Source organism: Streptomyces shaanxiensis (assembly GCF_039537145.1).
Taxonomy (GTDB): domain Bacteria; phylum Actinomycetota; class Actinomycetes; order Streptomycetales; family Streptomycetaceae; genus Streptomyces; species Streptomyces shaanxiensis.
This window is the reverse complement of the sequence record NZ_BAAAZY010000009.1, coordinates 1-57,671: the sequence shown is the minus strand read 5'-3', so window position 1 is coordinate 57,671 and position 57,671 is coordinate 1. Positions and strand designations below refer to the sequence as shown.

Annotated in this window: 45 protein-coding genes and 5 pseudogenes (1 of these 50 running past the window's edge); 26 read left to right on the top strand and 24 right to left on the bottom strand. The window is 70.7% G+C overall.

Annotation, left to right across the window (positions count from 1 at the left end):
* On the top strand, positions 1-518 hold the end of the coding sequence (locus ABD932_RS13295; protein WP_345012092.1) for an ROK family protein. It extends 640 nt beyond the left edge of the window; the window shows 518 of its 1,158 coding nt (coding positions 641-1,158); its start codon lies off the left edge, out of view; its stop codon occupies positions 516-518.
* 103 nt (positions 519-621) lie between these two features.
* Here the strand turns inward: ABD932_RS13295 and ABD932_RS13290 are convergent, their stop codons facing one another.
* Positions 622-1,383 (bottom strand): GntR family transcriptional regulator, encoded by a 762-nt coding sequence (locus tag ABD932_RS13290; RefSeq protein ID WP_345012090.1) that lies wholly within the window; start codon positions 1,381-1,383, stop codon positions 622-624.
* A gap of 249 nt (positions 1,384-1,632) precedes the next feature.
* On the bottom strand, positions 1,633-2,520 hold the full coding sequence (locus ABD932_RS13285; protein ID WP_345012088.1) for an RNA polymerase sigma-70 factor: 888 nt from the start codon (positions 2,518-2,520) through the stop codon (positions 1,633-1,635).
* Between the two features lie 218 nt (positions 2,521-2,738).
* Here ABD932_RS13285 and ABD932_RS13280 point away from each other — a divergent pair, with 218 nt between their 5' ends.
* Positions 2,739-3,569: an alpha/beta fold hydrolase gene (locus ABD932_RS13280; RefSeq protein ID WP_345012086.1), complete on the top strand. Its 831-nt coding sequence runs from the start codon at positions 2,739-2,741 to the stop codon at positions 3,567-3,569.
* Between the two features lie 93 nt (positions 3,570-3,662).
* Here ABD932_RS13280 and ABD932_RS13275 read toward each other — a convergent pair.
* Positions 3,663-4,451 (bottom strand): annotated as a pseudogene (locus tag ABD932_RS13275) (EamA family transporter); the annotation flags it as partial.
* Positions 4,452-4,498: 47 nt separating this feature from the next.
* On the opposite strand from ABD932_RS13275, the gene pdxR reads away from it, so the two are divergent.
* The 5 genes and pseudogenes from pdxR to ABD932_RS13250 all read left to right on the top strand — a co-directional run bounded on the left by pdxR (position 4,499) and on the right by ABD932_RS13250 (position 10,174).
* Complete coding sequence (gene pdxR / locus ABD932_RS13270; protein ID WP_345012084.1) at positions 4,499-5,995, top strand: MocR-like pyridoxine biosynthesis transcription factor PdxR; 1,497 nt, start codon at positions 4,499-4,501, stop codon at positions 5,993-5,995.
* A 226-nt stretch (positions 5,996-6,221) separates the two neighbouring features.
* The gene (locus ABD932_RS13265; protein ID WP_345012082.1) at positions 6,222-7,796 is read left to right on the top strand and encodes an alkaline phosphatase D family protein; all 1,575 of its coding nucleotides are present in this window, start codon (positions 6,222-6,224) and stop codon (positions 7,794-7,796) included.
* A gap of 144 nt (positions 7,797-7,940) precedes the next feature.
* Positions 7,941-8,168, top strand: a pseudogene (locus tag ABD932_RS13260) (SWIM zinc finger family protein); the annotation flags it as partial.
* Positions 8,167-8,576: pseudogene (locus tag ABD932_RS13255) on the top strand (DUF6493 family protein); the annotation flags it as partial. The pseudogenes ABD932_RS13260 and ABD932_RS13255, both read left to right, overlap by 2 nt.
* 164 nt (positions 8,577-8,740) lie before the next feature.
* Positions 8,741-10,174: a GNAT family N-acetyltransferase gene (locus ABD932_RS13250; RefSeq protein ID WP_425587456.1), complete on the top strand. Its 1,434-nt coding sequence runs from the start codon at positions 8,741-8,743 to the stop codon at positions 10,172-10,174.
* Between the two features lie 12 nt (positions 10,175-10,186).
* Here the strand turns inward: ABD932_RS13250 and ABD932_RS13245 are convergent, their stop codons facing one another.
* Complete coding sequence (locus tag ABD932_RS13245) at positions 10,187-11,419, bottom strand: trans-sulfuration enzyme family protein (RefSeq protein ID WP_345012369.1); 1,233 nt, start codon at positions 11,417-11,419, stop codon at positions 10,187-10,189.
* Between the two features lie 92 nt (positions 11,420-11,511).
* On the opposite strand from ABD932_RS13245, the gene ABD932_RS13240 reads away from it, so the two are divergent.
* Complete coding sequence (locus ABD932_RS13240) at positions 11,512-12,018, top strand: Lrp/AsnC family transcriptional regulator (protein ID WP_345012078.1); 507 nt, start codon at positions 11,512-11,514, stop codon at positions 12,016-12,018.
* 63 nt (positions 12,019-12,081) lie between these two features.
* Positions 12,082-13,770 (top strand): DUF885 domain-containing protein, encoded by a 1,689-nt coding sequence (locus ABD932_RS13235; RefSeq protein ID WP_345012076.1) that lies wholly within the window; start codon positions 12,082-12,084, stop codon positions 13,768-13,770.
* Positions 13,771-13,853: 83 nt separating this feature from the next.
* Here ABD932_RS13235 and ABD932_RS13230 read toward each other — a convergent pair whose 3' ends face one another.
* The 3 genes from ABD932_RS13230 to ABD932_RS13220 all read right to left on the bottom strand — a co-directional run bounded on the left by ABD932_RS13230 (position 13,854) and on the right by ABD932_RS13220 (position 15,942).
* Positions 13,854-14,687, bottom strand: a complete 834-nt coding sequence (locus ABD932_RS13230) for an SDR family oxidoreductase (protein WP_345012074.1) — start codon at positions 14,685-14,687, stop codon at positions 13,854-13,856.
* A 196-nt stretch (positions 14,688-14,883) separates the two neighbouring features.
* Complete coding sequence (locus tag ABD932_RS13225) at positions 14,884-15,399, bottom strand: immunity 21 family protein (RefSeq protein ID WP_345012072.1); 516 nt, start codon at positions 15,397-15,399, stop codon at positions 14,884-14,886.
* 57 nt (positions 15,400-15,456) lie between these two features.
* Entirely contained in the window at positions 15,457-15,942 is a 486-nt protein-coding gene (locus ABD932_RS13220; protein WP_345012070.1) for a rhodanese-like domain-containing protein, read from the bottom strand.
* Positions 15,943-16,036: 94 nt separating this feature from the next.
* On the opposite strand from ABD932_RS13220, the gene ABD932_RS13215 reads away from it, so the two are divergent.
* From ABD932_RS13215 to ABD932_RS13205, 3 genes are all read left to right on the top strand, one after another.
* Complete coding sequence (locus ABD932_RS13215; RefSeq protein WP_345012068.1) at positions 16,037-16,483, top strand: Lrp/AsnC family transcriptional regulator; 447 nt, start codon at positions 16,037-16,039, stop codon at positions 16,481-16,483.
* Between the two features lie 88 nt (positions 16,484-16,571).
* Positions 16,572-16,988, top strand: a complete 417-nt coding sequence (locus tag ABD932_RS13210) for a hypothetical protein (RefSeq protein WP_345012066.1) — start codon at positions 16,572-16,574, stop codon at positions 16,986-16,988.
* Positions 16,985-20,338 carry a tetratricopeptide repeat protein gene (locus tag ABD932_RS13205; RefSeq protein ID WP_345012065.1) on the top strand — a complete coding sequence of 1,118 codons (3,354 nt, stop codon included), beginning with the start codon at positions 16,985-16,987 and terminating at the stop codon, positions 20,336-20,338. Before ABD932_RS13210 ends, ABD932_RS13205 begins: the two co-directional genes overlap by 4 nt.
* 62 nt (positions 20,339-20,400) lie before the next feature.
* On the opposite strand, the gene ABD932_RS13200 is transcribed toward ABD932_RS13205, so the two are convergent.
* Both ABD932_RS13200 and ABD932_RS13195 read right to left on the bottom strand, forming a co-directional pair.
* Entirely contained in the window at positions 20,401-23,391 is a 2,991-nt protein-coding gene (locus ABD932_RS13200) for an AAA family ATPase (protein ID WP_345012063.1), read from the bottom strand.
* Complete coding sequence (locus tag ABD932_RS13195) at positions 23,388-24,551, bottom strand: exonuclease SbcCD subunit D (protein ID WP_345012060.1); 1,164 nt, start codon at positions 24,549-24,551, stop codon at positions 23,388-23,390. Before ABD932_RS13195 ends, ABD932_RS13200 begins: the two co-directional genes overlap by 4 nt.
* A gap of 362 nt (positions 24,552-24,913) precedes the next feature.
* Here ABD932_RS13195 and ABD932_RS13190 point away from each other — a divergent pair.
* The 3 genes and pseudogenes from ABD932_RS13190 to ABD932_RS13180 all read left to right on the top strand — a co-directional run.
* A pseudogene (locus ABD932_RS13190) lies at positions 24,914-26,289 on the top strand (IS1380 family transposase); the annotation flags it as partial.
* Positions 26,290-26,628: 339 nt separating this feature from the next.
* A complete protein-coding gene (locus ABD932_RS13185; RefSeq protein WP_345012058.1) occupies positions 26,629-31,269 on the top strand; it encodes a glycosyl hydrolase family 18 protein in 4,641 nt (1,546 codons plus the stop codon).
* A 123-nt stretch (positions 31,270-31,392) separates the two neighbouring features.
* On the top strand, positions 31,393-31,545 hold the full coding sequence (locus ABD932_RS13180) for a hypothetical protein (RefSeq protein ID WP_345012056.1): 153 nt from the start codon (positions 31,393-31,395) through the stop codon (positions 31,543-31,545).
* Between the two features lie 182 nt (positions 31,546-31,727).
* Here the strand turns inward: ABD932_RS13180 and ABD932_RS13175 are convergent, their stop codons facing one another.
* Complete coding sequence (locus ABD932_RS13175) at positions 31,728-32,177, bottom strand: serine/threonine-protein kinase (RefSeq protein WP_345012054.1); 450 nt, start codon at positions 32,175-32,177, stop codon at positions 31,728-31,730.
* 94 nt (positions 32,178-32,271) lie between these two features.
* Here ABD932_RS13175 and ABD932_RS13170 point away from each other — a divergent pair, with 94 nt between their 5' ends.
* The 5 genes from ABD932_RS13170 to ABD932_RS13150 all read left to right on the top strand — a co-directional run bounded on the left by ABD932_RS13170 (position 32,272) and on the right by ABD932_RS13150 (position 37,629).
* Positions 32,272-33,105: an alpha/beta fold hydrolase gene (locus ABD932_RS13170; RefSeq protein ID WP_345012052.1), complete on the top strand. Its 834-nt coding sequence runs from the start codon at positions 32,272-32,274 to the stop codon at positions 33,103-33,105.
* A 19-nt stretch (positions 33,106-33,124) separates the two neighbouring features.
* A complete protein-coding gene (locus ABD932_RS13165; protein ID WP_345012051.1) occupies positions 33,125-34,030 on the top strand; it encodes an alpha/beta fold hydrolase in 906 nt (301 codons plus the stop codon).
* Complete coding sequence (locus tag ABD932_RS13160; RefSeq protein WP_345012049.1) at positions 34,027-35,625, top strand: FAD-dependent oxidoreductase; 1,599 nt, start codon at positions 34,027-34,029, stop codon at positions 35,623-35,625. Before ABD932_RS13165 ends, ABD932_RS13160 begins: the two co-directional genes overlap by 4 nt.
* Positions 35,622-36,947, top strand: a complete 1,326-nt coding sequence (locus ABD932_RS13155) for an amidohydrolase family protein (protein WP_345012047.1) — start codon at positions 35,622-35,624, stop codon at positions 36,945-36,947. Before ABD932_RS13160 ends, ABD932_RS13155 begins: the two co-directional genes overlap by 4 nt.
* A 127-nt stretch (positions 36,948-37,074) precedes the next feature.
* The gene (locus ABD932_RS13150) at positions 37,075-37,629 is read left to right on the top strand and encodes a TetR/AcrR family transcriptional regulator C-terminal domain-containing protein (RefSeq protein ID WP_345012045.1); all 555 of its coding nucleotides are present in this window, start codon (positions 37,075-37,077) and stop codon (positions 37,627-37,629) included.
* Positions 37,630-37,740: 111 nt separating this feature from the next.
* Here ABD932_RS13150 and ABD932_RS13145 read toward each other — a convergent pair whose 3' ends face one another.
* Both ABD932_RS13145 and ABD932_RS13140 read right to left on the bottom strand, forming a co-directional pair.
* Complete coding sequence (locus tag ABD932_RS13145; RefSeq protein ID WP_345012043.1) at positions 37,741-38,919, bottom strand: DUF3500 domain-containing protein; 1,179 nt, start codon at positions 38,917-38,919, stop codon at positions 37,741-37,743.
* Positions 38,909-40,012, bottom strand: a complete 1,104-nt coding sequence (locus ABD932_RS13140; protein WP_345012041.1) for a zinc-dependent alcohol dehydrogenase — start codon at positions 40,010-40,012, stop codon at positions 38,909-38,911. The genes ABD932_RS13145 and ABD932_RS13140 overlap by 11 nt, the downstream gene beginning before the upstream one ends.
* A 250-nt stretch (positions 40,013-40,262) precedes the next feature.
* On the opposite strand from ABD932_RS13140, the gene ABD932_RS13135 reads away from it, so the two are divergent.
* The 5 genes from ABD932_RS13135 to ABD932_RS13115 all read left to right on the top strand — a co-directional run bounded on the left by ABD932_RS13135 (position 40,263) and on the right by ABD932_RS13115 (position 44,326).
* On the top strand, positions 40,263-41,048 hold the full coding sequence (locus tag ABD932_RS13135) for an SDR family oxidoreductase (protein ID WP_345012039.1): 786 nt from the start codon (positions 40,263-40,265) through the stop codon (positions 41,046-41,048).
* Positions 41,049-41,080: 32 nt separating this feature from the next.
* A complete protein-coding gene (locus ABD932_RS13130) occupies positions 41,081-42,016 on the top strand; it encodes a dihydrodipicolinate synthase family protein (protein WP_345012038.1) in 936 nt (311 codons plus the stop codon).
* A 238-nt stretch (positions 42,017-42,254) separates the two neighbouring features.
* Positions 42,255-43,160 (top strand): LysR family transcriptional regulator, encoded by a 906-nt coding sequence (locus ABD932_RS13125; RefSeq protein WP_345012036.1) that lies wholly within the window; start codon positions 42,255-42,257, stop codon positions 43,158-43,160.
* 48 nt (positions 43,161-43,208) lie between these two features.
* A complete protein-coding gene (locus tag ABD932_RS13120) occupies positions 43,209-43,757 on the top strand; it encodes a winged helix-turn-helix domain-containing protein (RefSeq protein ID WP_345012035.1) in 549 nt (182 codons plus the stop codon).
* Positions 43,727-44,326 (top strand): transposase, encoded by a 600-nt coding sequence (locus tag ABD932_RS13115; protein WP_345012033.1) that lies wholly within the window; start codon positions 43,727-43,729, stop codon positions 44,324-44,326. The genes ABD932_RS13120 and ABD932_RS13115 overlap by 31 nt, the downstream gene beginning before the upstream one ends.
* Before the next feature lie 96 nt (positions 44,327-44,422).
* Here ABD932_RS13115 and ABD932_RS13110 read toward each other — a convergent pair whose 3' ends face one another.
* The gene (locus ABD932_RS13110; protein WP_345012032.1) at positions 44,423-44,965 is read right to left on the bottom strand and encodes a hypothetical protein; all 543 of its coding nucleotides are present in this window, start codon (positions 44,963-44,965) and stop codon (positions 44,423-44,425) included.
* A 666-nt stretch (positions 44,966-45,631) separates the two neighbouring features.
* On the opposite strand from ABD932_RS13110, the gene ABD932_RS13105 reads away from it, so the two are divergent.
* On the top strand, positions 45,632-46,942 hold the full coding sequence (locus tag ABD932_RS13105) for a YhgE/Pip domain-containing protein (protein WP_345012030.1): 1,311 nt from the start codon (positions 45,632-45,634) through the stop codon (positions 46,940-46,942).
* A gap of 265 nt (positions 46,943-47,207) precedes the next feature.
* Here ABD932_RS13105 and ABD932_RS13100 read toward each other — a convergent pair whose 3' ends face one another.
* From ABD932_RS13100 to ABD932_RS13050, 11 genes and pseudogenes are all read right to left on the bottom strand, one after another.
* A complete protein-coding gene (locus ABD932_RS13100; protein WP_345012029.1) occupies positions 47,208-47,834 on the bottom strand; it encodes a TetR/AcrR family transcriptional regulator in 627 nt (208 codons plus the stop codon).
* Positions 47,835-48,575: 741 nt separating this feature from the next.
* On the bottom strand, positions 48,576-49,163 hold the full coding sequence (locus ABD932_RS13095; protein ID WP_345012027.1) for a TetR/AcrR family transcriptional regulator: 588 nt from the start codon (positions 49,161-49,163) through the stop codon (positions 48,576-48,578).
* A 315-nt stretch (positions 49,164-49,478) separates the two neighbouring features.
* Positions 49,479-49,892 carry a PIN domain-containing protein gene (locus tag ABD932_RS13090; protein ID WP_345012026.1) on the bottom strand — a complete coding sequence of 138 codons (414 nt, stop codon included), beginning with the start codon at positions 49,890-49,892 and terminating at the stop codon, positions 49,479-49,481.
* Positions 49,874-50,158 carry a hypothetical protein gene (locus ABD932_RS13085; protein WP_345012024.1) on the bottom strand — a complete coding sequence of 95 codons (285 nt, stop codon included), beginning with the start codon at positions 50,156-50,158 and terminating at the stop codon, positions 49,874-49,876. Before ABD932_RS13085 ends, ABD932_RS13090 begins: the two co-directional genes overlap by 19 nt.
* Positions 50,159-51,053: 895 nt before the next feature.
* Entirely contained in the window at positions 51,054-51,680 is a 627-nt protein-coding gene (locus ABD932_RS13080; protein WP_345012022.1) for a YigZ family protein, read from the bottom strand.
* Positions 51,681-51,727: 47 nt separating this feature from the next.
* Entirely contained in the window at positions 51,728-52,273 is a 546-nt protein-coding gene (locus ABD932_RS13075) for a SixA phosphatase family protein (protein WP_345012019.1), read from the bottom strand.
* Positions 52,270-53,028, bottom strand: a complete 759-nt coding sequence (locus tag ABD932_RS13070; RefSeq protein ID WP_345012017.1) for a hypothetical protein — start codon at positions 53,026-53,028, stop codon at positions 52,270-52,272. The genes ABD932_RS13075 and ABD932_RS13070 overlap by 4 nt, the downstream gene beginning before the upstream one ends.
* Positions 53,029-53,225: 197 nt before the next feature.
* Entirely contained in the window at positions 53,226-54,623 is a 1,398-nt protein-coding gene (mshA, locus tag ABD932_RS13065) for a D-inositol-3-phosphate glycosyltransferase (RefSeq protein ID WP_425587455.1), read from the bottom strand.
* A complete protein-coding gene (gene fdhD, locus ABD932_RS13060) occupies positions 54,620-55,480 on the bottom strand; it encodes a formate dehydrogenase accessory sulfurtransferase FdhD (protein WP_345012015.1) in 861 nt (286 codons plus the stop codon). Before fdhD ends, mshA begins: the two co-directional genes overlap by 4 nt.
* A 380-nt stretch (positions 55,481-55,860) precedes the next feature.
* Positions 55,861-57,258 carry an L-serine ammonia-lyase gene (locus ABD932_RS13055; RefSeq protein WP_345012013.1) on the bottom strand — a complete coding sequence of 466 codons (1,398 nt, stop codon included), beginning with the start codon at positions 57,256-57,258 and terminating at the stop codon, positions 55,861-55,863.
* 67 nt (positions 57,259-57,325) lie between these two features.
* Positions 57,326-57,671: pseudogene (locus ABD932_RS13050) on the bottom strand (serine hydroxymethyltransferase); the annotation flags it as partial.

Sequence of the window (57,671 nt, the reverse complement as noted above, 5' to 3'; positions counted from 1 at the left end):
ACGACGTGGTGTTCGTGCTGGCGGGGCTGAGCCCCGGCGCCGGTTCGCTGATCGGCGGGCAGTTGCACCGGGGGTTCGGCGGGGCGGCCGGCGAGATCGGCGCGCTGCATCTGCTGGGCCGCGAGGTGACCCCGGAGACCCTGCTGTCCACCACCGACGAGCCGTTGCGCCCGCTCGACGAGCACGCCGTCGCCGAGGTCTTCGCACAGGCCCGTGAGGGCGACGAGCGGGCTCGCGCGGCGGTCGACCGCTTCATCCAGCGTCTCGTGCACGACGTGGCGGCCCTCGTCCTCGCCCTCGACCCCGAACTGGTCGTCATCGGCGGCTGGGCGTCCGGCCTGGACGGCGTACTTGAGCCGCTGCGACGCGAACTGGCCCGCTACTGTCTGCGCCCGCCGAAGGTCGCCCTGTCCCTCCTCGGCGAGGCGGCGGTGGCGACGGGCGCGCTGCGGCTCGCGCTCGACCATGTGGAGGAGCAGCTGTTCGCGGTGGAGGGGACGGTGACGGGGCGGCGCTGAGAAGGTCGCCGGTCGGCCGTCCGCGGTGCCACGGAGTCTGGGGCCGTACATGCCGCGCGCCCCGGAGTCGATCCGGGGCGCGCGGCATGTGTCGGTACGGCGGTCAGGACGCCCGGCGCTCCGGGTCCTGGTGGATCTCCACACCCCCGGAGTCACCGAAGGTCAGCCGGCAGGTGTCCGCGCGGTACGTGGCGACGGCGAGCGCGGCGGTGCGGCCCTCGGCGAGGTAGCGGGTGGTCACCACGAGGACGGGCGCCCCCGGGAGCCGGTCCAGCTCCTTGGCGTCGTCCGCGCGGGCAGAGCCCAGCTCGACGGCGCTCTCCTGGCCCTCCAGTTCCAGTCGCTGCAGCTCGCGCAGCACGGCACGCGCGCGTGCCGCTCCGGACGGGGCGTCGATGGCGGAGAGGTCGGGCACCGAGGACTGCGGGATGTAGAGCAGCTCGGCGGCGACGGGCTGGCCGTGCGTCACGCGGGAGCGGCGCACGGTGTGCACGGGCTCGTCGCGCCCGCTCTCCAGGGCGTCCGCGACGGACGCGGGCGGAACCGCCTGCGCGCAGTCCGCGGGCTGCCAGACGTCGTCGGACGCGCCCGGCCAGGCATGCTGCTCGGTGCCGACGGCCACGCCCACGCGCGGCGGCGCGACGGTCGTACCGACACCGCGGCGGCGCTGCAGCCTGCCCTCCAGCTCCAGCTGCTCCAGGGCTTGGCGGAGCGTGGCCCGGGCGACGCCGAAGCGGGCGGCCAGGTCTCGCTCGTTGGGCAGGATCTCGCCCACGGTGAATTCGGAGTCCAGTGCCTCACTGAGCACGGTCCTCAGGTGCCAGTACTTCGGTTCCGGCACCGATTCCAGCTGCGTGGTCCCCACCCTGTCCTCCGCAATCGCCGTGGCCCAGCGGCGTTTTAGCGCCCTTGTTTATTAAAGGTTGTTGCACTTCTCTGCGACCATAGGACGGCCCTCAACCTTGGTCAATACCAATCCTCCATCCCTTGTGGGCGGTGCACGCATGTGGCCCGGGAACGTTCACGGCGTGTTCGTACAAGGCCGCCTCTTTGACATGCCGGTAAAACCCCCGTCGCACAACAGGGGCGTCACCGGCGGGGCGATGGTGTGGCTCTACTCGGCGGCCAGGGCGTGGAGCTTGTCAGGGTTGCGGATGATGTACACCGCCTGGACGCGCCCGTCCGCCACGTCGAGCTGGAAGACCGAGTCGGGCTTGCCCCCGGACAGGGCCAGCACCGCGGGCCCGCCGTTGATCTCCAGGAAGCGCCAGGAGAGGTCGGGAACGCCGCCCTTGCGTGCGGCACCGACGATGAAGCGGCCCACCTTGTCGGCCGTCTCCAGGACGCGCACCGGCGCCTTGGCCTTTCCGCCGCTGTCGCCGACGAGGCGGACGTCCGGGGCGAGCAGTGACATGAGCCCCTCCAGGTCGCCTCCCTCCGCCGCGGCCAGGAACCGTTCGGTGAGGTCGCGGCGCTGCGTGGGGTCGACCTCGTAGCGGGGCCGCCGCTCGTCGACGTGCTTGCGGGCCCGCCCGGCGAGCTGGCGCACCGCCGCCTCGCCGCGGTCGAGCATGGCGGCGATGTCCGCGTAGGGGTAGCCGAAGGCCTCCCGCAGGACGAACACCGCGCGTTCCAGGGGCGACAGGGACTCCAGGACGACGAGGACGGCGAGGGAGACGGAGTCGGCGAGAACGGCGCGCTCCGCGGTGTCCGGGACGGTGTCCCCGAAGTCGGTGACGTACGGCTCCGGCAGCCAGGGGCCGACGTAGGTCTCGCCCCGCGCCTTGACCTGGCGCAGCCGGTCGATGGCGAGGCGGGTGGTGATGCGCACCAGGTAGGCGCGCGGTTCGCGCACCTCGGACCGGTCGGCGCCGGACCAGCGCAGCCAGGCCTCCTGCACCACGTCCTCCGCGTCCGCGACGCGGCCGAGCATGCGGTAGGCGACTCCCAGGAGGACGGGGCGGTGCTCTTCGAAGACGTCGGTCTCGGTTTCGGTGGTCACTGCACCATCCCAGCCGACGCGTCCGGCGGTGTCCAGGCGAAATCGGCTCCTCAGGGCCGGTGTCGTCCAACCCCGTGACACGCAGGGCGCGTTGGGGAACCGCGGACCGGCCGTGATCGGCCGCGAGCAAGGTCTACCCGTCGGTAGCAATTGCTGACAAGCTGTCTACGGCCGTCCGTCAGCGTGTCCCAGACCGTGTCCCAGACGAGGAGCACCCCATGTCCGCCACCGTCTCCTTCCAGGTCCCCTCTCCCCGCGGCCCACAGAGCGTGACCGTCGACTACGCGCGCGTGGGGAGCGGTGAACCGCTGCTCCTGCTGCACGGCATCGGTCACCACCGCCAGGTCTGGGACCCGGTGGTGGACATCCTCGCGACCGAGCGCGAGGTGATCTCCGTGGATCTGCCCGGGTTCGGGGCCTCTCCGGGCCTGCCGGACGACCTCTCCTACGACCTGGCCACGACGACGGCCGTGTTCGCCGCCTTCTGCGAGGCCGTGGAGCTCGACCGGCCGCATGTCGTGGGCAACTCGCTGGGCGGGCTGATCGCCCTGGAGCTGGGCCGCGAGAAGCTCGTCCGGTCCGTCACCGCCCTCTCCCCCGCCGGCTTCTGGTCCGCGGCCGAACGGCGCTATGCCTTCGGCGTGCTGCTGGCGATGCGGCACATCTCCCGACGGCTGCCGCTGCCGCTGGTGGAGCAGCTGTCCAGGTCGACGGCCGGTCGTACGGTCCTGACGAGCTCGATCTACGCCCGTCCCGGCCGGCGGTCACCCGAGGCCGTGGTCGCCGAGACGCTCGCCCTGGCGCGGGCCACGGGATTCGACCAGACCCTCCGGGCCGGCCGGGCCGTGCAGTTCACCGACGACATCCCCGGGATCCCGGTCACCGTGGCGTGGGGCACCCGCGACCGGCTGCTCGTGCGCCGCCAAGGGGTGCGCGCCAAGCAGATCATTCCCCGGGCCCGTCTCGTCCGGCTGCCCGGCTGCGGCCACTGCCCGATGAACGACGACCCGGCCCTGGTCGCGCGCGTCATCCTCGACGGCAGCCGCTGATCCCCGCCGGGCACGCGTCAACGCACCGGATCCCAGGGCGACTCCGGCGCCGACCAGGGCGCTGCCCAGGGCCTGGGCGGCGCCGTAGGAGCCGGTTCCGACGAGCGGGGCGGTGCAGGCGGCGGAGACCGGGATGAGGCCGGAGAAGAGCGTGGCGCGCTCGGCGCCGATCCGCTGCATGCCCATGTACCAGCACACGAAGCCGACGACGGTCACGACCACGGCCTGCCACAGGAGAGCGGCGGCTTCCGTGGTGTCGGGGCGGCGCAGCCACGCGGGGCCGTCCAGGAGCAGCCCGATCGCCGCCGACTCGACGGCGGCGATCCCGCACACCGCGGCGGACAGCAGCCGCGGGCCCAGGGGGCGCAGCACGGGCACGGCGAGGACCGCGAAACCGACCTCGCCGACCAGCGCGCCCGCGGAGAAGGCGATGCCGGCGGCGTCCGCACGGCCCCAGCCCTGAACCGCGAACGCGCCGAGGGCCACGAGCAACGCCCCGTACAGGACGGCACGTTGAGGGCGCCGCCCGTCCAGCAGGGGGACGACGACGGCCACGACCACGGGCGCGCAGCCGACGAAGACACCGGGAACCGCCGGTTCGGCGGTGCGCTCGGCCGCGATGACGGCCAGGTTGAAGCCGACCATGCCCACGGCCGCCAGCGCCGCGAGACGGACCCACTGACGCGCGGCGAGCGCCCGCAGCCGGGCCGAGGCGTCACGTCCGGCCAGGGGGACGAGCAGGAGACAGGCGAGGGCGTAGCGCAGGAACTGGCCGCCGGCGTACGGGTACTCGCCGAGCAGGCTGTTGGCGGTGAAGGAGCCTCCGACGAGGACGCAGGCGAGGGCGGCGAGGAGGGCACCGCGTGTGGTGGTGGCGTTCATGGCAGCGACGCTAGGAACCGGCGCGGTCCGGTTTAAGGTCCACTTTCATGACGTCATCGGAGACCAATCCCGCCGGGAGGACCGCGAAGCCCCCTGCGACGCCGACCGAGGGTGGGCCGGAGCACCATCCGGGCACTCCTGCCTGGGAGTTGCTGCTGCCGGCCGTGTCGGCGCCCGCACGCGCGCGTGGCCGTTCGCTGCAGGCCGCGCTGCGTGAGGCGGTGCGGTCGGGGCGGCTCGCACCGGGTACCCGGCTGCCGTCGAGCCGGGATCTCGCCGCCGACCTCGGGGTGTCGCGAGGGCTGGTCACCGAGGCGTACGAGCAGTTGACGGCGGAGGGCTATCTGCGCAGCGGCCGGGGTGCGGGGACCTGGGTCGGCGGTGCCGTACGGGCGGCCCGGCCACGCGCGCGTGACCTCGCTCCGCGCTCCGCCGACGCCCGGGCCGACTTCGTACCCGGCACGCCGGACGTGTCGCTGTTCCCGCGCGCCGCGTGGGCGGCGGCGCAACGCGGCGTGCTGGCCGAGCTGCCGCACCACGAGCTCGGCTATCCCGACCCGCGCGGGTTGCCTCGGCTGCGTACGGCGCTCGCCGAGCTGCTCGCCCGCCGGCGGGGCGTGGTCGCGGATCCCGAGCGCATCGTGGTCGTCTCCGGGGTGTCGCAGGCGACGACGGTGCTGGGCTTCGTGCTGCACGCGCGCGGGATGCGCGAAGTCGGTGTCGAGGACCCCGGAAGCCCGCAGCACGACGCCCTCTACGCCGCCGCGGGCGTCTCCACGGTGCCGCTGCCCATGGACGACGAGGGGCTCGCCGTCGGCCCGCTGCGGGAGTCGGGCGTACGGTCCGTCGTCACGACGCCCGCCCACCAGTTCCCCACCGGCATCGCGTACTCCGCCCGCCGCCGTACCGAGCTGCTCGACTGGGCGCGGTCCGTCGACGGGTACGTCCTGGAGGACGACTACGACGGCGACTTCCGGTACGACCGCGCCCCCGTGGGCGCCCTCCAGGGACTCGACCCGGAACGTGTCGCCTACGCGGGATCGGTCAGCAAGTCCCTCGCCCCGGGGCTGCGGCTCGGCTGGCTGCTCGTACCGGAGCCCCTGACCGAGGAGGTCGTCGAGCGTAAACGGACCATGGATCTCGGTCATCCGACCCTGGATCAGGCGTTGTTCGCCCGGTTCCTGGAGCGCGGCGACTACGACCGCCAGCTGCGCCGCTGCCAGCGGGCGTACCGGGAGCGTCGCGACGCCCTGGTCGGTGCTCTGGAGGAGCACTTTCCGGGGGCGGAGGTGTCCGGGATCGCCGCGGGACTGCACGTCATCGCCGCGCTGCCGGAGCGGCACGGTCCCCAGGAGCGGTTCCTCGCGCGTGTGGCCGCGGCCGGGGTGGCGGTGCGCCCTGTGACGGACTACACGCACGCGCGTGCCGGTGAGATCGGGCAGCCGGGTGTGCGGCTGGTCCTGGGATACGCGCATCTGTCGCCCACACGGATCCGGGCGGGCGTACGGCTGATGGCCGAGGCGGTGGCCGCGCGTCCGGGCTGACCGGGAGAGCCGGGAGGGCCGGAAGGGCCGGAAGGGCCGGGAGGGCCGGGAGCCGCGCCGCGCCCACCGGGAGGTGACCGGAACCCTGCGTCCGCCTGTCCCCCACGTGACACACCAGTTCCCCTGCGGATGCGGTCAGTTGTTCACTTGTGGTTTCCGTGTGCGCTGCGGCGCCCCAGTAGTTGTGGCACTGCACACTGGCCGGATCCCGCCCCTGGAGGCCTCCATGTCACACCGTCCGTTCCCGGGTCGTCGCAGCGTGCTGCGCGGCTCGCTCGCCGCGTCGGCGGCCCTGACCCTGCCCACAGCTCTCGGCTCGGCGCCGGCCTTCGCCCTGTCGGGGCGTCCCAAGGCGGGCTGGGGCGTGCAGACGGGGGACGTGACCTGCGACTCGGGGCTGGTGTGGGTGCGGTCCGACCGTCCGGCCCGGATGATCGTCGAGACGTCCGCCACCGAGTCGTTCCGGGGCGCGCGCAGATGGCACGGCCCGCTGCTCGGCGCGGACACCGACTTCACCGGCACGACCCGGCTGCGCGGCCTGCCGTCCGGTGAGCAGATCCACTACCGTGTGCTGCTCGCCGACCCGGACGACCCGCGCCGCACCGGCGAGCCGGTCACCGGCACGTTCCGTACGGCCTCGGCGCGGCGGCGCGACGGGGTGCGTTTCGTGTGGTCCGGCGATCTCGCCGGGCAGGGCTGGGGCATCAACCCGGACTTCGGGGGCTACCGGATCTACAACGCGATGGCCGCGCTGGATCCGGACTTCTTCATCTGCAGCGGCGACAACATCTACGCCGACGGCCCGATCGCGGCCTCGGTCACCCTGCCCGACGGCAGCACCTGGCGCAACGTCACGACCGAGGAGAAGTCCAAGGTCGCCGAGACCCTCGCCGAGTTCCGCGGCAACTTCCGCTACAACCTGCTGGACGACAACCTCAAGCGGTTCAACGCCCAGGTCCCCTCGATCATCCAGTGGGACGACCACGAGGTGACCAACAACTGGTACCCGGGCGAGATCCTCGGCGACACCCGCTACACCGAGAAGAACGTCGACGTGCTGGCCGCACGCGCCCGGCAGGCCTTCTCGGAGTACTACCCGATCTCGACCCTGCGCCGCCCCGACGGACGGGTCTACCGGGTCGTCAACCACGGACCGCTGCTGGACGTGTTCGTGCTGGACATGCGCACCTACCGCAACGCCAACTCCACGGACGACCAGCCCACCGACGCCCAGGGCATCCTCGGCGCCGAGCAGTTGGCGTGGCTCAAGCGCGAGCTGGCCCGCTCCCGGGCGGTGTGGAAGGTGATCGCGTCGGACATGCCGCTCGGACTGGTGGTGCCGGACACCGGTGACGGCAAGCCGAACGTCGAGGCCGTGGCGCAGGGCGACCCCGGGGCCCCGCTGGGGCGGGAGCTGCAGATCGCCGAGCTGCTGCGGTTCATCAAGCACCGCAGGATCACCGGCACGGTGTGGCTGACCGCCGACGTGCACTACACCTCGGCCCAGCACTACCAGCCGTCGCGGGCGGCCTTCACCGACTTCGAGCCGTTCTGGGAGTTCGTGTCCGGCCCGCTCAACGCGGGCGCGTTCCCGGCGAACACCCTGGACAACACCTTCGGCCCGGAGCGGGTGTTCATCAAGGCGCCGACGACGGCCAACGTCTCGCCCGCCGGCGGTTACCAGTTCTTCGGCGAGGTCGACATCGACGGCGGCAGCGGCGAACTGACGGTGCGACTGCGCGAGTCGGACGGCACCGTGCTGTTCACACAGGTCCTGCAGCCGGGCCGGGTCGGCCAGTGACTCCCGTAGCCTAAAGACGCGTGCCGCGTACCCGCGTCATCCCCGGGTACGCGGCACGGTCGTAGCCGCCTGGCGAACTCCCTCCACCAGAAGGCGTTTGTGCAGGTCAGCGTGATTGTCAGTGGTCGCCTCCACGGTTTTTCCATGACGCGATCCCTACAGGCCGTGGCCTATTGCCGACCCTCCGTGCTGGAGTCCGCAGCGGCCGGACAGCGCCTGGGACTCGAGACCTCACGGGGTGCGACGCCCGCAGGCGTCGAGGAGCATCCGCGGTTCTTCGCAGGCTTCCTGACGTCTCCTCAGGTGGCCACCGCCGGGCTGCTCGCGGTGGCCGACGTGGCGGCCGCTCGCTACTACCAGCGGCAGCTGCGCGTCGGTCGCCGTGGACGATGCCCGGGGCGCCGCCGCGATGCTCCCGCTCCTCGCCGAGTCCGGTGGGGGGCCTCGGTGTCTTCTACTGGGAGGTGCCGGTGAGGCCGTCCACCTGTCCGTGGCGTACGGGCTCGGTGCACGGCGCCCGGAGGACCGGCTCGCCGCCGTGGACGCTCTGCTGGTGCTGGCGGCGCGGGGGCAGCTCGACGCGGCCCGGCTGGGCGCGGATCTCGGGCAGCTGGTGTGGCGCGGGGCCGTGAAGCCGTCACGGCTGGTGGAGTCGGCGCGGACAGCGGCGGCCAAGAACTGCCGCATCTGGCGGCGACGGCGGAGCGCCGTGGCTCGTCCCGGCTCGTGACCCAGGCCCGGCGACCGCGCAGCGCGCTGACGCAGGGGCCGGCCGCATGACGGTGCTGCCCATGGGGCTGCTGGGGCCGCATGACGGAGTTGCTTCACGAGGCTGCCGGACAGACAGGATCACAAACCAGACATAATGGCTCTTTACCGCCCGGTCACAAAGCGTTCGTGATCACGCAACACCCTTCCTTCACAGTGGGTGCATGAGTCGAGACATGTCTGATGTGACGCGCGCAAAACACGGCCGTCCTGTACACCACTGGCGACGCGACGTCATCGAGCTCGCGGCGCTCTTCACGGCGGTGGCGGTGGCCGACGCCGTGGCCAACCTGATCGGGCACGGGCCCGACGGACCGACGCTGCTGCTGGTCTCCGCGGTCGTGCTGGTCGCCACGGCGGGGTTCCACACATGGTGGGCACGCCGCCACGGTCACGCACCGCCGAAGAGCGATACCGGTGCCCGGCCGCGCTCCGAGGAGCAGGCCGGGCCGTCGGACCAGTCGCGGGACGCGTCCGCGACGGTGTCCGAGGAGAGTGCGCTGTGGCGGATGCGGACGACGGTGAAGGACGAACCGGGGTCACTGGCCGCGCTGTGCACGGCGCTCGCCGTGCTGCGGGTGGACATCCTGAGCCTGCAGACGCATCCGCTGGCCGAGGGCACGGTGGACGAGTTCCTGCTGCGGGCACCGGGCGGGCTCGCGGCGGCCGACATCACCCGAGCGGTGTCGGTGGCCGGTGGCACCGGCACCTGGATCGAGCGGGCGGACGCCCATGACCTGGTGGACGCGCCGACCCGGGTGCTCGGCCTCGCCACCCGCACCGCCCTGGACGCGGCGGAACTTCCGCTGGCGCTGCGGCAGTTGCTGGGCCGGTGCACCATCCGGTCGCTGCCCGCCGTCCCGGCCGTGGGCAGCCGCACGCCGGAGCCGGTGCCCGTGGAAGGGGCTCTCGAGGACACCGTGATGCGGCTGCGTGCGCCGGAAGGTGGAGTGATCACTGTGGAGCGGCCGCATCTGCCGTTCACACCGACCGAGTTCGCGCGGGCGCGGGCACTGGTGGAGCTGGACGCCCGGCTGGGCCCGCGTGTGCCGCGCAGCCAGGACGTGCTGACGCTGCCCGAGGGCAACGACATCACCGTGCGCCGGGCGGACACCGGTGACCTGGCGGCCGCGAAGGAGATGCACGAGCGGTGCTCGACGCGGACGCTCGGGATGCGGTACCACGGGCCGATCGGCGACGCGGACCGCTACCTCAACCACCTGCTGAGCCCCCGGTTCGGCCGCACGCTCGCAGTGCAGACCGCGTCGGGGCGCATCGTCGCCCTCGGCCACCTGCTGTGGGACGGTGACGAGACCGAGGTCGCGCTGCTCATCGAGGACGCGTGGCAGCGGCGGGGCGTCGGCAGCGAGTTGCTCCGCAGGTTGGTGGGGATGGCGGTCGAGGCGGGCTGTGAGAGCGTGTACGCCGTGACGCAGTCGTCCAACACCGGGATGGTCGCCGCGATGCGGGGACTGGGGCTCCCCCTCGACTATCAGATCGAGGAGGGGACCCTGGTCATCACGGCTCGGCTGGCCCCGCCGGTTGAGCCGGGGGGCGCCATGGAGGTTGCGGAGCGGCTGTCGAGCGCGGGTGAGTTGGGGAAGGCCTAAGGGCCGCAGGGGCTACTGGGCGCCGGCGACTGCGGGTGCGTTGTCGCTGGTCGCGCCCCGCGGCGGAGCCGCATGTCGACTTTGCGCGGCGCCCCTTCGGGGGCGCTCCAGCGCACCGTCCAGATCCGCCCACAGGTCCTCCACGTCCTCAAGGCCCACCGACATCCGCAGCAACCGGTCGCTCACCCCGGCGTCCCGTCGGTCGTCCGCGTCCACGATGCGGTGGCTGATGGACGCCGGGTGCTGGATGAGGGTGTCGACGCTGCCGAGGCTGACGGCGGGGGTGATGAGGCGGACGCCGGCGATGACCTCGTGCGGGTCGTCGTGGACCTCGAAGGCGATCATCGCACCGCCGATGCGCGGGTAGTGGACCCGGGCGACGCGCGGGTCGGCCGCCAGGCGGCGGGCGAGTTCGGCGGCGGTCGCGGAGGCGGCCCGGACCCGCACCGGAAGGGTGGACAGGCCGCGCAGCAGCAGGTACCCGGCGAGAGGGTGCAGGACGCCCCCCGTGGCGAAACGTATCTGCCGCAGCCGTCCGGCGAACTCCTCGTCGCAGGCGACGACGCCGGCCATCACGTCCCCGTGCCCGCCGAGGTACTTGGTCGCGCTGTGCAGCACCAGCCGGGCACCGTGTTCGGCGGGGCGCTGGAGCACCGGCGTGGCGAAGGTGTTGTCCGCTAGCAGCGGGACGGAGCCGCAGGCATGGGCCGCCGCCCGCAGGTCCACCTCGGCGAGCGTGGGGTTGGCCGGGGACTCGACCATCACCAGGCCGGTGTCGGGGCGCAGGGCGTCCGCGATGCCGGCCGGATCGGTCCAGGTCACCTCCGAGCCCAGCAGTCCGGCGGTCAGCAGGTGGTCGCTGCAGCCGTACAGAGGGCGTACGGCGACGACGTGGCGCAGGCCCATCGAGGACCGTACGAGGAGAACCGCGCTCAGCGCCGCCATTCCGCTGGCGAAGGCGACCGCCGCCTCGGTGCCCTCGAGCTTGGCCAGGGCCGTCTCGAAACGGGCGACGGTCGGGTTGCCGAGGCGCCCGTACACGGGCGGGCCGTCCGGCTCCGCGCCGGTCGTGGCGAACGCGTCGATGCGGGCGGCCTCGCCGCGGCTGTCGTAGGAGGGGTAGGTGGTGGACAGGTCTATCGGCGGGGCGTGCAGTCCCTGCCGGGCCAGGTCGTCCCGGCCGGCGTGCACGGCCTCGGTGGCGAGTGCTCTGGATGCGGTGCGTGCGTCGTCGTACCCGGGCATGCCGTCGTATGCCTCCCTGCTGGCGATGTCCATGGCGGAAGGGTGAACATCGGCCGGGGTCCGAGGACCATTCACCGTGTTACGTTCGGCCAATGGCCGAATCTGTCGCACTGGACCCGGTCGATCTGCATCTGCTGCGGCTTCTGCAGAACGACGCCCGGGCCACCTACCGCGACCTCGCCGCACAGGTGGGGGTGGCGCCGTCGACGTGTCTGGACCGGGTGACCCGGCTGCGCCGCTCGGGCGTGATCCTCGGCCATCAGCTGCGGCTGGATCCGGCCAAGCTGGGCCGAGGGCTTCAGGCGCTGCTGTCCGTGCAGGTCAGGCCGCATCGGCGGGAGCTGGTGGGGCCGTTCGTGGAGCGGATCCGGGCGTTGCCGGAGTCGCTGACCGTCTTCCATCTCACCGGGCCGGACGACTACCTCGTGCATGTCGCGGTCGCGGACATGGCGGATCTGCAGCGGCTGGTGCTGGACGAGTTCACCGCCCACCGCGAAGTGGCGCGGGTGGAGACGCGGTTGATCTTCCAGCAGTGGGACTGCGGGCCGCTGCTGCCACCCGGCGCTCCGGGAGACAAGCCCTCAGCGAAATCGGCCTGACGGGGACAACGGCCGGGGGAACCGGGCTGACGCGGCGCCGGTCGCCGTATGAGGATGGACCGCATGTCACAGACCAAGAGCCCGCTGCCCCGTGAGGTCGCCGACGCCTATGTCGACGAGCTCATCGCCCTCGACCCGATCACCGGTACGTATCTCGGCGTGAAGGAGAGTTCCGGCAAGCTCCCCGACCTCTCACCCGCGGGCCAGGAGGCGCTCGCGCAGCTCCAGCGGGCCACGCTCGCCCGGCTCGACGAGGCCGAGAGCCTGCCCGGCGCGGACAGTGACATCGAGCGCCGGTGCGCGCGCCTGCTGCGCGAGCGGCTCACCGCGGAGATCGCCGTGCACGAGGCCGAGGAGGGCCTGCGCGCGGTCGGCAACATGGCCACGCCCGCCCACTCGGTGCGCGAGATCTTCACCGTCACGCCGAACCAGTCCGACGAGGACTGGGCGGCGATCGCAGAGCGGCTGCGCGCGGTACCGGGTGCGTACGCGGGCTACCGCGAGTCGCTCGCGCTGGGTCTGGAGCGCAAGCTGCACGCGGCGCCGCGCCCGACCGCCACCTTCGTGGAGCAGCTCACCGAGTGGGCGGACACCGGTGAGGGGCGCGGCTGGTTCGAGGACTTCGCGTCGGCCGGCCCCGAGGCGCTGCGCACGGAGCTGGACGAGGCCGCCCGCGCGGCGACGGCCGCCGTGGTGGAGCTGCGGGACTGGATGCGCGACGTGTACACGCCCGCGATCGAGGGCGCGCCGAACACGGTGGGCCGCGAGCGCTACGCCCGCTGGGCGCGCTACTTCAACGGTACGGACCTCGACCTCGACGAGGCGTACGCGTACGGCTGGTCCGAGTACCACCGGCTGCTCGGCGAGATGAAGAAGGAGGCCGAGAAGATCCTTCCCGGCGCCGCGACGCCATGGGTGGCGCTGGCGCACCTCGACGAGCACGGCAAGCACATCGAGGGCGTCGACGAGGTCCGCGACTGGCTTCAGGGTCTGATGGACGAGGCCATCGAGAAGCTGGACGGCACGCACTTCGAACTCGCCGAGCCGGTGCGCAAGGTGGAGTCGTGCATCGCGCCGCCCGGCGGTGCGGCGGCGCCGTACTACACGCCCCCGACGGAGGACTTCTCGCGACCGGGCCGCACCTGGCTGCCGACGATGGGCCAGACCCGCTTCCCGGTCTACGACCTGGTCTCGACCTGGTACCACGAGGGCGTGCCGGGCCACCACCTCCAGCTCGCGCAGTGGACGTACGTCGCCGGGAACCTCTCCCGCTACCAGGCCACCATCGGCGGGGTCAGCGCCAACGCCGAGGGCTGGGCGCTGTACGCGGAGCGGCTCATGGACGAGCTCGGCTTCCTCACCGACCCGGAGCACCGGCTCGGCTACCTCGACGCGCAGATGATGCGGGCCGCCCGCGTCATCGTCGACATCGGCATGCACCTGGAGCTGGAGATCCCGGCCGACTCCCCGTTCCACCCGGGCGAGCGGTGGACTCCGGAGCTGGCCCAGGAGTTCTTCGGCGCGCACAGCAGCCGTCCGGCGGACTTCGTGGAGAGCGAGCTGACCCGGTATCTGACGATCCCGGGCCAGGCCATCGGCTACAAGCTCGGCGAGCGGGCGTGGCTGCTGGGCCGCGAGAAGGCGAGCGAGCGGCACGGCGACGCCTTCGATCTCAAGGCTTGGCACATGGCGGCCCTGTCCCAGGGTTCGCTGGGTCTGGACGACCTGGTGGACGAGCTGGCCCGGCTCTGACGCGGCACGGCCGCCGTGGCGCCGTGATCCGCCCTCGAACACGGTTACCCCAAGGCCGTAGCCCGCTCCCGGACACGGTCACCTCAACGCCGGAACCCGCCCTCGGAGTTGATGACCTCACCGGTGATCCAGCCCGCCTCGTCCGTCGCCAGCCAGGCGATGAGGCGGGCCGGGTCGTCGGGCATGCCCCACCGGCCGGCGGGGAAGCGGGCCGCCACGGCCTCGTACGCCTCGCCGGTCAGGTAGTCCGTGTCCACGGGGCCGGGGTTGACCGTGTTCACCGTGATCCCCTGCTCGGCGAGCGTGGTCGACAGGGAGCGGGTGATGGAGGCGAGGGCGCCCTTCTGGAGGGCGTAGGCGATCTCGCCGGGCATGCCGCCCGCGATGTCCTGGCCGGAGGTCATCATCACGACCCGGCCGCCGGGGCCGGCCGGCCTCAGCCGGGCGTGGGCCTGGGCGAGCAGCAGCACCGCACGGGTGTCCACCGCCCAGTGCGCGTCGAGCATGGCGGCGTCGATCTCGTCGAGGGCGCCGTCGGAGCCGCTCACCGCGTGGTTGGCGATCAGGATGTCGAGCCGCCCGCCCAGCGCCGAGGCGGCCGTGGCGACCAGCTCGGCGGGTGCGGCCGGGTCGGCGAGGTCGCCGGGACCTGCGAGGACCTGGGCGTCGGGGTCGCCCAGCGCCGCACGCACGGAGGCGACGACGTCCTCGGGGCGGTCGGCTCCCCAGGACATGGCGGCGTCGTGCGGCACATGGTGGTGCAGATAGACGCTCGCCCCGTAGGCGGCGAGCCGCCGGGCCACGGCATGACCGATGCCTGCCCGTCTGCTGGCCCCGGTCACCAGGGCGGTCCGGCCGCGCAGGGGCAGGGGGTCGCGGCGCAGGTCTTCGGGGGCGGGGTGCGGGAGTCGGGGCATGGCAGTTCATGATGGGGAACTGCCGGGTCCGGCGCACCCGGTTATTCACGAGGGCCCCCGGCTGTTCACGAAGGCCATTGGGTTCGGTCTTTTCGCGAAGGCCCTGCGGCCCGGTTGTTCACGAAGACCCGGCGGTTCGGCTGTTCACGAAGACTCGTCGGTTCGGTGTCACGAAGACCCTTCGGGCACTGAACGGTCAGTGCGGCAGCCGTCGGAGCTGGACGAGCCCCAGCCAGGTCTCCGGCCCGGGCTGCACCTGGGCGGCGCGGACCGCGTACGCCCCCGGCTCCAGGTCCACCCGCAGATGCTCGGTCCGGTCCGTCTCCCGTCCCGGCCAGGCGGAGTCGAAGAGGACTACGGTTCCGGGCACCTTCCAGCGCACCTCGTGTCCCCAGTCCGCCGTGGCGAGGGCGGCCGGCACCCGGGCCAGCAGTTCCTCCTCGGAGTCGGCCGCGCACCACCGTACGAAGATGCCGTGGTCGGGCAGGTACGAGGTGGCCGCGGGCTCGTCACCGAGTACCAGCGCCGCGCTGTCCCCGACGGGCAGGAGTCCGACGAATCCGTCGACCTCGCAGGCCCGGTCGTAGTCGGACGCCGTCTCGTCGCCGTCGGCGCCCGCCCAGAACGGCAGTACCGTCTCCGGCACCGCTATCAGCGGGCCGCCGCCCGACTCCACCCACTCCACCGCGCCCGGTTCCGCGTATCGCACCATGGCAGCAGAACCTACACGCACCCGGACCTCCCCAGGTCACCGTGGTCAACTCCGGCCTCAGCACCCGCAGTTGTCGGCCCCGACCGGCGCGGTCAGCGGGTCGATGGGGATGTTCTTACGGCGCTGCCAGGTCTCGTACTCGAAGCCCTCCCGTGCCCAGTACTCGAAGCCGCCGAGCATCTCCTTGACCTGGTAGCCGAGTTCGGCGAGGGCGAGGGCGGCGCGGGTCGCGCCGTTGCAGCCGGGGCCCCAGCAGTACGTCACGACGGGCACGGACTTGTCGAGGAGCTGCTCGGCCTGCTCGGGGATGAGGGCGGTGGGGAGGTGGATCGCCCCGGGAATGTGGCCCTGGTCCCAGGACTCGGTGGAGCGGGAGTCCACGACGACGAACCCGGGGTCACCGCCGGAGGCGAGGGCGGAGGCGACGTCGGAGACGTCCGCGTGGAAGGCGAGGCTCGCCCGGAAGTAGGCGGCGGCCTCGGCCGGGGCGGCGGGGGCGACACGGAGAACGGGGTTGGCGGTGGTGGCTGCGGCAGTCGTCATGATCAGAAATCTACGGCCGGCGATCCGCTCCCTGAAGGGGGGATTCCCGGCGCTCCTCTTGATCCGCCGGGCATTCCCCTGCTATCCCTCGCCCATGACCGCGTTTTCCCCGGACGCCACCGACTGGCGCATCCTCGATGTCCTCCAGCGCGAGGGCCGCGCCAGCTTCGCCGAGCTCGCACGCGCCGTCTCCATGTCCGCGAGCGCGGTCACGGAGCGGGTGCGGCGGCTGGAGGAGGCGGGTGTCATCCAGGGTTACGCGGCGGTCGTCGCCCCCGAGCGGCTGGGGCTGCCGATCCTGGCCTTCGTGCGCCTGCGCTACCCGAACGGCAACTACAAGCCCTTCCACGACCTGGTCGCCACCACACCGGAGATCCTGGAGGCCCATCACGTCACCGGCGACGACTGCTTCGTCATCAAGGTCGCGGCCCGCTCGATGGGGCACCTGGAGGAGGTGTCCGGCAAGATCGGCACGCTGGGGTCGGTGACGACGAGTGTCGTCTACTCGTCACCGCTGCCCCGCCGGCCGCTGGGCAACTGAACGGACGTGGCCGACAACTGGCCCGGTGCTGAAGGAAGTTGCTAGGACGATTGCGGGGCGGCATGCTGGCGGCGAGGAGGGGGCCACAGTGGAGCTTGAGTTACTGCTCGCCCAGACGGTGCCGGCGATCAGCGCAGCGGTGTCACTGTACGGGGCGGATGTGCTGCGGCGAGCCGAGGATGTCGCCGCGTCCGGCACCGCGCACCTGGGGCAGCGGCTGCTCGCCAGGCTGACAGGCAGTCGGCCGCAGGACACCGACGGCGTGGCACGGGCCGTCACCGACCTGGCCGAGAGAAGGGGCGGCGAGGACGAACAGGCCGCGTTGCGCGTCGAGTTGCGCAAGCTGCTGCGGGACGACGAGGACCTGCGGCGTGAACTCGCCCTGCTGCTGCCGCAGAACGCCGCCTACTCCGCCTCGGGGGACCGCGCGGTCGCGGTCCGGCACAACGAAGGCATCATCTCCACCGGCGATGGCGCCCACAACGTCATCCGGCGGCAGGGGTGACACCCGAGCCTCTGCACATCGGGCAGAACGACGGGATCGTCTCCCTCGGCGATCACGCGGTCAACATGCTGTACCGCGCCGAGCGGATGACGGTGGCTCCCCCAGAGCTGCTGCGGCGTCCGGCCGAGGTGTCGCCGGTGGGCGGTGTGATCGGTCAGCCACCGCTCCCGGCACCGCTGTTCGTCGGCCGGGAGGCCGAACTGGCCGCGCTCGACGAGGCGCTCCGCGACGCCTCGGCCGGTCGCCGGCTGCACACGGTGTGCGGGCTCGACGGGCTCGGCAAGACGACCCTGACGGCGCGCTACGCGGCCACCCGCGGCACGGAGTACGCCCAGGTCGGCTGGCTTCGCGCGGACAGCCCCGGCGCGGTGGACGACGGCCTGAGCCGTATCGCACTGGCCCTCGAACCACACCTCGCCGAGCTGCCGTCCGCCCTCCTGCGGGAGCGGGCGCTCAACTGGCTGAGCGCCCGCGACGACTGGCTGCTGGTGCTCGACGAGGTCACCGACCGTGAGCACGTCTCCGAGCTTCTGGCCAGGGCTCCGGGCGGGGCCTACCTGCTGACGACGGACAGCCGGTCGCTCGCGGCCGGCCTCGGCTCCTACTCCGCTCTGGGCCCCTTCCCCCCGGACACCGCGGAGTCGCTGCTCACCGCTCAGCTGCGCCAGGGCGGCCTGGCGGCCGAACCGTCCGTGCTCGCGGACATCTGCCGCGCTCTGGGACACCTTCCCCTGGCCGTCGCGCAGGCCGGGGCCTTCCTCACCGAGACCAGGCTCGCGCCGGTCGAGTACTTGGCGAACCTGCGGTCGGATCCCCGCGGCGCCTACCACGAGCCGGCGCCGGGAGCACCGGACAACCGGAGCCTCGTCACCGTCTGGCGCATGACCACCGAGCGGATCTCGGGCCATCCGCAGGCGCTGCGCGTGCTGGCCTTCCTGTCCTGGCTCGCTCCCGAGGCGATCCCGCGGTGGCTGGTCGCAACCGCGGTCCCGAGGGACGACGTCGACCCCGCCCTCGGGGTGCTGGCCGCGCACGGACTCATCGACCTGAGCCCCGAGACGATCTCCGTCCATCCGCTGCTGCAGGGCTGGTACCGCACCCGTACCCGAGCGGCCCGCCGAGGTGAGGAGCGGATCGACGAGGGGTTCACCGCATGCTGTCTGGCCATGGCGGCCACCCTGCCGCAGACCACGGATCCGGAGACCTGGCCGAGGTGGCGCGCGCTGCTGCCGCATGTCGAGGCCCTGCAGCGCAACGCACCGAGCCGACGCCACATGGCCATCGTGACCACCGCGAACAGCACGGGGGCCTATCTGACCGAACAGGGCGAGGTCGTCCGGTCCGTGGCCCTGCTGGAGCAGGCATGGGCCGATGCCTACACCTACTTCGGGATCGAGCACCCGTCCACCTACGTGGCGGAGCAGCAGCTGGCGCAGGTCTACCAGGACGCCGGCCGGACCACCGACCTCCTCAGACTGCGCTCCAGGGTGCTCGGCGCGTGGGTGAACGCCAAGGGCAAGGAGGACGAGTTCACGCTGACCGCCATGGCGAACGTCGCCAAGGCCCACCTGCTCGACGGTGACCGTGAGAAGCCCACGGCCGTGTACCGGTTCGTGCTCGACACCCTGCTGCGCAAGCTCGGCCCGGACCACAAGCGGGTCCTGTGGGTCCGGGACGATCTGGCCGACGCCTACGACACGCTCGGTGACCTCCATGCCTGCCTCGCGGAGCTGGAGATCAACGCCGCTGCCTGGGTACGGGTACACGGCCCCGCACACCCTGGGTCCGTCCACTGCCGGCGTCACCTCGCCGACGTCCGAGCGTCGCTCGGGGACGCGGCCGAGGCGGTGCGGATCCGCGAGCAGCTCGTTCGGGACGTGGCGAAGGCCGAGGGGCACGATGCCCCCGACACCCTCACGCTCCGCACGGATCTCGCCTTCGCCCGGCCCCACGACAACGACCCGGCCGGCGGCGTGGCCGAGCTGGATGCCGTGGTGGCGGACAGCCGCCGTGTACTCGGCGCCCGCCACCCTGACACGGTGTACCGGCGGCAGCGGCTGGCCGACGCGTTGCTGGCCACCGGCGACACCGACCGGGGCGTGGCCGTGCATCGCGATGTGCATTCCGACCTGGAGGCCGAACTGGGTCCGGAGCACCGCGGTGTCCTGGAAGCCAAGGGTCTCGTAGGCGCCGCGCTCGTGGTCGCGGGCGACGTCGACGCGGGCATCAGGACGCTGGACGAGGCGGTGGCCGAGCAGACGACCGCCCTCGGCGCCGATGACGAGGGCTCCCTGGACACCCGCGAGACACTCGTCATGGCCCTGTTGGCAGCCGGGCGCGTCGACCGGGCACAGGAGGCGGCTGCGTCCCTGGCCGCCGACTCCCACCGGGTCCTGGGACCCGAGCATCAACGGACACGGCATGCGCGGGAGATGCTGGACGAGGCACGCGCCGGCCGGAAGAGGGCCACGCCCAGTCCCTCCGCCCCGCCGGCCCCCGCGGTTTCTCCTCCGGTCCCACCACCTCCCGCGGTTCCTCCTCCGGTCCCACCGCCCCCTGCGGTCCCTCCTCCGACCCCGCCGCCCCCTTCAGTTCCCGAGGTCCCGCCTCTCCCTCCGATGCCGCCCGGCCCGCCCCGGAGCGAGTCCCAGGCCCCGCACGGCGCCGTGGCCGGTCGGCTGGACGCCCTCTTCGAGCAGGCCGCGGCTCTGGAGACGGCGGGCGCACTGGCGGCATCCGCGCCGCTGTGGCAGCAGCTGATCACCGAGGGGACGAGTCACGTCGGCCCGGGCCACCCCAAAGTCGCCGGGTTCCGCCATCTGTTCGCCCTCAACCGTTTCCATGCCGAGGACCACACGACGGCGATCGCACTGCTCGTGGAGAACGACCCGTACAACACCGCCGCGTTCGGCGCGCTCCACCCGGAGACGCTCAAGGGACGGGTCCTCCTCGCCGGCGCGTATGTGGAGACCGGGCAGGCCGACCGTGGGATCCCCCTGTACGAGGCGGCCCTGCCCCACCTCGCGCCTGCCCTGGGCGAGGACCACCCCGACACCTGGCGTGCGTTGTTCGGCCTGGGTACCGCGTACTCGCACACCGGCCGACACCACGAGGCCATCGCCCTCTACGAACGCTGCGTCGCCGCCCGCCCCCTCCCCGCACCCGGCGCCGCCCTCGCCATGACCTCTCTGGCCGTGGCCCACCACATGCTCGGCAACACCCGGCGAGCCGCCGACCTCTACCCGCAGATCCTCCAGGCCCACCGGTCCCAGGGCCGCCCTGAGGACAGCACCACCCGCAACCTCCGCCGTTACCTCAAACGCGCCCAGAAGGGCCGCCCCCTCCCCTGAGACGTCGCTCTCGCGGAGCGGCCGCATCCGGTCCGGGCGGGCCGTACGACGGTTCGCGGGCCCTAGGCGCCCCGCTGCCGCAGCACCGACCCGCCTCTGCCCTTGACGACCTCCAGCTGCGCGTGAATACGTCTGCGCAGATCGGCGACATGGCTGACGATCCCGACACTGCGATCGCGCTCGCGCAGGGAGTCCAGGACGTCTAGTACCTCGTCGAGGGTCTGGTCGTCGAGGCTGCCGAAGCCCTCGTCGATGAAGAGGGTGTCGAGCCGGACGCCGCCCGCCTCGTCGGTGACCACGTCCGCGAGTCCGAGGGCGAGGGCGAGTGAGGCGAAGAACGTCTCGCCGCCCGACAGCGTCGCCGTGTCCCGCTCCCGCCCGGTCCAGGCATCGACCACGTGCAGCCCGAGCCCGCTGCGGCCACGGCCGGCCCGGTCGTCGGAGTGGACCAGGGTGTAGCGGCCGGACGACATGCGCTGCAGCCGTACGGTCGCGGCGGCGGCGACCTGTTCGAGACGGGCCGCGAGTACGTAGGACTCCAGGCGCATCTTGCGTTCGTTGTCCGCCGAGGTGCCCGCGGTGAGCGCGGCGAGGCGGGCCACCCGGTCGTACTCGTCTCGCAGCGGGGCGAGGTGGCGTACGGCCGCGGCCACTCGGTGAGACAGCCGGTCGAGGTCGGTGCAGCGCCGGGCGGCGGCGTCGCGGGCGGAGGCGGCGTCGCGGGCGCGCTGGGCGGCGGTCGAAGCGGTGCGCTCCGCGGACGCCATGTCGGCGGTCGGCTGCTGGGCGGCGGCCGCGGTGTCGGCCTCGGCAAGGACGGCGCGTACGGCGGCCTCCTCGGACTGCCAGGCGTCCAGGCGTCGTTGGAGTTCGCGGTGGGCGGTGTCGTCGAGGAGGGCGGCGGCCGCGGCCTGCGGGGTGTCGAAGCCCGCGCGGAAGGCGGCGTCGGCCAGGCGGGCGTCGGCGTCCTTGAGTCGCTGGGCGGTGTCCTCGGCGGCGCGCGCGGTGTCGGCGGCCTCGGTGAGCAGCGCGACCTGCCGCTCCAGCTGCGCGGCCCGCGCGGCGACGCTGTCGGCGGTGCCGCGCGCTTGGGTCAGCTCCTCCTCCAGGGCGGCCCTTTCCCGGTCCAGCCGCTCTCGATGGCCCACACGGGACGCCATTCTGACCGCCGCCTGCTGCCGGTCCGCGGTCCGCCGCTCGCGCTCCGCCTCGGCCCGGCGCAGTTCCTCGTGTGCCGGGTGCAGGGCGGACGCGTCCCGCCGGGCCTGTGCGTAGAGGCGCTCCAACTCGCCGCAATGCGCGGCGAGTTGCTCGGTCGGCGCATCCCCGGCCTCGGCGGTGGCGGCGGCCAGTGCCTCGCGTACGACGCCCAGGTGCCGTTCTTTCTCCGTGTGCCGTTCCTCCGCCTGCTGGTAGGCGGCCAGTGCGCGCTCCTCCGCCTCCCGGTCCACGTGCCCGGCGTCCTTGCGGGCGGGGGCGGGGTGGTCGGTGGCGCCGCAGACCGCGCAGGGTTCTCCGTCCTGGAGCCGGGCGGCCAGTTCGGCGGCGATGCCGTTGAGGCGCTGTTCCTTGACGTCGAGCCAGTGCGCCTTGGCCTCGAGCACCTGTTCCTGTGCCAGGTGGGCCTGTTCGGCGGCTGCGTCCGTGTCGCCGGCCAGCTGGTCGCGCATCCGCGCGGCACCGAGGCGCTGCTGCGCGGGGTCGCGCTGCACGGCGAGCTGCTCGGCGCGGGTCGCGGCCTCCTGGGCCGCGTCGATACGGCTCTGGAGCGCGCCGCGGCTCTCGTCCCACTCGGCGAGCCAGGCTTCGGCGTCCTGCAACAGGCCCTCGTCGGCGCGTTCCTGACGGTCCAGCTGGTCGCGCTCGTCGACGAGTGCGACCAGCCGCTTCTCGGCGCGGCGGGCGGACTCCAGTCCGCCCAGTTCTTCGGCGGCCCGGCGCGCGGCGGTCGCGAGTCCGGCCGCGCCGGCCCCCACGAAGGTCTCCGGCAGCACTCCACGCGCGCGTGCCTCGGCCGCGGCCGCCCGCCGGTGCTCCGCCTCGGCCGCCTCACGCAGCTCCAGTGCGGGTGCCACGGCCTCCGCCTTGCGGGACCGCTCCATCCTGACCTGCGCCTGCCGATAGCCGTCGGCCCGCTCCTCCAGCACCAGAGCCCGCTGCCGGGCCTCGGCGAACCGCCGCTGCAACCGGGCCACTTCGCGTACGTCGGCCAGGGCGCGGTCGGCGGCGGCCTGGGCGGACTCGGCGGCCAGGAGGCGGCAGTGGGCGACGGTCAGCTGTTCGCGGGCGGTGCTGCGGGCGACTGCCGCGGCACCCAGGATGGCCTCGGCGAGGCCCGGCTCGCCCGGTGCGAGGTCGGGCAACCGCATGGCGTCGTCCGCCGCCTGCTGCATCCGGTGTGCGTCGGCCAGCAGCGCGGCGTCGCCGTCCCGTACCTGGGCCTCGGCCGCCCGGCGGCGCTCGGTGAGGCGCTTCTCGACCTCGGCGAAGCGGTGGGTGTCGAAGAGTCGGCCCAGCAGCTTGCCGCGGGCCTCGGCGTCGGCGCGCAGGAAGCGGGCGAAGTCGCCCTGGGGCAGCAGCACGACCTGGCAGAACTGCTCGCGGCTCATGCCGAGCAGCTGGGTGATCTCCTCGCCGATCTCCTGGTGCGAGCGGCTGAGGTCCTTCCAGGTCCCGGCCTGCGCGTCGTACTCGCGCAGCCAGCTCTGGGCCTTGTCGAGCGTCGTACCCGAACCGCGCTTCTTGGGACGCTCCCAGGGCGGCTGCCGGGTGATCTCCAGCCGGCGCCCGGCGACGGTCAGTTCGAGGCGGACCTCCGTGCGCGTGCCGGCCGCGGCGTGGTCGCTGCGCAGGGTCATGCCCTGGCCGCTCTGCCGCGCGCCGGGCACGGAGCCGTAGAGGGCGTAGCAGACGGCGTCCAGGACGGAGGTCTTGCCGGCGCCGGTGGGACCGTGCAGCAGGAAGAGCCCTGCGGTCGACAGCGCGTCGAAGTCGACGCGCTGGGAGCCGCCGAACGGCCCGAACGCCGTCACATCGAGGCGATGCAGCCTCACCGGGCCACCTCCCGCACTGCCTCGTCGGCCCGCACCGCGTCGAACGCGTCGCGCAGCACGCCCTGTTCGCGTTCGTCGGGCCCTGCCCCCCGCACATGCGCCACGAAGTCCTCCGCGATCTCCTGGTCGCTCCGGCCCGCGAGTCGCTGCGCATAGGACACGTCGGGGTCGTCCGGCGCCCGCTCGGGGTCGAAGACCAGGCTGAGCGTGTGCGGGAAGCGTTCGGCGAGGCGCGCCATGGGGTCCGCGGGGCGCACCGGGTCGGTGAGCGTCGCCTCGACCCACGCCTCCTCGTGCCGCGCGAGCCCCGGATCGGCGAGCAGTTCCTCCAGCGTCCCGCGGATCCGGGCCAGCGCACGGGGCACCGGGCAGTCGACGCGCTCGGCGGTGATCGCGCCCTCGGCGTCCAGGTCGACGAGCCACATGCTCTTGCGGTGGTCGGCCTCCGAGAAGGAGTACGGCAGCGGCGAGCCCGAGTAGCGAACGCGCTCGGTGATGGTCTGGCAGCCGTGCAGATGGCCCAGTGCCGCGTAGTCGACGCCGTCGAAGACCCCGGCGGGTACCGCGGCCACCCCGCCGACGGTGATGTCCCGCTCGCTGTCGCTGGCCTCTCCCCCGGTGACGAAGGCGTGCGCGAGGACGACCGACCGGGTGCCCCGAGCGCGGGTGGCGAGGTCGGCGCGCACCCGGTCCATGGCGGCGGCGAGCACGGCCTCGTGCCCGGGCTTCTCCACACCGAACTCGTCCTTCACCAGGGCCGGTTCGAGATAGGGCAGCCCGTAGAAGGCCACGTCGCCGAAGTCGTCCCGGAGTACGACCGGCGTGCCGCACGCGGACGGCTCGGTGCGCAGATGGATGCCCGCACGGCCGATCAGCCCCGCGCCCACGCCGAGCCGACGTGCCGAGTCGTGGTTGCCGGAGATCATCACCGTCGGCACTCCGAGGTCGGCGAGCCGGTGCAGGGCGTCGTCGAACAGCTCGACCGCGGCGAGCGGCGGCACCGCCCGGTCGTACACGTCTCCCGACACGACCACCGCGTCCACGCCGCGCTCGCGCACGGTGGTGACGAGATGGCCGATGAACTCGGCCTGGGCCCCGAGCATGTTCACCCGGTGGAACGCCCGGCCGAGATGCCAGTCGGAAGTGTGCAGCAATCTCATTGAACGGCTCTGACCTGCACGTTTCTCTCGGTAACGCCTCAAAAACCAGCACGGAAACCCCGGGCCGGCACCCATTACGCTAACGCCTGGCTGCACCTGATTCACCACCGACCTCACAACGCAACCGGGCTGCGACAGGCAGACCATGCGAATGGTCCGTGAATCCGCATAGTCGATATGCCCAACACTTCGCACTTGAGAAGAGTCCGTAGCCCTCATAGGGGGCGTTAATTGGCTTTAACCTCGCGCTTTCACGAGGTGGCTGTCCCACTGGTGATCACGAAAGCAGAAAGTGCTTCTGATCAGCGAGAATGAGGATTGCTGAGGTCCTTGTTCCCGCCACCGTCGGAGGCATTTTCCGGGTGAAGAAGCGTATCGGGTCCCACCCGCGTGTCCGCGTCGAGGGCGGCGGTCGCGGAGTGGCTTCGCAGGCCGGGGTGGTGCTGCTGCTCGAGACGGTCGGCAAGACCGGTCTGGATGCGGCGATATCGACGGCGCTTGAGCCGTGGCGGAAGGCCCGGGCTGTTCACGATCCCGGCAAGATCCTGCTGGATGTGGCGCTCGCGGTCGCGTTGGGCGGCGATTGCCTGGCCGATGTGGCGCTGCTGCGGACCGAGCCGGCCGTGTTCGGGCCGGTGGCCTCCGACCCGACGGTCTCCCGCCTGGTCGGCCAGCTGGCATCGGGCGGCAAGCGGGTCTTGGCCGCGCTGCGCACCGACCGCGCCGAAGTGCGCGAACACGTCTGGAAGTTGGCCGGTGATGCGGCGCCGGACGCGGGCGGGCAGGTGATCATGGGCATCGACGGCGTTCTCGTGCTGGCGCACTCCGAGAAGCGGGACGCCACCGCGACCGGGAAGAAGACCTTCGGCCACCACCCGCTGATGGGGTCCGTCGACCACGGCCGGGGGCAGCTCCGGCGAGCCGGTCGTGGGCCTGCTTCGGCCCGGCAACGCGGGCTCCAACACCGCCGCCGACCACATCGACTGGCCCTGGCCCAGTTGCCGAAACACCTCCGGGGGGGACGCCGGACCCCCAACCGACTCCGGCGGCGGCACCCACGAGTTCGTCGCCTGGTTCACCCGGCGCGGGCGGTGGCTGTCGTACTCGGTCGGCATGACCGTCACCGACGCCACCCACCAGGCCGTCTTGAAGGTCTCTGCCTCGGCCTGGACGCCGGCCGTTGAACCCGACGGCGACATCCGCGACGGCACCTGAGCGCCGAACTCGCCGGCGACTGCCTGACCGGCTGACCGGCTGACCGGCTGACCGAAGAGGCTTCGGCTGATCGTGCGCAAGGAACGGCCAGACCCCGGCGCCCAGTTGCGCTTCATCGACGCCGACGGCATGCAATTGACCTGCTTCGCCACCAACACGGCGGGTGAGGCGATCGCTGCCCTCGAACTGCGTCACCGGCAGCGGGCCCGGGCCGAGGACCGCATCCGTGCCACCCGCGCCACTGGCCTGCGTAATCCGCCACTGCACGACGCCGCGCAGAACCAGATCTGGCTGGAGATCACCCAGATCGCCCTTGACCTGCTCGCCTGGATACCGATGCCTGCACTGAGTGGCAAGGCCCGGCTCCGGGAGCCCCGCCGCCTGCGGCTCCCCCTTTTCTCCGCCGCCGCCCAACTCGTCACCACCAGGCCGCCGCCGCATCCTCCGCCTCGCCGGACACTGACCCTGGACCGACGTGATCACCGACGCCCTGGACCGGCTCCACGCCCTCCCGAACCCCGGCTGGCCAGCACCTTCCCATCCCTGCGAGCAGAACGAGCCCACCGGAGCCATGGAACCCGGCGGCCACCCGACGCGACATCCGGGCGCTCAACCTGCCCAGACTCCGACATCACCACCAACACTCATCACAAGGGCCCCGCCAGCAAGCTGACGGAGCTTCATGAACGCGTCAAGACTTATACTTGAGAAGTCAATTAGTTTCCAACGGTGCGGTTGTGCCCGATCTGTTGGATGTGAGAAACGGGGGGAACTCTTGTTCCGCCGATTAATCGCCGCAGTGGTGGTGATGGCCGGGCTGACAGCGGCGCTTGTCGTTCCGGCCTCCGCCACCGATTTCCCTGTGGACAGCACGCAGTTGATCTCCTGGAACATGCAGGGGGCCAACAACGACGATCAGACGGGCAGCAAGTGGACCAATACGGTCGTGGAGCTGACGCAGCAGTCGCCGATCCTGATGCTTCAGGAGGTCGGCCCGCACCCGCCTGCGAACAGCGACGCACAGCCTTCCCAGACCTTCACCACGACCGACAGCACGGGCGCCACGCATCAGTACACCGTGCTGCACCACAGGTGGAACGTCAACAGCGGTACCCGCGCCCCCTATCCGACCCGTGAGGTCTACTACCTGCAGACCGCCGACGACAACACCAACCCGCGTCGGATCGGCGGCCGGGTCAACATCGCGCTCGTCCTGCGCGACACGCCCGACGAGCTGATCGTCGTCGGCAACCCGATCGACGCCGGCCGGAACGCGCTCGGGGCACGGTTCGGCAACGAGTGGTACTTCACCTTCCACGGTCTGTCCGGCGGTGGCGGTGACTCCGGGCCGATGATGAGGGCCATTCACGACCAGATCAGGGCCCTCGCGACCCAGCGTGGCGCGACCTACAACGCGACGGTCGGTGGCGACTTCAACGTCGACCCGGAGGACCTCGGCCAGCGGGCGAGCTTCCCGTCGCAGGACATGCGGATCCACAGCTCGGGTCTGGCGACCCACATCCATGGAAGTGAGCTGGACTACTTCGTCACCACCCACCAGACCGTCAACCTGCCTGTCACGGTCACCGGCGAGGGCACCTCCGACCACTGGCCGGTCCGGTCCAACCGGCTCAGAGCGGCCGGGCCCACTCCGTCGCCCGCCGCCAGCCCGGACATCGAAGAGCTCCGGGTGATGGCGGCCGGTGACGAGATCACGGCCGGTGTGAACAGCACCGACGAGACCGGCTTCCGGGCATACCTGGAGACCATCGTGAAGGGTCTGGACACCCTTGCGGTGCTCGGTGTCGGAACGGCGGCCACTCTCATCTTCAAGCGCACGGACTTCGTCGGTGAGCTGAAGAACGGCAAGCGCGGCGACCCCGACCACATGGGGTTCGAGGGCAAGGGCATCGACGACATCAAGGCCCAGACGATCCCCGCGCTGCAGACACTGCGGCCGAACATGATGACCCTGGTCGCGGGCACGGCCGATCTGACCGGCGGTGCCGACGGTGCGGCGACGGCCGAGAAGATGCGGGGCTTCGTGGACGCGATCCACCGGACCTCGCCGACGACCACGGTCCTGCTTGGGACCCTGCCGCCGTCGACGAACCCGACGTACCAGGCCCGGATCGACGCCTACAACCAAGCGCTCCGCACGATGGCCTACGCCAAGATCGAGGCCGGCGCACGGCTGGTGCTGGTCGACCTGGGCGCGGTGACCACGGAGGACATCACCAACGAGATCTACCCGACCGATGCCGGCTACAAGAAGATCGCGGACGCCTTCGGCGCAGGCACCCGGATCGCGGTCCTGCAAGGCCTGATCAGCGGCCGCTCGTACGTCTGGAAGCCGATCGGCAAGATCCGGGACGCCACCGCGGCCGGCTCGAAGATCGCCTTCCCCGACCTGAACGGCGACGGCAAGGCCGACTACGCGGTGGTCAGTACGGACGGCAAGGTCACCGGCTGGCGCAACGACGACCCGACCAAGGAAGCGGTCTCACTGGGCGACATCAGCCCGGCCGACCGCGGGAACAACCCGGAGCTGGTCTACTTCGCCGACCTGGACGGTGACGGCAAGGACGACTACGTACGGATCCTGCCGGCGGCCGACTCGCCGACCGGCATCCCCGCGATGCGGATGTCGCGCAACACCAGCAGCGGCGACGAGGTCAGCTGGGGCAGCGCGACGATCGTCGCGAACAGCCTCGGCTACGAGCCGGAGCTGTACTTCACCGACCTCGACGGTGACGGCCGCGACGACCTGATCACGCTGGACCGGATGAGCTTCCCGACCGCGTGGCAGAACAAGGGCAAGGGAATGCCGACCGAGGGCGGCTGGACCAAGATCTCGGGCTTCGCCACCCCGGGTGAGGCGCGCGGCGCGCAGGTCGCCTTCGCCGACATCACCGGTGACGGCAAGGCCGACACGGTCCGGGTCGAGTTCACCACCGGTGAGGTCCGGGCCTGGGAGAACACCGGCTCTCCGTGGAGCGTCACCACCGGCTGGAAGTCGCTGGGCGTGATCCGCAACGACGACCCGTTCCAGGGCACCTTCGGGACCTTCGCCGACCTGAACGGCGACGGGATCCAGGACTTCGCCATGACCCGCTCCGGCACGACCACGACGGCGAAGACCGCCGCCAAGGCGACCGTCAAGGCGGCCGCAGCGAGTGGCGCCGGTGACATCGAGGGCTGGCTGGTGCCGAGCTACGGCGACGGCAGCCGCACCGACGGCGGCGCCGGTGATCTCGGTATCAACGGCGGTGTCGGCGACCCGATGGAGTCGCACCCCGGTGGCGACGACGGCGGCACGCGTCCGGCCGCGACCGGCGACTGCCGGCCGGAAGGCCTGGCGACCACGCCGGGCGTGGCGACGCCGTACTGCAAGGTCTACCAGAGCGACGGCCGCGAATGGCTCGGCGAGGGCCGGGGCCGTAGGGTCGTGGGCTACTTCAACGGGGGCCGCACGGGCGCCGACGGCACCCCGCACTACCTCGTGAAGAACATCCCGTGGTCGAAGGTGACCCACCTCAACTACGCGTTCGCGTCGGTGGAGAACAACAAGATCAAGGTCGACTCGAACGCCACCCAGAAGGAGTGGCCCGGCGAGGTCGGCGCCGAGATGGATGCCTCGCTGCCCTACAAGGGCCACTTCAACCTGCTGACGAAGTACAAGCGCCTGCACCCGCGGGTGAAGACGCTGATCTCGGTCGGTGGCTGGGCCGGTTCCGGTGGCTTCTACGCGATGACCACCAACGCCGACGGCTCGGTCAACCAGGGCGGGATCGACACGTTCGCCGGCTCGGTCGTGGACTTCCTGCGGACCTACGGGTTCGACGGTGTCGACATCGACTTCGAGTACCCCACGGTCCTTGAGGACACCGGCAATCCGGCCGACTGGGCGGTGTCCAACCCGCGTCGCAAGGGTCTGCCCACGACGTACGCCGCGTTGATGAAGACGCTGCGGGACTCGCTGAACCGGGCTTCCGTCGCGGACGGCAAGTACTACCTGCTCACCTCGGCATCGTCGGCCTCCGGCTACCTGGCCCGCGGTATGGCGAACCAGACGGCGCTGAAGTACCAGGACTTCACCAACCTGATGGCCTACGACTACCACGGCACCTGGAACGACGTCGTGGGTCCGAACGCGGCGCTGTTCGACGACGGCAAGGACCCGGAACTGGCCGACCAGTACGCCACCCCGGAGTACGGAAAGATCGGGTACTTCAACACCGACTGGGCGATGAAGTACATGCGCGGCGCGATGCAGGCCGGGCGCGTCAACATCGGTGTCCCCTACTACACGCGCGGCTGGCAGAACGTCACCGGCGGTACGAACGGTCTGTGGGGCAAGTCGCAGAAGCCGAACGGCTGCGAGCCGGGTACCGGCATCAAACGGCCGTGCGGCGACGGTGCCTTCGGCATCGACAACATCTGGCACGACGAGACCAACAACGGCAGCGAGCTCGGCTCCGGGACGAACCCGCTGTGGCACACCAAGAACCTGGAGAAGAACATCACGCCGGTCTACGCCCCCAGCGTCGGGCTGAAGCCGCAGACCGACAGCACCGACCGGCGCACGGGCCAGTACGTCCGGTACTGGGACGACACCACGAAGACGTCGTGGCTGTGGAACGCCGAGAAGAAGGTGTTCCTGTCGACCGAGGACGAGCAGGGCATCGACGCGGTCACCGATCTGGTCAAGTCGACCGGCGCGGGCGGCGTGATGATGTGGGAGCTCGGCGGCGACTACGCCTGCCCGACGGACGTCCAGCCGGACACCCCGTGCGGGATGGGGTACACGCTGACCACCCGGCTGAACGAGAAGCTGGGCAACATCGGCGCCTACAACAACAGTCTGCGCGCCGGCACCGGTGGTGCCGGGCCGACGGTGACCGCCAACGTGAGCGTCGAGATGGTCAACTACCCGACCTCCACGGCGAACCTGTGGCCGTTGCAGCCGACCGTCCGGATCACCAACAACACCGGGCGCACGCTCGGCGGTGGCAAGGACATGAAGCTGTCGTTCGACATCCCCGCCTCGACGTCACCGCTGGTCAAGGACGGCAACTGGCAGACCGGCGACCAAGGCGGCCAGTGGCAGGTGACGGCCGGTTCGACGTTCCACCGGGTCAGCACGACGCTGGACTACTGCCAGATCATCCCGGCCGGCAAGTCCCTCGACCTGCCGATCATCTATTTCCTCCCGATCACCGGTCCGGTGAACACGAGTCTGTCGATCGGCGGTACGGCGTACGCGCCGGTGACCGACAACCTCAAGGGACTCGGTACGGCGACCCCGCCGGCCGGTGGCTGCAGTGCCGGGAACTGGGACGCGACCAAGATCTACTCCCCGGCAAGCCAGCCGATTGAGCAGACCACGGTCAAGTACAACGGCAAGGTCTGGAAGGCCAAGTGGGAGACGAAGGGCAGCGCCCCGGGCACCGGGGCCGACGCCGACCACGAGCCCTGGAAGCTGATCGGCAGCGCCGGCTGACCGTTCCCAGCCACCCAGCCTGACACTCCACGTCTTGATCAAATAACCGGAGAGTGCTTCTGACCTGCAACGATGGGACTTTTCCAGGGTCCTGTTGGCTGCACGGAAAGAAGCACTCTCCAGGTGAGCAAGCGTATCGGGTTGTACCCGCGTGTTCGTGTCGAGGGCGGTGGCAGTGCGGTGGTCTCGCAGGCCGGGGCGGTGCTGTTGGTCGAGACGGTCCGCAAGGTGGGCCTGGACACCGCGATATGTCAGCAAGCTGACGGGGACTCATGAATGATCGAGGCCAGGAAGGACGAGACGACCGACCAGCGCCCCTGAGCGAGACCTGCGCAACCACAAGACGCCTTCGCCCCTGTCCATGAGGACAGGGGCGAAGAGACGTTCATGGGAAGTGAGCTGCAAGTGCCCCACTGAAGAGTCGAGATGAAGCATTTCGCTCCACCACCTACGCACGCTCATGGAGTGGGCGGGGCAACCGCGAAGATCGATCCCGTGGCATCGAACGGTCCCCAGCCCGTGGCCGCATACGTGAGGACTCCTCCTAGTGCGAACACGTCGGCGGCCGCGCCTACGTCACGCGGCATGCTCAGCTGTTCCGGTGCCATGAAGGACGCGGTGCCGAGAACCTTGCCAGTTCGCGTCAGCGGCTCCGCGCTCAGCACCCGGGCCACATTGAAATCGATGACGCGGGGGCCGTCCTCGGTCAGCAGTACATTGCTCGGCTTCAAGTCGCGGTGCACCAGACCGGCCCGGTGGATGTCACGCAGAGCCTCGGTGAGTCCCCGGCCCAGCCGCCAGACGACGTCACCGTCGGACGCACCGTTCTTGCGCACGCGTTCTGACAGGGTCGGGGCGTCGAAGTACTGCGTCGCCATCCACGGGGGATCGGCATCGGCGCCCAGCACCGATGCCGTGAACGCCCCACTGACCCCACCGTGGTCGTAACACGCGGGGACTTCCTCTTGACACAACCATCTTATCGGTAACAGTGTAGCCATTATGAGTACCTGGTCTGAGCCCCAGCCCGATTCCCGGTTCGTCGAGGTGGACGGCCTGCGGATCCACTACAAGCGTGCTGGGCACGGCCCGGCACTCGTGCTGCTGCACGGCAGTGCCTCATCCCTGCAGCACTTCGACCGCGCGACGGATCTGCTGTGGGATTCGTTCGATGTCATCCGTCCCGACCTGCCGGCGTTCGGACTGACGGGCCCGCGCAAGGACCGCGACTACCGCGTTCCGGCGTACGCCGCGACGGTGGCGGGCTTCATGGAGGCGCTGGGCGTGCCGCGCTACGCGTTGGCCGGCAATTCCCTGGGCGGCAACATCGCCTGGAACGTCGCGCTGGATCATCCGGAGCGGCTGACCGGCCTGGTGCTGGTCAATGCCACCGGCTACCCGGAGAAGACGGTGCCCGCGGGGATGCGCCTGACCCGCAACCCGCTGGTGCGGCCCCTGCTGAGGCGGGTGATGCCGCGCGGAGCACTCGAACGCAACCTGCGCGACGCCGTCGGGCCGCATTCGCAGATCGTGGACGACGCCATGGTGGACCGCGCCCATCAGCTCATGAGCCGCCCCGGTAACCGCTCGGCCTTCGTCGACTTCTGCAACACCGACCAGCCGGACCGCAGCGCGCAGATCCCCCGCATCACGGTGCCCACGCTGGTGCTGCGCAGCGCGAGCATCGACGGCCAGCACTTCACCCGCGACATCCCCGGCGCCCAGGAGCTCGTCCACCCCCACGGCGGACATCTGCTGCCGGAGGAGGAACCGCAGTGGGTCGCGGACGCGATCGCGAAGTTCCTCGGCTCCTGCGCCGACACCCCCGCGAACTGAGGGCAAGGAGGCCCGTTCCATGAAGTACTTCGTCACCTCGGGCGAGGACCGCAAGCTCACCGCCGACTCGCGCAATGCGCTGCGCGGCAGTTTCATCGAGCTGTCCGACGGCGTCACCCACTACGAGTTGACGGGGCCCGAGGACGGGGATGTGGTCCTGATGGCGGGCGGTCTGACCATCCCGCTGTTCTACTGGGACGGCCTCGTCAGCGAGCTGCACGCCCGCGGGCTGCGCACTCTGACCTGCAGCGCCTACGGCCGCGGCTACTCCGACCGGGTACAGGCGCGATACGACGAGACGCTGTTCACGCGGCAGCTGGCCGAGCTGACGGGCCGGCTCGGCCTGACGGCGCGGCCCCTGCACCTGGTCGGCACCTCCATGGGCGCGCTCGTCAGCATGACGTACGCCGCCCAGTACCGCTCATCGGTGTCCACTCTCACCATCGTTGGACCCGCCGGTCTCGCGAAACCGCGGTTGGCCTCCCCCAACCGGCTGCTGCGCAGCGATCTGCTGGCCGGAGTGGTCGCCCGCCGTCGCGGCCTTCAGCTGCTCCAGGGGCACCTGGGGCACAACGTCCGGGACCCCGAGCTCGGCGCGAAGCTGACCGAGATGGTCCTCGGCTCCCTCCGCTTCGAGGGCTCGCTGTACGCGGTCTTCGACACCCTGCAGCACCTGCCTTTCACCGGCCGTGACGACCTCTTCCGGCGGACGGGGGCACTGGGCATTCCGACGCTGCTGCTGTGGGGCGACGAGGACGACGTCACGCCGCTGGTGCAGTTCGACACAGCACGCGCTCTGCTGAAGCCTCAGAAACATCACGTAATTAACAAATGCGGGCATATGGCCCCATACGAACGGCCTCGCGACGTCGCCGATCAGCTCGTCTCGTTCGTGTCCGCACGCGCTGGAAGGCTCGACTCATGAACAACCCGCAGGCCATCGACGTACTGATCATCGGTGCCGGCCCCTCGGGCTCCGCCTTGGCGATCGACCTCGTACGCCGCGGACTCGACGTCCGGATCGTCGACAGGTCCCCCCACGCTTTCGACGGCTCGCGCGCCAAGGGCATCCAGCCCCGCAGCCTCGAAGTCCTCGAAGACCTCGGCGCTCTCGACGACGTGCTGGCCGGCGGCGACATCTATCCCAAGCTCGGGATCCATGCAGGACCCATCGGCGTGCCGTGGAAGATGTTCCCCCACAAAGAGGCAACCCCGGACGTCCCGTACCCGAACACCTGGCTGATCCCGCAGTTCCGCACGGACCGCGCCCTGCACGCCCGGCTCAGTGAGCTCGGCCGCGAGGTCGAGTTCAGCAAGGAACTGACCGAGCTGACGCAGGACGAGGACACGGTGGTCGCCAAGGTGGTGGGCGCGGACGGGGTCGAGGAGATCGTCGCTCGCTATGCCGTGGGGGCCGACGGCGGCTCCAGCGTGGTGCGCAAGCAGCTCGACATCGGTTTCGCCGGGACGACGGACGAGGCCGAGCGCGTGCTGATCGTGGATGCCTCCGTAAGTGGCCTGGCCCGCAACCGGTGGCACATGTGGCCCGGCCTCGGCGGCAAGCTCATCGGCGCCTGCCCGCTCCCCCACAGCGACATGTTCCAGTGGATGATCCGGCTCACGCCCGACGAGAAGCCGCCCCAGGAGATCGGCGCCATCATCGACCGGATCCACTCCCACACCCGCAACCGGCACATCCAGCTGCACGAGATCCACTGGACGTCCGTGTTCCGGCCCAACATCCGTCTTGCGGAGCACTACGGCCGCGGACGTGTCTTCCTCGTCGGCGACGCCGCGCACGTCCACACCCCGGCCGGTGCCCAGGGCTTGAACACCGGTATGCAGGACGGCTACAACCTCGGCTGGAAGCTCGGCCAGGTCCTCGCCGGAGCCGACCCGGCCCTGCTGGGCACCTACGAGGCCGAGCGGCAGCCGATCGCCGCCGGGGTCCTGGGACTGTCCACGGAGAAGTGGGGCGGCATCGCCAAGCTCGACCCCTCCAGCATGAAGCGCGGCAAGGACGAGCAGCAGCTCGCCCTGACCTACTACGGCGGCCCGCTCGCCCCCGCCGACGGCGACAGTAGCGACACCAGCACGCTGCACGTGGGCGACCGCGCCCCGGACGCCCGACTGCTCTGCGCCGACGGCGCCGAGACCCGCCTGTTCAACCTCTTCCAGGGACCGCACTTCACCGCCATCGCCTACGGCCCCGGCGCCGCCCGGGACCTCGAACTCCTCGACTGGCCGACGACGGGCGCCCAGCTGAAGCGGCTGACCGTCGGATCGGCCGCGGGCGACGGCCGCGCCTTCTCCGACCCCAAGAACACGCTGCAGAGTGCCTACGGCCTGACCGGCGACACGCTGCTGCTGATCCGTCCCGACGGCTACATCGGGCACATCGCCACTCGGGATTTCCTCACCACCACACAAGCCGCCGTGCGGGCAATGACGCCGCAGGCAAGGAGCCGCACCATGTCCCAGCAGAGCCACACCTCCCCCGGTTCGGGGGCCACTGAATGAGCCGCATACTGCTGCGCGGGGCGCAAGTCATCACGATGACGCCGGACCGGCCGGACGCCGAGCATGTCGACATCCTCGTCGACGGCGAGACCATCGCCGCCGTTGGCGAAACCATCCAGGCGCCCGACGCCGAGGTCGTCGACTTCTCCGGCCGCGTCATCATCCCCGGCCTGGTCAACGCCCATCTGCACACCTGGCAGACCGCGCTGCGCTCCGCGGGCGCCGACTGGACGCTGATGGAGTACCTCACCCACCTGCACGGCGAGTGCGTCGGGCACTACACCCCGGCCGACATGCACATCAGCAATCTGGCCGGCGCCCTGAACCAGCTCAACTGCGGTACCACCACCCTCGGCGACTGGTGTCACAACGCCCTGTCGCCCGAACACGCCGACGCGGCCGTCGAGGGACTGATCCAGGCCGGGATCCGCGCCGTCCTCCTGCACGGCACGCCCTACCGCTCGCCGGACACACCCCACCCGCTCGCCGAGATCGACCGGCTGCTCGACGGCCCCGTCCGCGACCACGCCCTCCTCACCCTGGGCATGGCACTCCAGGGGCCGCAGTACTCCTCCGCCGAGACCGCGGTGGCCGACTTCCAGGCCGGCGCGGAACGCGGCCTCGTCGTCTCGATGCACCAGAGCGGCGGCGAACCCTCACCCGGCTGGGAAGCCGTGCGCAACGCCGGGCTGTTCAGCCCCCTGACCAACGTCGTGCACGGAGCCGACCTGCCCGACGACTGGATCAAGACGCTCGTCGAGGCGGGCGTCACCTTCACCACCACCCCGGAGAACGAACTGGGCCAGGGACACGGCACACCCATCACCGGATCCCTGCTGCGCCTGGACGCGGCACCCTCCCTGGGCACCGACATCGACACCGCCGTACCCGGCACGGTCCTCACCGCCGCCCGGATCGCTCTGGCCCACCAGCGCAGCCTGGACCACGCCCACCACCGGCAGACGACCGGCAGGTACGCCAACACACCGTCTGTCACCAGCAAACAGGCGCTTGCCTGGGCCACGGTCGAAGGAGCGAAGGCACTGGGCCTGGCAGACAAGGTGGGCCGGATCGAGGTGGGCATGCAGGCCGACCTGGTCGCCGTCGACGCCCGGGCGCTCAACCTGTGGCCGGCGCACGACCCGGTCGCCACGGTCCTGCACGCCGACATCGCCAACATCGAAGCCGTGATGGTCGCCGGCACCTGGCGCAAACGCGATCACGCCCTGCTCGCATCCGGCCTCGACGACGTCAAGGACCAGCTACGCGAGTCCGGAGAGCGCCTGCTGCGCAGCATCAGGCCCGCGGGCTCTCCCGGCTGACATACCGCAACGGCCCCCACGCATGAACCGCGCGCCGACGCGCACGACACCCCGTCCTCGTCGGCGCGATGGCCACGCGCCCTCAGAGCCGCACACCGCGGCCTCGTTCCCACAGCAAGAAGGTCCCGTGAGCAGCCCCATGCCGCCTACTGCGGGGATGCCCCGCGACGCCCTGCACCAGGAGCAGATCATCCAGGCGGCCATCGCCCTTCTGGACGAGGGCGGCATCGAGAGTCTGACCATGCGAAGACTCGGCAGCCGTCTCGGCATCACCGCGGCGGCACTCTATTGGCACATCAAAAGCCGACACGAGCTGCTCCTGCTGGCCGCTGACACCGTCTGGGGGCAGACGCCTCTCCCCGCTCTCGACGGCCTCGAATGGCGTCCGGCCCTCCTGGCCATGGCCGACAACCTGCGTTCGATGCTTCTCAGGCACCCCTGGCTGCTGGCCGCCATGACCATCCAGCCTCTTGACGGCCCGGCCAGGGACCGCCATGACGAGCACCTGCTCGCGGTCTGCGAGGCGTCCGGCCTCACCAGGCGGGATGCCGAGCAAGCCGCCCAGAGCGTCGTCACGTTCGCGATCGGCGCCGCCCTCGCAGACACCCCTCGCCCGTATGTGTCCTTCGGACTGCAGTCGCTTCTCGACGGCGTCGAAGCCAGGCTTGTCGCCCGTACCTGACCCGACACAGCAGAAGACTCGTCGTCGACGATCAGCAGGGTGGTCATGGTGCTGGTTCTTTCGGGGGGGGTGGACCGGCGGTACGGGTGTACGGCGCTCCCCGATTACGCCCTACTCGTGTGCGATGTGTGCGCGGTGTTCGGCGAGCACGTCCAGTCCGAAGTCGGAGGTCAGGTCACGCCACACCGAGTGGGCGTGGTTGGCGTACCGCTGGGTGTTGTCGTACTCGATGAGGACGCGAGGGTCCTGCACCCGGTAGTAGTGCGGTTCCCCGGCGTCCGTGCTGCCCGCCCAGCCGAAATGCACCGCGTCGAGGACGGTGTCAGAGGCGTAGTGGGTGTCGTAGGCGTCTGCGAGGAACTCGGGTGCCCGTCCGGTGTAGAGGGTGACGAGCCGGCGCAACAGGTGCCGCTGCTCGTTGTTCAGGTCGCGACCGCTGATGCCTTTGGGGGGAATCGTGATGGCCACGCGCGCGTGATCGTTCTCGGTGTACCCGCTGCCCGCTTCCGCCCGGCGGTCGATGTCGTTGACAAGCCGGTCCAGCTCAGGGTCGGCGAACTGGCCGCGCCACAGGTCCTGCATGTGCATCATCGTGTCGCCGTGTTCGACGCGTGGGCGGTTGCCGGAGACGATGTCCGAGACTGCGGACGGGTGGAGCAGGGCGCTTTGGAGTTGGCCCGGGTCCAGACTGCGGACCAGTTGACGGGCCGTCTCCTCAGGGCCTTGCAAGGGCCGCAGGGTGCCTCCGATCAGCTCGGTCGTGGCCGGGTCGGCACCAATGAAGCAGGGGGTCGTGGAGACGAGCCGGCCGGCGACGACGAGGTTGTTCAGGGAGATGTGGTGGCCGCCGAACCGCCATGCCCAGACACGGTCGCCGGGGCGGCCGAAGATCCTCAGCCAGTACAGGCCGGGGTCCCGTCCGCGCTGCCGGCCCCAGTGGACCCGCCACCCTTCCAGCTGGTCCAGGACGTTCTCCAGTCCCATCACGGTGGTGACCGTGGCGTAGCCCGGGATGGACAGTCCGGTGGCCACCAGCCGCATGGCCAGGCTCTGTTGGCGGGCGTTCTGGTCTCGGACGGCGAGCCCGCCGTGTTCGGTGGGGGTGTAGAACCAACGCAGCCGCTCGGCCTCCGCATACGGGTGGAGCGGGGAGTCGTAGGCGGCGAGCGGGAGTTGGTCCTCGCTCAGGCTGTTCAGCCAGGCGGTGGCAGCATGGGCCATGGCGGCCGCTGCCTTCTCCCGTCCGGCTGCCAGGGCGTCGGGCACGGTGCCCTCTCGGTCAGCGGTCACCGGTGGACTCCGGGTCCTCGGAGATGTCAAGCATGACCTTGATGGCGTTGCCCCGGCGCTCGGCGTAGGTGTCGAACGCCTCGGCGACGTCGGGCAGCCCGAAATGGTGGGTGACCAGTTCCGCGGTGCGCAGCCGACCCCGGGCGGCCAGGCCCACGGCGCGGGCCACCGAACCGGTGCCCTCGCCGCGGACCGTCTGGATCGAGATGCCGTTCATCACGGCGTGGTTGAGGTCGGCCTGTACGGGCTCTTCGAAGAAGCCGACGAGGACGACCTTCCCGGACCGCTTGGCCATGCGCAGCGCGTCGTCCACCGCACTCGGGGCGCCAGAGCACTCCAGGACGATGTCGGCTCCGATCCCGTCGGTCGCCTCCCGAACCGCCGCTACGGCGTCCTCCTCCCAGGAGTTGACGACCAGGTCCGCGCCGAAGGACTTGCCGATGGCGAGCCTGGCTTCCCGCGTGCCGGCCAGGGCTACGGTCCTGGCCCCGAGTTCACGTGCGACCTGTACCGCGAGCAGACCTATCGGTCCGGGGCCGATCACAGCGACCGTGGATCCGACGAGCAGGGTGCCGAGCACGTCGAAGGCGTGCATCACGGTGCCCACGGTGGTGAGGACGACTGCGGCGTCGAAGTCCACGGTGTCCGGCAACCGGTGGAGGGTCGCCACGTGGTTGAGCGCGTACTCCGCGAAGCCCCCGTTGACGGTCATCCCCTGCACGCGGTGCCCGGTGTGCCGCAGGCCGTAGTTGAGGCAGTCCGTGTAGGCCCCGGCCAGGCAGTTGGCGCAGCGCATGCAGCCGCGGTGGGCTTCCGTCACCACCCGGTCGCCGACCCGGAGCTCGTCCACGGCACTGCCCACCGCGGCGACGACGCCGGCGTACTCGTGGCCGGGTACGAACTCGCCCGCGGCCGGGCCGCCGTCCTTGAAGAAGTGCCGACTGCGGATCTTCAAGTCCGTTCCGCACAGGGACGCCCTGCGGACGCGTACCAGAACGTCTTCCGGTCCCACCTGCGGCACGGGCAGCGTCGTGACGGCGAGGGTGCCGGGCTCGCCCAGCACCGCGGCCTGCATGGTTTCCGGCAAGGACATAGGGGCCTCCAGTTACGGCCATGAAAATGCGTCGGGAATCGACGGGCCGAAACGGCCCTATTCCCCACCTCATCTTGCACGCCGGCAACGCCTATTCCCTCTTCGCGGCGCATAGGCATCCCTTATGCATGTCGCGAGAGATTCCTATTGGAGACCCACCACAACCTCGTGGCAGTGTCATGTGGAAACGACGGACGTAGCCGTCGGCCGTACGGCCGGGGAACGGGGCCACCGCCCAAGGAGCGAAGCTGTGGATCTGGGAATTTCGGGCAAGACCGCGCTCGTACTGGGCGGAGGTGGGGGTCTCGGCGGCGCGATCGCCCAGGCCCTCGCCGCGGAAGGCGCCGCTGTCGCCGTCGCGGACATCAGCCCGCAGGCGGCAGAGAGCACCGCCGAGGCGGTGGCCGACGCGGGCGGGAAAGCCGTGCCCCTGGAATGGGACCTCGCGGACCTGGGCGCGATCGACCAGCACATCGCGGCAGTCGAAGGGGCGCTCGGTCCCGTGGACATCCTGGTCAACAACACGGGAGGGCCGCCGCCCTCGCCGGTTGCGGGGCAGGACCCTGAACTCTGGCTGAGGCACTTCCAGTCCATGGTGCTGTCCGTCATCGCGATCACGGACAGGGTCGTGCCGCTGATGCGGAGCCGCGGCTGGGGCAGGATCATCACCAGCGCCAGCTCGGGGGTGATCGCCCCCATCCCCAACCTGGGGCTGTCGAACGCCTTGCGGGGCAGCCTGCTCGGCTGGTCCAAGACGCTGGCCCGGGAAGTCGCGGCCGAGGGTGTCACCTGCAACGTGGTCGTTCCGGGACGGATCGGCACCCAGCGGATCAAGTTCCTCGATCAGGCCAAGGCCGATCGGGAGGGCAGGTCCGTCGCGGAGACGTCCGCCGAGAGCGTCGCGTCGATCCCTGTGGGCCGCTACGGCGAACCGCGGGAATACGCCGCCGCCGTCGCCTTCCTCGCAAGCGTCCAGGCCTCTTACATCACAGGCTCGGTCATTCGCGTCGACGGCGGACTCATCGCCAGCCTCTGAAAAAGACATCGGACTTCTGAGGAGGCAGAACAATGGCACCCCTGGACCGCAACACCAATGGTGTTTTCGCCATCGCACCAACGCCCTTCGACGAGGAAGGCGCAATCGATTTCGACTCACTCAGCCGACTCGTCGACTTCTACGCAGACGCCGGCGTCACCGGACTGACCCTCCTGGGCCAGATGGGCGAAGCACCCAAGCTGTCCCACGAGGAAAGCGTGCGCATCGTCCAGCACGTCATCAAGCGCACCGATCTGCCGATCATCGTGGGCGTCTCCGCACCCGGCTACGCCGCCATGCGGGCTCTCGCGGTTGACGTCATGTCAGCCGGTGCCGAGGGCGTCATGATCGCCCCGCCGAACACGCTGCGTACCGACGACCAGATCGTGAGCTACTACGAGGGAGCGGCGGGCGCCATCGGCGCGGACGTGCCGTTCGTGATCCAGGACTATCCGCTGTCGTTCTCCGTCGTCATGTCCCCTGCCGTCATCGCCCGCATCGCGAACGCCGCGCCGGGGTGCGTGATGCTCAAGCACGAGGACTGGCCGGGCTTGGAGAAGATCAGCGCACTCCGGCAACTCGAAGCCGATGGAGCGATGCCCCGCCTGTCGATCCTGTGTGGAAACGGCGGTCTCTTCCTGGACTTCGAGACCGAACGCGGAGCCGACGGAGCGATGACGGGCTACTGCGTTCCCGAGCTCCTCGTCGACGTGGTGCGCCACACCGCCGCCGGCGATCGTGATGCCGCCCATGACGTCTTCGACGCCCACCTGCCCCTGCTGCGCTACGAACAGCAGCCGGGCATCGGCCTGGCCGTGCGCAAGTACGTCATGAAGCGCCGCGGAATCCTGGCCTCCGACACCCAGCGCAAGCCCGGGGCCGCGCTGTCGGCGCGTGCCCGCACCGAGGTCGACTACTTGCTGTCCCGGCTCACCCGTAAGGACAGCAGGGTCGCACTCATGGCATGACGCACAAGTAACACCCCTTAGCAGCACAGCAGTACGGCACCACGTCACCTGGCCCCGCCCCACCAGCAGACCGGGACTCTGCCGATTCAGGAACACCCGTCTCCTGTATCCGACACGCGCTGCCCTCGCACATCCCCGCCAACGCGAGCTGCGTGCCATGCCGACTGATCCTGAAAGACACCGGATTTGTGGTCACAGCACGAGTACTGGGCAACGCTCGGCCGAGTAGCTTGATCACATGCAGCTACGTCAGCTGGAGTACTTCCTCGCGGTCTGGGAGGCGGGCTCCTTCAGCGGAGCGGCTGCGCGGCTCTATGTCACGCAGCCTTCGCTCTCCCAGCAGATCGGGGCCCTGGAGAAGGAGCTGGGCGCGGTCCTGCTGGAGCGCGGCCGGCAAGGGGTGACGCTGACTCCCGCGGGCCGTGTCTTTCTGCCCCGTGCGCAGGATGTCGTCCGTGCGGTTCAAGACGCACAGGACTCGGTGCGCGAGGTGGTGGAGGGCCGTCAGGGCGATGTCCACGTCCTGACCGTACGGTCCGTCGCGTCGGGGATCCTGCCGCCGTCTGCGGCGCGCTGGCACTCGACGTACCCCTCCACCGTGCTGAGACTGCACGACTACTCCCACCGCCGGAACCTCGAAGAGGCCATGCGCAGTGGCCAAGGCGACATCGCGGTCGGTCCACGGCCCGACCCGTGGGAGGGGCCCGTCATCTCCCTGGGGTATGAGGAGATGGTGGTGACCGGCTCGGCCGAATACCCGGCGGGGACAGCGGCTGATCCGGCCGAACTGGCCGCTGCCGACTGGGTGCTCTACGAGCAGGAACAGGGCATGAGCGAAGTGGTGGACCGCTTGGCAGGGCACCTCGGGTTCACGCCGCGCGCCGTCGCACGCACGGGCCAGGTCTCCGCAGCGCTCCTGTTCGCGGTCGAGGGGATCGGCGTGACGGTGACTCCGGAGAACGCGGTGCCGCTGCGCTGGTCGAGGCACGCCCGGCGAATCGGGCCCGGCTATTTCCGGGAGCTGGTGGTGTTCAGCAGAAAGCTCCCCTCCCAACTGGCCGAGCGGTACCGGGACATGCTCACCTCTTTGGAGCTGCCGCTCACTGCTGAACGGGATCTGCCCGAAGGGGCACTCCGCTTCTAAGCGTGAAGTCGGCTGCGGGTTGGGTAGGCGTCCTGTGGGAGGGACGTCATGTCGAACATCCTCCGCATCGAGCTGACTGACGATCAACGCCGGGAGCTGCACGTTCTGCTGGCGCGGCGGGATCTGACCCGTTACACGCGGCTGCGGGCGGAGTGCATCCGCCTGCTCGACCGGGGCAGGACCGCGCCCGAGGTCGCCGACCTGCTCGAATGCAATCCGGTCACGGTCCGCTCGGCGGTCCACCGCTTCCGCGGTGGTGGAATCGGGGCGCTGCCCGACGCCCCGCGTCCGGGCTGCCCCGGGAAGGTGCTGGGCGGCGATGACCGTGCCACGTTGGCCGAACTGCTGGACCGGTCCGCCGCGGCCGGCGTCACCTGGACCGTGCCGGCCCTGCGCGAGTGGCTGCGCGCGCAGCGCGGGGTGGAGATCTCCGCCGACTGGCTGTGGGAGCTGCTGCGCCGTGATGGTTTCCGCTGGAAACGGACCCGCGACAGCCTGCGGCACCAGGCCGACCCCGTCCTCCAGCAGGCCGCGAAGGCACAGCTGGAGGACTTACGGACTTACGGATGGAGGCGCACGCGGGCGCGCGGGATCTGATCTTCCTGGACGAGTGCGGGTTCGCCCCGACCATGCCCACCGGTTACACCTGGTCCCGCAGCGGGCAGCGGGCGGTGGTGCCGAAGGAGGACACCAGGGACCGCCGGGTCAACGTAGTCGGCGCGAAGATCGTCGGCACCGGGCCGGACCTTCTCTGGCAGCGCACCAGCGGCAAAATCGACGCCGGGATGTTGCTGGAGTTCGTCTGCGTCCAGCTGGCGGGCCTGGGCGGCGGGGCTGCCGTCCTGGAGCTGGCCGCGGACGGCCTGGGCGCCGATGTCATACCCCTCTGGGAGCGACGACGGCCGTGCACGGTCGTGCTGGACAACGCTTCCTCGCACGTGGCCAGGGCGTTCAGGGGCCGCCGCCGTCAGCTGGCGAAGATCGGCGTGGACCTTTTCTACCTGCCGCCGCGCAGCCCGGAGTTGAACGACATCGAACTGGTCTGGCGCCAGGCGAAATACCAGGACTACCCGCAACGCGCCCAGACCAGCATCGACGCCATCGGCGAAGCCGTCGACCGCGCCATGACACGGCAACGAGACCGCATCCGACAGCCGGCAACTTAGCCCGAAGAAACCGCGAAATCGCCTGCTGGAGGCGGGTGACGGAGATCCTTATGGCCGCGTTAAGGGAGGGCTAATCGCGGGCTCAGGAAGGGAGGTTCAGCGCCGCACCCCGATGGCGGACAGGACGATGAGCAGGACACCGACGAGACCGATGCAGACGGGGAGGCCGAGCCAGAGCATGTGCAGCCGGACGTCAACCCAGGGCGACACCTTGACGGCCGGGCGCTCGGGGGAGTGTTCGGCGGGGCGGCGCCGTACGGAGAACTCCTCCTTGTGCTCCCTCTTGCCGGCCTTGCGGAGGTCGCCCGTCCTGGGCACCTCAAGCGCCGGGTTCCGCTGTAGGTCGTCGATCGCCGTACGGGTCGCCGAGAGGACCTTGGTGTGGAACCGGTTCCGTTCGTAGTGCTTGATGCTCAGCGCGACGCCCAGGACGCTGAGGACGAGCACCACGACCCCGGCCGGGATGTCCGCGGTCGACAGACCGCCCACGCCGGACAGCGCCACCACCGCCGCCGAGATCGCCGCGAGGATGCTCGTCACCGTCGCCCGGAGGGTCTCGTGCTGGCGGGCCTGGGCCGCGTGCTCGTCGTAGTAGCGCCACAGATTGGCGATGGCGGCGGAGCGGTCGTCGTTCCCCATGCGTCCTCCCGGCCTCTCCCCAGGGTCCTGCGGGACGGCGGCGGAGTCCAGTCGGTGGCTAGGCGCTCCGCTGGAGGTGCGGCGACATGCCGTCGATCGTCTGTGGCACCAACGTGGCTGATCGCGTAGTTCCCCGCGCCCCTTCAGGGCGCGGCCGAACCGCAGCCGACTTCGCCAGACCCGCTTAGCGGCATGATGCCCACCTGCGCTCGCCTCGCAGGAAAGAGCCCCGGCTGCGAGCGAAGTTTGCCGGTCAGGCAGCCTTGCCGCCGGCGCTGCCAGAGCCTCCGTCCAGGGCCCCGAGCGCGGCAATCCGTACGACGCCGGCGAGATCGGCCCAATTGGAATCACGGTTGGCCATCATGAGGACGGTCACGGCGCCGAGGGCAGCGACGACACGGACGTGCCGTTCCTCGTCCGTCCCCGCACGTCAGCGGGAAGGCGCCGATGATGAGCGCGCCGGTTCACGGCCTCGTCGCGTTCACACCGATCAAGGCCTGGAGAACCACAGCGTCCCCGCTGTCAGCCCTCAGGCCGTCCGACGCCGGCCGCACCGATGAGGCGCCATGTGGTCCTCGACACGAGCAGTCATTTGACTTTGCACAGCATAGTTACCATCCTGGTCACCTAGTAACCGAAATGGTCACCCAAAGGGATGTGCACACCATGACGAACGACAACGAGCCCGCAGGAAGCAGGCTGGGGCCGCGGTTGTGGCTGACCCCGGCAGTCATCGTCACCGTGGTCATGGCTGCCCTGGCAGCGTTGTATCTGGGGTCAACGGTCAACTCCTCCAAAGAGCTCAACGGCTTTCCCGTAGCGGTCGTCAACGCCGATACCGGAGCCACCAGCCCATCGGGGCAGCACATCGACGTCGGCGAGCAGATCTCCGACGGCCTGCGCAAGGGGGTCGATGACGACAAGTTCGATCTACGCTTCGTCAGCCTCGCCGCAGCGAAGGAGGACATGGGCAAGGGGAAGCTCTACGGCGCGATCGTTCTGCCCTCGGACCTGAGCAAAGAGCTGGTGGCTCTCACGGCGAGCGCGGCGACCGGTGGGGCCGCACAGCAGCCCGCGGTCACCGTGTACACCAATCCCCTCGCGAACACTTCCAGTGTGTCCGTCGTCAATTCCTTCGCTTCTCAGGCGCTGGCCGAGGCGAACCAGACCGTGGGCAAGCAGCTGCTCGCCACTGCGACACAGGCCGGGGACAAGGCGGCATCCGGCAGCCAGTCCGTCACAGGAACGGCACGCATCGTTCTGTCCGAACCGATGCCGGTGCATGTCACGCCGTTCAAGGCGGTTCCCGACGGGACCGGCGGCGGCCTCTCGGCCTTCTACTACGCCCTCCTGCTGGCGCTGGCCGGGTTCACGGGCTCCCTGATCGCCACCAGTCTCGTCGACTCCCAGCTCGGTTTCACTCCGTCGGAGATCGGTCCGCTCTACCGCATGGAAAGCCACTCGGGTCGCAGCCGCCTGGCCACCCTTGTTTTGAAGTGGGGAATCATGGCGGGTATCGCGGTGCTCGTCAGCAGTGTCTATCTGGGCATCGCGGACTGGATCGGCATGCCGCTGGACCATCCAGGGGAGCTGTGGCTGTTCAGCGTGCTGAGCATCTCGGCCGTCGCAGTGGTTGCTCAGGCGATTCTCGCCCTGCTGGGCGGTCTGGGCATGGTGGTCAACCTCTTCCTCTTCATCGTGCTGTCGATCCCCAGCTCCGGGGGTACGACACCGCTGGAAGCCATGCCCCCCTTCGTCCGCTTCCTCAGCTCGTTCGAGCCCATGCACCAGATCTATCTGGGTACGCGCTCGATCCTGTACTTCGGAGCCACCTGGGATTCGGGGCTGGCGCGTGCCGTGTTGACCTCCGTGATCGCGCTTGTCCTCGGCCTCCTCGTCGGGGCCCTGGGTACTCGTGCCTACGACCTCAAGGGGCTGACCAGGAAGCACAGCGCCCCTGCCGTCGCCGGGCAGTGACGGACAGACTCCGCTGGGGATGTTCCACAGCATCCCCGTAGGCTCACCACGAGCGGCTGTTCAACTCGTCTGCCCCGGGCACTGCAACGTTGAGTGCCCGGGGCAGACGGCTTTCCTCGCGCGGGCACCGGTGGGCCGGTTCGGCCGGCGCATTCGCCCTTGGCCGGGGCCGGCGGGTCGATCACGAGTCCCTGACAGCCTCGCTCCATGCCGACCGAGTTGACTCCGTAGGCGGGCGGCCTCAGGTTCGCATCGTCCTGGCCGGTCAGGCGTCGTCGCGCAGGTGGGCAAGCCCGCTGAGAAGGAGTTCGAGTCCGAAGGAGAACTCGTCCTCGATCGGAACGGGCATCGACCCGGCGACGGTGACCGTTGCCGGGAACAAGGCTGGATCGACGCTCTGAAAGACGGCGGACAGTTGTGCATCGTCGAGTTGCCCGCCGCCGCCATGACCGTTTACCTGTATGGCGAATCCGAGGACGTAGCGGGAGAGGGTGGCAAAGGCGTGCGCGGCCAGTCGCGGCGGGAAGCCGCTGTCGAGCAGCGCCGCGACACAGTGCTCCCGCAGCGCCATGGCGTTCGGCCCCAGGGGAATCTCTTCGACCATCAGGCGCGCCGCGTTCCGGTGCCGGGCCAGGGCCTCGAACATGGTGTGCGCGACCGTCCGCAGCGCTTGCTGCCAGCCCATCGCGAGGAGTTCGTCGCCCTTCAGTTCCACGGCGCCGAACATGCGGTCCACGACATGGGCGACCAGCGCTGCCCGGTTGTCGAAATGCCGGTACAGCGTCGCCGTGCCCGAGCCCAGGCGCTGGGCCAGCGTCCGCATCGAGAGAGCGTCGGCCCCTTCATCGTCCACGATCTGCAGTGCGGTAGAGACGATGCGCTCCAGCGGCACGGGCGGACGCCCCGGGCGCCGAGCCGATGCCGTGGTCGCTCGCACAGGACCAGCTGCTGCCACTGAACGTCCACCTCCTCGGCCAGCACCATAACAGCAACACCGTATCCAGTATGGAGATCGCCGGTTGGGCACGGAGCGGCGGCGCCCCCTTCGATCAGCCCATCGACGACCGCTCGTCCGAGGTCGGCGACCGCTCCGATACCGTCCTGGACGTCGCCCAGATTGCCCGCTGGTCGGGTTGCCTCGGCAGCGAAGCCACCGTCGTCCCCGTCCCGGGCGCCCTCCACGACGTCCTGCTCTCCCGCCGCAAGCCACCGCGAACACGCCTACACCGTGATCGGCGACTGGCTGCACCGGCAGCAGCTGTCTGCCGCCGTGCCGCCTGCACAGGGAGCCGCCGCCTCCTGATGCGCTGGCGCCGCCACAGAAAAAGAAGGGGGCATGGACGCTGGCCATTGCAGTGTTCCTCTGCGGGCGCCCCGGCCAACCCGAGGCCGACCTTCTGCACCTCAAGTCCACCCTCTTGACGAAGGAGTCCTTCGAGCCGCGATCCTGAGCCGTCGTCACTGCCAGGCGGGTGCGGCCAGCAAGCCATGACGAGTGGCTCCTCGAGCCACGTCAGGCACCCTGCCCCGGCAGAACTGTACAAGTGACGCGTCATTGCCTCAGCCGACGCTGCGCACTGGTCGCCGGGCCCGTTGTTCCGTACTGCAGCGCCAGCTACCCCGTCGCAGTGCCTCAATCACCCGTGCCGGCATCGCCGTTGCCCCTGTGGCCCAGTGCGCCAAGGCCCGCGGCAATCACCACATCGGTGCGCTCGGTCCACCTGGCCTCACGGTTCGCCATCATCGTGACGGTCACAGCACCGATCGCGGACACCACCCGCACATGCCGTTCCTCATCAGTCCAGACATCGGGATCGAAGGCTTCCATCAACATGCGCTGCGCCCCGGAGAGGCGCTGCATGATCTCGGGCTCTCGCGTCAGCCAGAAGGCGCCGACGGTGAGCGCACCAGTCCCCGGCCACTCCTCGATCAACTCGACCAGTGCACCGAGCAGGGCGGCGTCCCGCTCGAGCCCGACCGGGAGGCCCTCACCCGCAGCCGCCACTCGTGCGGCATGTTCCTCCGCGCGAGCCACCACGGCGTCCTGGATCCGCTCCTTCGAGCCAAAGCGCTTCAGCACAGCCGCCTTGGAGTAGCCGGCACCGTCAGCGATCGCCTGCACAGGGCCCTGAGCGAACCCGTGCCGCGCAAAGACGAAGGCCGCCACGTCGATCAGGGCACGATCGATCTCCTCGCTGGTGGGCCTCACGGTTGGCTTCATGGCCAAAGGTTACCGTTTCGGTCGGCAAGTGACCGAAACGGTAACACCGCCCTTCGTCCACATCACGGTCCCCATCGGGGATGTCACGAACCAGGACGATCTCAAGTGCGCGATCCAAGCAAGCCACCCCCAGGTGCCTTCACTGTCGGCCGACGCGCATACACCGCCCCGCTACCGTCTCCTGCAAGCAGGTGCCGACAATTCAGCCGTACGAATAGCCAGCCCAAAGGGTGCTACATCAGCAGCACCGAATACTTGGAGCTCCCCGCCACTCACTGACCAACCGCCGAAAGGCAGAAAGCCGACCAGGGGAAATCACACCGCCACGAGCCGGACCCGCTCACCACACAGCTTGGCCATGTCGTCGATATCGGAAGTCAGGATGACCACGGGACGGTGCTGCCGCAGCGCCGCCCCGGCGACCGTCGCATCGATCGCGTACTTGTGCCCGTGCAACCCGGCACTCATCAGCAACTTCGAGGCCGCCCTCGCCTCCTCGTCACCCACCGAGACGACCCGCAGCCCGGAAAGCACCCAATTCAGGCGGGACTTGTTCGCACGGGCATGGACCGCTTCGATAATGGTGAGCGCACTGATCACGACCTCCATGCCGCGCGAGCGCGCCTCAGCGATCAGAGCCACCACCTGCTCGTCGTCGGCGAGCAGCTTCGACAGTCCCTCACTGTCGAGGACCAGCGTCCCCTCGTGACTCAGCCTGCGGCGGGCCACTCACCCTCCTCGGTGAACACCTCGTCGAAGACCTGCCGCGCCCGCTGCCGGGCCGGCTCGGAGACCGGCCCCTTGCGGCTCTCGTAGTCCGCCAGGTACTCGTCCAGAACCTGCCCGCGCAGCTCACGCTCGACCGCCTCGGCGATGAACGCGGAGAACTCCCGCTTGCCCACCCGCGCCCGGATCGCCTCCGCAGTCCCCTCCGGCAGAGACAGGCTCACCCGCGTCGCCGGGCCTTCCCCGATGCCGTACGTATTCTCACCCATGCCACGAGCGTGTCAAACGAGTAGGAAAAGCGCCACGCCCGAACCCGCACAGCACCCCAGAGCCGTGTAGAAGACGTGCAGATGAAGCCCCTCCCGCCCGCCCCTCGTATCGAGCAGATCACCACCCAAAACCCAGCACGGGCTTCTCATCCCATCCGAGCACGATCCCAGCACCGTACGGATGACCAGGGATGACGACAGGTGACGAGGGGTCAGCTATCCCAGCGCCATCCCAGCACGGGAAAAAACCAGGGGCCCGACCCCGAAGAGCCGGACCCCTCCTGACCTGCATGTTTGCAAGATCAGCGACGTGGTGATGCGTCAGCCGCTACACATTGAACCTGAACTCCACCACTTCCCCCGCTCGACATAAAGTAGCCCACACCTTGCATTCAGCCCCCGCCTTTTGCGCAGTACCACCACCAAACCGCGCTCAACCAAATCTGCGGCTACCACGGGGCGCACCCCCGCTCACAGCGGTCACGCAGTGTGCTTACAACAATGATGGCGGCGACTGCGAACAGGCGGCGGCCAGACCTCGCTCCATCGACTGGAACTTGAAGCCCTCCCCACCCAGCACGGAACCAGCACGGGACGGGTCACCAGGGATGACGAGGGGTGCCCACAGGTCAGCACCGAACCAGCACCGGCACCACCGACGAGCCCCTCATTGACGGAACGACACCCCTCTGACCTGCACCTTTGCCGAACCGGCGCACCTTATGGTAGGCGGCATCCCGAAAATTTGTGCAGCAGCCTCATGATCCCCGAGACTAACGGCCGGGTCTGACAGCACGGGCGGTTACGCCCGTATCGCCCCGTCATGACAGGCCCGCCATATGCCCGTTACGGACATTTCACCCGAGCCTGCCCGACGTGACCGCAGCTCAGCCCGTCACGCGTCCCCGTACGCCTCTCCCCCGAGCTCGAACCCCGCCGTCCCCGCCGTGACGTCCGCGAGCCACGCCCGGAAGGCCTCCACCTCGGCGTCCGGCAGACCGACCTCGATGGTGACCGCCTCCGCGTACCGCACGTCCCGCACCTCGCGGCCGGTCGACCGCAGGTCGTTCTCCACCTTGCCGGCGCGCTGGTGGTCGACGGTGACCGTGGCCAGCCGGAAGCGGCGCCGCGTGAGCGTGCCGAGCGCGTCCAGGGCCTCGCCCACGGCTCCGCCGTACGCCCGGATGAGCCCGCCCGCGCCGAGCTTCACACCGCCGTAGTAGCGGGTGACGACGGCGACGACGTAGCGCATGTCGCGGCGCAGCAGCATCTGGAGCATGGGGACGCCGGCCGTGCCGCCCGGTTCGCCGTCGTCACTCGCCTTCTGGATCGCGGCGTCGGCGCCGATGACGTAGGCCCAGCAGTTGTGCGTGGCGTCCGCGTGCTCCTTGCGGACGGCGGCGAGGAACTCCTGGGCCTCCTGCTCGGTGGCGGCCGGGGCGAGCGCACAGATGAAGCGTGAGCGGTTGACCTCGGTCTCGTGCACGCCCGCGTGGGCGACTGTGCGGTACTCGTCCTGCATCGGGCCAGCCTATGCGCAGCGCCGACGCCCGCCCGCGCGGGAGGGACTCACTTCTTCCTGCCCCGCGCCACCATCACGTCCGTCAGCAGCGCCGTGCCGGGTGCCAGGGCGTGCCAGGTGGCCCCGTGCCAGGCCAGTACGGCGATCGCCGACGTCGGGAACTTCGTGCGCACCTCGTCCAGGGTGTCGTCGAGACCGTCCCCGGCGAGGGTGAGGACGAGGTCCTCCAGGCCGGGGTTGTGCCCGACCAGCAGCAGCGTCTCCACCTCGGGGGGCACCTCGTGCACGACCTCCAGCAGGTCGGGCACGTCGGCCGCGTACAGCCGCTCGTCGTGGCGCACCGGTGGTGGCGTGCCCCACTCGGCGGACGCCAGTTCCCAGGTCCCACGCGCGCGTGCCGCGGTCGAGCACAGCGCGAGGTCCGGCAGGCAGTCGGCTTCGGCGAGCATCCGGCCCGCGACCGGGGCGTCCCGGCGGCCGCGCGGGGCGAGTGGGCGTTGGTGGTCGGCGACGCCGTCCGGCCAGGCGGACTTGGCGTGCCGCAGGACGACCAGTCGGCGCAGCGGGCCGGCTCCGATCCGGGCAGCGGTCATGAGGAGGTTCCCAGGTCGTGGGTGAGGTCGAGGCCGAGGAGACGGTCGGCGTAGGCGTACGTCTCGAAGCGGGCGCCGTCCGGCAGGTCCGGCGCGCTCTCCACCCAGCGCAGGACTCCGAGGACCCCGGGCACGTCGAGATCGTCCTCCCAGGCGGTGCGCAGCTCTGTGCGCACCTCGTCGGGGATGGGCCGGGACGGCCGCTGCGCCCAGCCGGCGACGGCACGGCGCCAGCGTACGAGGGTGTCGTGGGCGTCGGCGAGGGCGGCCGTGTCGAGCCGTACGGGCACGCTTCTGCGCCGGGCGAGCAGGGCGAGGCGCAGCGCGGCGGGGTCGGCCTCGTCGGGGGGTGCCTCCGAGTGCACGGGCGCTACGGTGACCCGCACCCCGTCGGGCTCCGCGCCTCCCTCGCGCACGACGTGGAGGACCTGCGCCTCGCCGAGTCCGGACGCGGCGTCCCGGCCGTCCTCGAAGGGCCGGACGCCCAGCGCCGCGGCGCCGGCCCGTAGTTCCGCCTGCTGCCGCTCCTCGTCGAGCAGCGCCCAGACCGGCGTACCGCCGAGCTCCAGGGCGCGGACGAGCAGATCGGCGACCAGCAGTATCCGCAGGGCGGTGACGTCGAAGCCCTCCGTATGCGCCTCGATGCGGGTCAGGCCCCGGCGGGCCGGGGCGGCGTCGACGGGCTCGCCGGTTCGGGCGTCGATGATGCGCAGCACGGAGCGAGCGTAGGCGTACGGACCGCCCTGCGCAGCCATCCGACCCGCTTTCCGGACACCGTGGCGACCCTCGGGTCTGCCGGAAGTCCGCTGGTCATCCATGGTTGTACGGCCCATCCACGCGCGCGACGCGCATGTCGCACCAGGACATCGCCACCCCCTGCCGTGCGCACTGCCCGCACGGTACTGCGCACCTGCCCGCCCGGACAGGAGTTCGGGCCGGGGTCGGGCCGGGGCTACCGGAGTTGTCCCTCGCGGAGCACGCCGGAACCGCTGCCTCGACGGAGCAGGGCCGCCGTGTACACGTCCGCGGTCGCCGCCGCGGCCGACGCCCAGCCGAAGGACCGGGCATGCCGGACCGCGGCCTCGCTCATCCGGGCGGAGCGGGCGGGGGCGTCGGCGAAGCCGTACAGGGCCCGCGCGTAGTCCGCCGGGTCGTGCCCGGGTACGAGAACGCCGCTCACCCCGTCCCGCACCGCCACCGGCAGGCCGCCGACCCGCGCGGCGATCACCGGGGTGCCGCAGGCCTGTGCCTCGACGGCGACCAGACCGAAGGACTCGCTGTGGGACGGCATGACCAGGACGGACGCCGCCCGGTACCAGTCGGCGAGCCGGTCCTGGCCGACCGGCGGCCGGAACAGTACGACGTCCCCGATGCCGAGGCGGGCCGCCAGCTTCTGCAGTCCCTCCGGCTCTGCCAGGCCGCTGCCGCTGGGCCCGCCCACGACCGGCACCACGATCCGCTCACGCAGCCACGGCCGCTCCTCCAGCAGCCGGGCCACCGCGCGCAGCAGTAGGTCCGGCGCCTTCAACGGCTGTACGCGGCCCACGAACAAGGGGATCAGCGCGTCCTGCGGGAGGCCGAGGCGGGACCGTGCCGCGGCCCGTCCGGCCTCGACACCCCGGGCGTCGGGCCGGAAGCGCTCCAGGTTGACACCGGGATGGACGACGGCGACCCGGCCGGTGTCGGCGTCGTAGTGGCGGAGCAGGTCGTCCGCTTCCTTGCCGGTGTTCGCTATCAACCGGTCGGCGGCCCGTACGACTTGGGTCTCGCCGAGCACACGGGCCGCCGGCTCGGGGGTGTCGCCGTCGGCCAGGTTGGCGTTCTTGACCTTGGCCATGGTGTGCATGGCGTGGACGAGCGGGACGCCCCAGCGCTCGGCGGCGAGCCGGCCGACGTGACCGGAGAGCCAGTAGTGGGAGTGGACCAGGTCGTAGTGGCCGGGGTGGTGGTCGGCCCAGGCCTGCGTCATGCCGTGCGTGAAGGCGCACAGCTGGGCGGGGAGGTCCTCCTTGGCGAGGCCCTCGTAGGGGCCGGCGTTCACGTGCCGGACCAGGACGCCGGGCGCGAGTTCGACGCTGGGCGGAAGCGCGGCGGAGGTCGTCCGGGTGAAGATCTCCACCTCGATGTCGAGGGCGGCGAGGCGCTTGGCCAACTCGACGATGTACACGTTCATTCCGCCCGCGTCGCCGGTACCGGGCTGGTGCAGCGGTGAGGTGTGCACGCTGAGCATCGCGACGCGGCGGGGGCGGTGGCGGGCGTCGGGTGGCCGCGACCGGGGCGGGCCGACCAGCGTGCTGCCGTGGGCGCAGCCGTGCTGGAGCTTTTCGAGCCGGGCCCGGTACTGGCTCACCTCGCCGGCCCTCCGGCCATGGCCCCGGCCCGCAGGTCGAGGCGCTGCTCGCCCGCGTACACGTTCATGGAGCCGCCGCGCAGGAAACCGACGAGCGTGAGCCCCGTCTCCGCCGCCAGGTCCACGGCGAGGGAGGACGGCGCCGAGACCGCCGCGAGCACCGGGATGCCCGCCATGACCGCCTTCTGCGCCAGCTCGAAGGACGCCCGCCCGGACACCAGCAGTATGTGCCGGGACAGGGGCGGTTGGCCGGACAGCAGCGCGCGGCCGATCAGCTTGTCGACGGCGTTGTGCCGGCCGACGTCCTCCCTCAGGTCCAGCAGCTCGCCCTCGGGCGAGAACAGTCCGGCGGCATGCAGGCCACCCGTGCGGTCGAACACCCGCTGCGCGGCGCGCAGTCGGTCCGGCAGGGCGGCCAGCAGTTCCGGGGTGACCCGGACCGGGGGTGTGTCGGCGATCGGCCGGCGCGCCGTGGTCCGTACGGCGTCCAGGCTTGCCTTGCCGCAGAGGCCGCACGACGACGTGGTGTACACGTTCCGTTCGAGCGTGATGTCGGGCAGCGGTACGCCCGGGGCGAGTTGCACGTCGACGACGTTGTACGTGTTCGAACCGTCCTGGGTGGCACCGGCGCAGTACACGATGTTCGCCACGTCCTCGGCCCGGCCCACCACCCCCTCGCTCACCAGGAAGCCGGCGGCGAGCGCGAAGTCGTCCCCGGGTGTGCGCATGGTGATCGCCAGCGGCTTGCCGCCGAGCCGTATCTCCAGTGGTTCCTCCGCCACCAGGGTGTCCGGGCGCGTGCTCTGCGCACCGTCCCTGATGCGCACCACGCGCCGTCGCTCGGTGACCCGTCCCATGGCCTCGCTCCCAGTTCTGTCGGTGGACGTCGCTCCGCTTCCCGCGCGGGGTGTCAGCCCCTAGGGCCGACATCGGCCGGTCGGGGCGCCGGAACGACGGGTCGTGCAGGCCGGAGGCGGCCCTCGGAGTGGGCGTGAAGCGGGTGCGCAGGCCCTCCAGGAGCAGCGACGGCCGAGGGCGGGGTGCGAAGGCGGCGCAGCGCTCGACGATGCCGGCGAGCCCCGGGCGCGGCAGCGGGTCGCCGCCGGGGAAGCGGACCTCGCCGACGCTGAGTTCGGTGAGCGAGCGCCGTAGACCAGTTCGACACGGCCGAAGGTGTCGACGGGCATGGCTGCGGCCCTTTCTCCCACTCCGGCTCTCCCCTGTTCCCTTCGTCTCCTCAGCACTCGATGACGTTGACGGCGAGGCCGCCGCGGGCGGTCTCCTTGTACTTGACCTTCATGTCGGCGCCGGTCTCCTTCATGGTCTTGATCACCTTGTCGAGGGAGACGTGGTGGCGGCCGTCGCCGCGCAGGGCCATCCGGGCCGCGGTCACGGCCTTGACCGCGGCCATGCCGTTGCGCTCGATGCAGGGGATCTGGACCAGGCCGCCGACCGGGTCGCAGGTGAGGCCGAGGTTGTGTTCCATGCCGATCTCGGCGGCGTTCTCGACCTGTTCGGGGCTGCCGCCGAGGACCTCGGCGAGACCTCCGGCGGCCATCGAGCAGGCGGAGCCGACCTCACCCTGGCAGCCGACCTCGGCGCCGGAGATGGACGCGTTCTCCTTGAAGAGCATGCCGATGGCGCCCGCCGCGAGGAGGAAGCGGACGATGCCGTCTTCCTTGTCCCCTTCGGAGGCCGCGCCCGGCACGAAGTCGAGGAAGTACCGCAGGACGGCGGGGATGATGCCCGCCGCGCCGTTCGTCGGGGCGGTGACGACCCGGCCGCCCGCGGCGTTCTCCTCGTTCACCGCCATCGCGTACAGCGTCACCCATTCCATGGCGCGGCCCGCCGAGTCGCCCTCGGTGCGCAGCGCCCGGGCCGCCGCCGCGGCCCGGCGACGGACCTTCAGACCGCCGGGGAGGATGCCCTCGCGGCCCAGCCCGCGTGCGACACAGGCCTCCATCACCCGCCAGATCTCCAGCAGGCCGGTGCGGATCTCCTCCTCGGTGCGCCAGGCCTTCTCGTTCTCCAGCATCAGCGCGGAGATCGACAGGCCGGTCTCCTTCGTCAGCCGCAGCAGCTCGTCGCCGGTACTGAACGGGTGGGCCGGCACCGTGTGGTCCGGCTTGATCCGGTCCGCGCCGACCGCGTCCTCGTCGACGACGAAGCCGCCGCCCACCGAGTAGTACGTCTTCTCCAGCAGCGGCACACCGTCACCGTCGTACGCGAAGAGGATCATGCCGTTGGCGTGGTACGGCAGCGAGCGCCGACGGTGCAGCACCAGCTGGGTCGAGGCGTCGAACTCGATCTCGTGGGCCGGGCCGATCTCGGCACCGAGGAGGCGGATGCGCCCGGTGCCGCGGATCCGCTCGACGTCCAGGTCGGCCTGGGCGACGTCGACCGTGTGCGGCTCGTGTCCCTCCAGGCCGAGCAGTACCGCCTTGGGGGTGCCGTGGCCGTGGCCGGTCGCGCCGAGCGAGCCGAACAACTCCGCCCGTACCGCAGCGGTCTGGGCGAGCACACCGTCCTGTTTCAGCCGGGCGACGAACATCCCGGCGGCGCGCATCGGGCCGACGGTGTGCGAGCTGGACGGGCCGATGCCTATGGAGAACAGGTCGAAGACGCTGATTGCCACGCCATACTCCGGGGGTTGGAGGGGCGTGCCGAGCAGTCACGGGCTCGCCCTTGCGGGAGGTTGTCGGTTACAGACCGGGGTACAGCGGGTGCTTGTCGGCCAGTGCCTTGACGCGGGCCTTGAGCGCTGCGGCGTCGGCCGCCCCGAAGGGAGAGGGCGCCTTCAGTGTCTCGGCGATGACGTCGGCGACCTCGGTGAAGTCCTCGGCGGTGAAGCCGCGGGTGGCCAGGGCCGGGGTACCGATCCGCAGGCCCGACGTCACCATCGGCGGGCGAGGGTCGTTCGGGACCGCGTTGCGGTTGACCGTGATGCCGACCTCGTGGAGACGGTCCTCGGCCTGCTGCCCGTCCAGTTCGGACTCGCGCAGGTCGACCAGGATCAGGTGCACGTCGGTGCCGCCGGAGAGCACGTTC

What these genes read in the sequence shown, in the direction of transcription:
- ABD932_RS13160 (WP_345012049.1), top strand. Translation starts at nt 34,027, where the DNA reads ATGAACAACCCGCAGGCCATCGACGTACTGATCATCGGTGCCGGCCCC.
- ABD932_RS13155 (WP_345012047.1), top strand. Translation starts at nt 35,622, where the DNA reads ATGAGCCGCATACTGCTGCGCGGGGCGCAAGTCATCACGATGACGCCG.
- ABD932_RS13165 (WP_345012051.1), top strand. Translation starts at nt 33,125, where the DNA reads ATGAAGTACTTCGTCACCTCGGGCGAGGACCGCAAGCTCACCGCCGAC.
- ABD932_RS13140 (WP_345012041.1), bottom strand. Translation starts at nt 40,012, where the DNA reads ATGTCCTTGCCGGAAACCATGCAGGCCGCGGTGCTGGGCGAGCCCGGC.
- ABD932_RS13070 (WP_345012017.1), bottom strand. Translation starts at nt 53,028, where the DNA reads ATGGCTGCGCAGGGCGGTCCGTACGCCTACGCTCGCTCCGTGCTGCGC.
- ABD932_RS13080 (WP_345012022.1), bottom strand. Translation starts at nt 51,680, where the DNA reads ATGCAGGACGAGTACCGCACAGTCGCCCACGCGGGCGTGCACGAGACC.
- ABD932_RS13250 (WP_425587456.1), top strand. Translation starts at nt 8,741, where the DNA reads ATGTCTGATGTGACGCGCGCAAAACACGGCCGTCCTGTACACCACTGG.
- ABD932_RS13075 (WP_345012019.1), bottom strand. Translation starts at nt 52,273, where the DNA reads ATGACCGCTGCCCGGATCGGAGCCGGCCCGCTGCGCCGACTGGTCGTC.
- fdhD (WP_345012015.1), bottom strand. Translation starts at nt 55,480, where the DNA reads ATGGGACGGGTCACCGAGCGACGGCGCGTGGTGCGCATCAGGGACGGT.
- ABD932_RS13130 (WP_345012038.1), top strand. Translation starts at nt 41,081, where the DNA reads ATGGCACCCCTGGACCGCAACACCAATGGTGTTTTCGCCATCGCACCA.
- ABD932_RS13120 (WP_345012035.1), top strand. Translation starts at nt 43,209, where the DNA reads ATGTCGAACATCCTCCGCATCGAGCTGACTGACGATCAACGCCGGGAG.
- ABD932_RS13170 (WP_345012052.1), top strand. Translation starts at nt 32,272, where the DNA reads ATGAGTACCTGGTCTGAGCCCCAGCCCGATTCCCGGTTCGTCGAGGTG.
- ABD932_RS13095 (WP_345012027.1), bottom strand. Translation starts at nt 49,163, where the DNA reads ATGAAGCCAACCGTGAGGCCCACCAGCGAGGAGATCGATCGTGCCCTG.
- ABD932_RS13195 (WP_345012060.1), bottom strand. Translation starts at nt 24,551, where the DNA reads ATGAGATTGCTGCACACTTCCGACTGGCATCTCGGCCGGGCGTTCCAC.
- ABD932_RS13125 (WP_345012036.1), top strand. Translation starts at nt 42,255, where the DNA reads ATGCAGCTACGTCAGCTGGAGTACTTCCTCGCGGTCTGGGAGGCGGGC.
- ABD932_RS13110 (WP_345012032.1), bottom strand. Translation starts at nt 44,965, where the DNA reads ATGGGGAACGACGACCGCTCCGCCGCCATCGCCAATCTGTGGCGCTAC.
- ABD932_RS13245 (WP_345012369.1), bottom strand. Translation starts at nt 11,419, where the DNA reads ATGCCCGGGTACGACGACGCACGCACCGCATCCAGAGCACTCGCCACC.
- pdxR (WP_345012084.1), top strand. Translation starts at nt 4,499, where the DNA reads ATGACGTCATCGGAGACCAATCCCGCCGGGAGGACCGCGAAGCCCCCT.
- ABD932_RS13265 (WP_345012082.1), top strand. Translation starts at nt 6,222, where the DNA reads ATGTCACACCGTCCGTTCCCGGGTCGTCGCAGCGTGCTGCGCGGCTCG.
- ABD932_RS13115 (WP_345012033.1), top strand. Translation starts at nt 43,727, where the DNA reads ATGGAGGCGCACGCGGGCGCGCGGGATCTGATCTTCCTGGACGAGTGC.
- ABD932_RS13240 (WP_345012078.1), top strand. Translation starts at nt 11,512, where the DNA reads ATGGCCGAATCTGTCGCACTGGACCCGGTCGATCTGCATCTGCTGCGG.
- ABD932_RS13230 (WP_345012074.1), bottom strand. Translation starts at nt 14,687, where the DNA reads ATGCCCCGACTCCCGCACCCCGCCCCCGAAGACCTGCGCCGCGACCCC.
- ABD932_RS13220 (WP_345012070.1), bottom strand. Translation starts at nt 15,942, where the DNA reads ATGACGACTGCCGCAGCCACCACCGCCAACCCCGTTCTCCGTGTCGCC.
- ABD932_RS13235 (WP_345012076.1), top strand. Translation starts at nt 12,082, where the DNA reads ATGTCACAGACCAAGAGCCCGCTGCCCCGTGAGGTCGCCGACGCCTAT.
- ABD932_RS13280 (WP_345012086.1), top strand. Translation starts at nt 2,739, where the DNA reads ATGTCCGCCACCGTCTCCTTCCAGGTCCCCTCTCCCCGCGGCCCACAG.
- ABD932_RS13215 (WP_345012068.1), top strand. Translation starts at nt 16,037, where the DNA reads ATGACCGCGTTTTCCCCGGACGCCACCGACTGGCGCATCCTCGATGTC.
- ABD932_RS13105 (WP_345012030.1), top strand. Translation starts at nt 45,632, where the DNA reads ATGACGAACGACAACGAGCCCGCAGGAAGCAGGCTGGGGCCGCGGTTG.
- ABD932_RS13085 (WP_345012024.1), bottom strand. Translation starts at nt 50,158, where the DNA reads ATGGGTGAGAATACGTACGGCATCGGGGAAGGCCCGGCGACGCGGGTG.
- ABD932_RS13225 (WP_345012072.1), bottom strand. Translation starts at nt 15,399, where the DNA reads ATGGTGCGATACGCGGAACCGGGCGCGGTGGAGTGGGTGGAGTCGGGC.